This window comes from Solirubrobacter phytolaccae, from assembly GCF_027587195.1.
Classification (GTDB): Bacteria; Actinomycetota; Thermoleophilia; order Solirubrobacterales; family Solirubrobacteraceae; genus Solirubrobacter; species Solirubrobacter phytolaccae.
This window is the reverse complement of sequence record NZ_JAPDDP010000022.1, coordinates 55,809-102,120: the sequence shown is the minus strand read 5'-3', so window position 1 is coordinate 102,120 and position 46,312 is coordinate 55,809. Positions and strand designations below refer to the sequence as shown.

At 70.3% G+C, this 46,312-nt stretch carries 44 protein-coding genes (1 of these 44 running past the window's edge); 17 read left to right on the top strand and 27 right to left on the bottom strand.

The annotated features are described in order from the left end of the window. Nucleotides 1-155: 155 nt before the first annotated feature. Nucleotides 156-986, top strand: a complete 831-nt coding sequence (locus OJ997_RS14580) for a cytochrome c oxidase assembly protein (RefSeq protein ID WP_270025850.1) — start codon at nucleotides 156-158, stop codon at nucleotides 984-986. On the opposite strand, the gene OJ997_RS14575 is transcribed toward OJ997_RS14580, so the two are convergent. Beyond that, complete coding sequence (locus OJ997_RS14575) at nucleotides 971-1,609, bottom strand: CDP-alcohol phosphatidyltransferase family protein (RefSeq protein ID WP_270025849.1); 639 nt, start codon at nucleotides 1,607-1,609, stop codon at nucleotides 971-973. The two genes, OJ997_RS14580 and OJ997_RS14575, sit on opposite strands and share 16 nt — an antisense overlap. A gap of 130 nt (nucleotides 1,610-1,739) precedes the next feature. Here OJ997_RS14575 and OJ997_RS14570 point away from each other — a divergent pair, with 130 nt between their 5' ends. From OJ997_RS14570 to OJ997_RS14560, 3 genes are all read left to right on the top strand, one after another. Then, nucleotides 1,740-4,529 (top strand): NACHT domain-containing protein, encoded by a 2,790-nt coding sequence (locus tag OJ997_RS14570; RefSeq protein ID WP_270025848.1) that lies wholly within the window; start codon nucleotides 1,740-1,742, stop codon nucleotides 4,527-4,529. 8 nt (nucleotides 4,530-4,537) lie between these two features. Then, a complete protein-coding gene (locus OJ997_RS14565) occupies nucleotides 4,538-5,008 on the top strand; it encodes a DUF4231 domain-containing protein (protein ID WP_270025847.1) in 471 nt (156 codons plus the stop codon). A gap of 84 nt (nucleotides 5,009-5,092) precedes the next feature. Continuing rightward, entirely contained in the window at nucleotides 5,093-5,929 is an 837-nt protein-coding gene (locus OJ997_RS14560) for a PhzF family phenazine biosynthesis protein (protein ID WP_270025845.1), read from the top strand. On the opposite strand, the gene OJ997_RS14555 is transcribed toward OJ997_RS14560, so the two are convergent. From OJ997_RS14555 to OJ997_RS14545, 3 genes are read right to left on the bottom strand one after another with little or no spacing between them, the layout of a single operon-like run. Continuing rightward, the gene (locus OJ997_RS14555; protein ID WP_372517897.1) at nucleotides 5,904-7,130 is read right to left on the bottom strand and encodes an adenosylhomocysteinase; all 1,227 of its coding nucleotides are present in this window, start codon (nucleotides 7,128-7,130) and stop codon (nucleotides 5,904-5,906) included. The genes OJ997_RS14560 and OJ997_RS14555 overlap by 26 nt on opposite strands. Next, nucleotides 7,114-8,535, bottom strand: a complete 1,422-nt coding sequence (gene ahcY / locus OJ997_RS14550) for an adenosylhomocysteinase (RefSeq protein WP_270025844.1) — start codon at nucleotides 8,533-8,535, stop codon at nucleotides 7,114-7,116. The genes OJ997_RS14555 and ahcY overlap by 17 nt, the downstream gene beginning before the upstream one ends. Beyond that, the gene (locus OJ997_RS14545; RefSeq protein WP_270025843.1) at nucleotides 8,532-8,918 is read right to left on the bottom strand and encodes a MerR family transcriptional regulator; all 387 of its coding nucleotides are present in this window, start codon (nucleotides 8,916-8,918) and stop codon (nucleotides 8,532-8,534) included. Before OJ997_RS14545 ends, ahcY begins: the two co-directional genes overlap by 4 nt. A gap of 100 nt (nucleotides 8,919-9,018) precedes the next feature. Here OJ997_RS14545 and OJ997_RS14540 point away from each other — a divergent pair, with 100 nt between their 5' ends. Next, the gene (locus OJ997_RS14540) at nucleotides 9,019-9,174 is read left to right on the top strand and encodes a hypothetical protein (protein WP_270025842.1); all 156 of its coding nucleotides are present in this window, start codon (nucleotides 9,019-9,021) and stop codon (nucleotides 9,172-9,174) included. Here OJ997_RS14540 and OJ997_RS37575 read toward each other — a convergent pair. Next, nucleotides 9,149-10,594 (bottom strand): GGDEF domain-containing protein, encoded by a 1,446-nt coding sequence (locus tag OJ997_RS37575; protein ID WP_270025841.1) that lies wholly within the window; start codon nucleotides 10,592-10,594, stop codon nucleotides 9,149-9,151. The two genes, OJ997_RS14540 and OJ997_RS37575, sit on opposite strands and share 26 nt — an antisense overlap. Before the next feature lie 62 nt (nucleotides 10,595-10,656). On the opposite strand from OJ997_RS37575, the gene OJ997_RS14530 reads away from it, so the two are divergent. The 6 genes from OJ997_RS14530 (at nucleotide 10,657) to OJ997_RS14505 (ending at nucleotide 17,447) form a co-directional block, all read left to right on the top strand. Beyond that, on the top strand, nucleotides 10,657-12,261 hold the full coding sequence (locus tag OJ997_RS14530; RefSeq protein ID WP_270025840.1) for a thiamine pyrophosphate-binding protein: 1,605 nt from the start codon (nucleotides 10,657-10,659) through the stop codon (nucleotides 12,259-12,261). A gap of 85 nt (nucleotides 12,262-12,346) precedes the next feature. Then, complete coding sequence (locus OJ997_RS14525) at nucleotides 12,347-13,204, top strand: phosphatase PAP2 family protein (RefSeq protein WP_270025839.1); 858 nt, start codon at nucleotides 12,347-12,349, stop codon at nucleotides 13,202-13,204. Continuing rightward, nucleotides 13,086-14,522 carry a phytoene desaturase family protein gene (gene crtI / locus OJ997_RS14520; protein WP_270025851.1) on the top strand — a complete coding sequence of 479 codons (1,437 nt, stop codon included), beginning with the start codon at nucleotides 13,086-13,088 and terminating at the stop codon, nucleotides 14,520-14,522. The genes OJ997_RS14525 and crtI overlap by 119 nt, the downstream gene beginning before the upstream one ends. Then, nucleotides 14,519-15,319 (top strand): phytoene/squalene synthase family protein, encoded by an 801-nt coding sequence (locus tag OJ997_RS14515; RefSeq protein ID WP_270025838.1) that lies wholly within the window; start codon nucleotides 14,519-14,521, stop codon nucleotides 15,317-15,319. Before crtI ends, OJ997_RS14515 begins: the two co-directional genes overlap by 4 nt. Beyond that, the gene (locus OJ997_RS14510; protein ID WP_270025836.1) at nucleotides 15,307-16,101 is read left to right on the top strand and encodes a carotenoid biosynthesis protein; all 795 of its coding nucleotides are present in this window, start codon (nucleotides 15,307-15,309) and stop codon (nucleotides 16,099-16,101) included. The genes OJ997_RS14515 and OJ997_RS14510 overlap by 13 nt, the downstream gene beginning before the upstream one ends. Continuing rightward, nucleotides 16,098-17,447, top strand: coding sequence for a phytoene desaturase family protein (locus tag OJ997_RS14505; RefSeq protein ID WP_270025835.1), 1,350 nt, complete (start codon nucleotides 16,098-16,100; stop codon nucleotides 17,445-17,447). Before OJ997_RS14510 ends, OJ997_RS14505 begins: the two co-directional genes overlap by 4 nt. Here the strand turns inward: OJ997_RS14505 and OJ997_RS14500 are convergent. Then, on the bottom strand, nucleotides 17,402-18,022 hold the full coding sequence (locus tag OJ997_RS14500; protein WP_270025834.1) for a hypothetical protein: 621 nt from the start codon (nucleotides 18,020-18,022) through the stop codon (nucleotides 17,402-17,404). The genes OJ997_RS14505 and OJ997_RS14500 overlap by 46 nt on opposite strands. A gap of 86 nt (nucleotides 18,023-18,108) precedes the next feature. Here OJ997_RS14500 and OJ997_RS14495 point away from each other — a divergent pair, with 86 nt between their 5' ends. Continuing rightward, nucleotides 18,109-18,666 carry a glycerol-3-phosphate acyltransferase gene (locus OJ997_RS14495; protein ID WP_270025833.1) on the top strand — a complete coding sequence of 186 codons (558 nt, stop codon included), beginning with the start codon at nucleotides 18,109-18,111 and terminating at the stop codon, nucleotides 18,664-18,666. Here the strand turns inward: OJ997_RS14495 and OJ997_RS14490 are convergent. Genes OJ997_RS14490 through OJ997_RS14475 form a run of 4 tightly spaced genes read right to left on the bottom strand, consistent with a single transcriptional unit; the run spans nucleotide 18,605 to nucleotide 23,119 of the window. Continuing rightward, nucleotides 18,605-19,606, bottom strand: coding sequence for a glycosyltransferase family 2 protein (locus OJ997_RS14490; RefSeq protein WP_270025832.1), 1,002 nt, complete (start codon nucleotides 19,604-19,606; stop codon nucleotides 18,605-18,607). The genes OJ997_RS14495 and OJ997_RS14490 overlap by 62 nt on opposite strands. Before the next feature lie 50 nt (nucleotides 19,607-19,656). Continuing rightward, nucleotides 19,657-20,703 carry a bifunctional phosphoglucose/phosphomannose isomerase gene (locus tag OJ997_RS14485; protein ID WP_270025831.1) on the bottom strand — a complete coding sequence of 349 codons (1,047 nt, stop codon included), beginning with the start codon at nucleotides 20,701-20,703 and terminating at the stop codon, nucleotides 19,657-19,659. Then, nucleotides 20,700-21,800, bottom strand: coding sequence for a nucleotidyltransferase family protein (locus OJ997_RS14480; RefSeq protein WP_270025830.1), 1,101 nt, complete (start codon nucleotides 21,798-21,800; stop codon nucleotides 20,700-20,702). Before OJ997_RS14480 ends, OJ997_RS14485 begins: the two co-directional genes overlap by 4 nt. Before the next feature lie 5 nt (nucleotides 21,801-21,805). Beyond that, nucleotides 21,806-23,119, bottom strand: coding sequence for a UDP-glucose dehydrogenase family protein (locus OJ997_RS14475; RefSeq protein ID WP_270025829.1), 1,314 nt, complete (start codon nucleotides 23,117-23,119; stop codon nucleotides 21,806-21,808). A gap of 42 nt (nucleotides 23,120-23,161) precedes the next feature. On the opposite strand from OJ997_RS14475, the gene OJ997_RS14470 reads away from it, so the two are divergent. After that, nucleotides 23,162-24,370, top strand: coding sequence for a calcium-binding protein (locus OJ997_RS14470; RefSeq protein WP_270025828.1), 1,209 nt, complete (start codon nucleotides 23,162-23,164; stop codon nucleotides 24,368-24,370). A gap of 42 nt (nucleotides 24,371-24,412) precedes the next feature. On the opposite strand, the gene OJ997_RS14465 is transcribed toward OJ997_RS14470, so the two are convergent. The 5 genes from OJ997_RS14465 to OJ997_RS37570 all read right to left on the bottom strand — a co-directional run bounded on the left by OJ997_RS14465 (nucleotide 24,413) and on the right by OJ997_RS37570 (nucleotide 34,053). Further along, nucleotides 24,413-25,957, bottom strand: coding sequence for an LCP family protein (locus OJ997_RS14465; protein WP_270025827.1), 1,545 nt, complete (start codon nucleotides 25,955-25,957; stop codon nucleotides 24,413-24,415). Nucleotides 25,958-26,039: 82 nt separating this feature from the next. Further along, nucleotides 26,040-27,167, bottom strand: a complete 1,128-nt coding sequence (locus OJ997_RS14460; RefSeq protein ID WP_270025826.1) for a M20 family metallopeptidase — start codon at nucleotides 27,165-27,167, stop codon at nucleotides 26,040-26,042. A gap of 61 nt (nucleotides 27,168-27,228) precedes the next feature. Next, a complete protein-coding gene (locus OJ997_RS14455; RefSeq protein ID WP_270025825.1) occupies nucleotides 27,229-27,810 on the bottom strand; it encodes a DNRLRE domain-containing protein in 582 nt (193 codons plus the stop codon). A gap of 193 nt (nucleotides 27,811-28,003) precedes the next feature. Then, on the bottom strand, nucleotides 28,004-30,895 hold the full coding sequence (locus OJ997_RS14450) for a M14 family zinc carboxypeptidase (RefSeq protein ID WP_270025824.1): 2,892 nt from the start codon (nucleotides 30,893-30,895) through the stop codon (nucleotides 28,004-28,006). 194 nt (nucleotides 30,896-31,089) lie between these two features. Then, nucleotides 31,090-34,053, bottom strand: coding sequence for a M14 family zinc carboxypeptidase (locus OJ997_RS37570; RefSeq protein ID WP_270025823.1), 2,964 nt, complete (start codon nucleotides 34,051-34,053; stop codon nucleotides 31,090-31,092). Nucleotides 34,054-34,283: 230 nt separating this feature from the next. On the opposite strand from OJ997_RS37570, the gene OJ997_RS14440 reads away from it, so the two are divergent. Next, on the top strand, nucleotides 34,284-35,036 hold the full coding sequence (locus OJ997_RS14440; RefSeq protein ID WP_270025822.1) for a hypothetical protein: 753 nt from the start codon (nucleotides 34,284-34,286) through the stop codon (nucleotides 35,034-35,036). A 130-nt stretch (nucleotides 35,037-35,166) separates the two neighbouring features. On the opposite strand, the gene atpC is transcribed toward OJ997_RS14440, so the two are convergent. Genes atpC through OJ997_RS14395 form a run of 9 tightly spaced genes read right to left on the bottom strand, consistent with a single transcriptional unit; the run spans nucleotide 35,167 to nucleotide 42,184 of the window. Continuing rightward, on the bottom strand, nucleotides 35,167-35,580 hold the full coding sequence (gene atpC, locus OJ997_RS14435; protein WP_270025821.1) for an ATP synthase F1 subunit epsilon: 414 nt from the start codon (nucleotides 35,578-35,580) through the stop codon (nucleotides 35,167-35,169). Continuing rightward, entirely contained in the window at nucleotides 35,580-36,995 is a 1,416-nt protein-coding gene (gene atpD / locus OJ997_RS14430) for a F0F1 ATP synthase subunit beta (RefSeq protein WP_270025820.1), read from the bottom strand. Before atpD ends, atpC begins: the two co-directional genes overlap by 1 nt. A 12-nt stretch (nucleotides 36,996-37,007) precedes the next feature. Continuing rightward, complete coding sequence (gene atpG / locus OJ997_RS14425) at nucleotides 37,008-37,937, bottom strand: ATP synthase F1 subunit gamma (RefSeq protein ID WP_270025819.1); 930 nt, start codon at nucleotides 37,935-37,937, stop codon at nucleotides 37,008-37,010. 9 nt (nucleotides 37,938-37,946) lie between these two features. Beyond that, on the bottom strand, nucleotides 37,947-39,554 hold the full coding sequence (atpA, locus tag OJ997_RS14420) for a F0F1 ATP synthase subunit alpha (RefSeq protein WP_270025818.1): 1,608 nt from the start codon (nucleotides 39,552-39,554) through the stop codon (nucleotides 37,947-37,949). A 21-nt stretch (nucleotides 39,555-39,575) separates the two neighbouring features. After that, on the bottom strand, nucleotides 39,576-40,106 hold the full coding sequence (gene atpH / locus OJ997_RS14415) for an ATP synthase F1 subunit delta (RefSeq protein ID WP_270025817.1): 531 nt from the start codon (nucleotides 40,104-40,106) through the stop codon (nucleotides 39,576-39,578). A gap of 2 nt (nucleotides 40,107-40,108) precedes the next feature. Continuing rightward, complete coding sequence (gene atpF / locus OJ997_RS14410) at nucleotides 40,109-40,666, bottom strand: F0F1 ATP synthase subunit B (RefSeq protein ID WP_270025816.1); 558 nt, start codon at nucleotides 40,664-40,666, stop codon at nucleotides 40,109-40,111. Nucleotides 40,667-40,673: 7 nt separating this feature from the next. Further along, a complete protein-coding gene (gene atpE / locus OJ997_RS14405; RefSeq protein ID WP_270025815.1) occupies nucleotides 40,674-40,949 on the bottom strand; it encodes an ATP synthase F0 subunit C in 276 nt (91 codons plus the stop codon). A gap of 12 nt (nucleotides 40,950-40,961) precedes the next feature. Continuing rightward, nucleotides 40,962-41,846 carry a F0F1 ATP synthase subunit A gene (atpB, locus tag OJ997_RS14400; RefSeq protein WP_270025814.1) on the bottom strand — a complete coding sequence of 295 codons (885 nt, stop codon included), beginning with the start codon at nucleotides 41,844-41,846 and terminating at the stop codon, nucleotides 40,962-40,964. After that, on the bottom strand, nucleotides 41,843-42,184 hold the full coding sequence (locus OJ997_RS14395) for a hypothetical protein (protein WP_270025813.1): 342 nt from the start codon (nucleotides 42,182-42,184) through the stop codon (nucleotides 41,843-41,845). Before OJ997_RS14395 ends, atpB begins: the two co-directional genes overlap by 4 nt. 313 nt (nucleotides 42,185-42,497) lie before the next feature. Here OJ997_RS14395 and OJ997_RS14390 point away from each other — a divergent pair, with 313 nt between their 5' ends. Then, nucleotides 42,498-42,929, top strand: a complete 432-nt coding sequence (locus OJ997_RS14390) for an OsmC family protein (protein WP_270025812.1) — start codon at nucleotides 42,498-42,500, stop codon at nucleotides 42,927-42,929. On the opposite strand, the gene OJ997_RS14385 is transcribed toward OJ997_RS14390, so the two are convergent. The 3 genes from OJ997_RS14385 to OJ997_RS14375 all read right to left on the bottom strand — a co-directional run bounded on the left by OJ997_RS14385 (nucleotide 42,926) and on the right by OJ997_RS14375 (nucleotide 45,621). Further along, nucleotides 42,926-43,537, bottom strand: a complete 612-nt coding sequence (locus OJ997_RS14385; protein ID WP_270025811.1) for a type 1 periplasmic-binding domain-containing protein — start codon at nucleotides 43,535-43,537, stop codon at nucleotides 42,926-42,928. The two genes, OJ997_RS14390 and OJ997_RS14385, sit on opposite strands and share 4 nt — an antisense overlap. Then, entirely contained in the window at nucleotides 43,534-43,902 is a 369-nt protein-coding gene (locus OJ997_RS14380) for a cupin domain-containing protein (RefSeq protein WP_270025810.1), read from the bottom strand. The genes OJ997_RS14385 and OJ997_RS14380 overlap by 4 nt, the downstream gene beginning before the upstream one ends. 561 nt (nucleotides 43,903-44,463) lie before the next feature. Then, nucleotides 44,464-45,621: an MraY family glycosyltransferase gene (locus OJ997_RS14375; RefSeq protein ID WP_270025809.1), complete on the bottom strand. Its 1,158-nt coding sequence runs from the start codon at nucleotides 45,619-45,621 to the stop codon at nucleotides 44,464-44,466. Between the two features lie 222 nt (nucleotides 45,622-45,843). On the opposite strand from OJ997_RS14375, the gene OJ997_RS14370 reads away from it, so the two are divergent. Both OJ997_RS14370 and OJ997_RS14365 read left to right on the top strand, forming a co-directional pair. Continuing rightward, a complete protein-coding gene (locus OJ997_RS14370; RefSeq protein ID WP_270025808.1) occupies nucleotides 45,844-46,059 on the top strand; it encodes a hypothetical protein in 216 nt (71 codons plus the stop codon). After that, nucleotides 46,059-46,312: the start of a serine/threonine-protein kinase gene (locus OJ997_RS14365; RefSeq protein WP_270025807.1), read on the top strand. 640 nt of this gene lie beyond the right edge of the window; only the first 254 of its 894 coding nucleotides appear in the window; the start codon lies at nucleotides 46,059-46,061; its stop codon lies off the right edge, out of view. Before OJ997_RS14370 ends, OJ997_RS14365 begins: the two co-directional genes overlap by 1 nt.

Genomic DNA, 46,312 nt, shown 5'->3' with positions numbered 1-46,312 from the left:
GCGCGGACAGCGCAGGCGGCGCGGACGGCCGGGCGCCCGAGCGGCGCGGCGCGGGCGCGGGGCGGCGCGGTCGGGTCCGCTGGGTCATGCCGGGGATTCTCCGGACGCGCGCGTGTCGTGTCTGTCGCGCTACGTCACAATCCTGTGCGGTGTTTGTGCCGACTTTGCTGGGCGCCGCGGAGCCGGTCGACGCGGGGTGGAACTTCGCGCCGATCATCCTGATCGCGCTGATCGCGTACGTGTGGGTCTACGTCGCGCGTTGGCGGACGTCGCGGCGTGAGGGTGGGGCGCGCGCGGCGGGCTACGGGCGGCTCGCGCTGTGGCTGCTCGGGATCGCGTTGTTGGGGGTCGCGCTCATCTCCCCGGTGGACCGGTTGGGTGAGCAGTTCGCGACGTTCCACATGGTCCAGCACCTGATCCTCGCGGACCTGGTGCCGATCTGCCTGACGGTCGCGTTGACCAAGCACATCCTGCGGCCGGTCACGCGGCGGATCCACTGGATCGAGAAGAAGGCCGGGCCGTTCGGGCATCCCGCGTTCGGCGTGATCGCGTACGCGGCGGCGATGTGGATCTGGCACATCCCGGTCATGTACGAGGCAGCGCTCGAGCACAGCTTCGTCCACACGCTCGAGCACCTCAGCTTCGCGGCGGCGGGCGCGTTGTACTGGTGGCACCTGCTCTCCCCCATCCGCTCCCGCCTGCGGCTCGGCGGGCTCGGACCGGTGCTGTACATGGCCTCCACGAAGATCGCGGTCGGCTTCCTCGGAATCATGCTCGGCTTCGCGCCGAACCTGCTGTACGACTACTACGAGCACAGCGGCACCCGCTGGGGCCTGAGCCCGATCGACGACCAGCACATCGCCGGCGTCCTGATGGCGCTCGAGCAGTCGCTCGTGATGGGCGTCGCGCTCGCCTACCTGTTCATCCGCATGCTCGCGGAGTCCGACGAAGCAGACGAGCGCGAAGAGCGCTACGGCACCGTGTAGGGCTCGCGCGCCGCGAGCACCTTCAGGTTCCCGGCCGCCCGCGCCGCGAGCGCGACCAGCATCACGCCCGCGCCACCCAGCGCGACGACGTCGAGCAGCGTGAGCCCGAACCAAGCGACCTCGACCCCCAGCGCCACCGCCGAGAGAAGCCCGATCAGCGCGAGCCGCGCCTCGGTCGGCCCGAGCCGCCCGTAGCCCAACGAGAAGCGCCCGAACGCGTGCGTCTCCAGGTACGAGTTGATCGACAGCGCCAGGTAGGCGATCACGAGCACGAGCCCGGCGGTCAGGTGCATCGACGTCGACAGCCCGAGGCCGAGCCCGACGAGCGCCGTCGCGGCCGCGTCGGCGAGGTGGTCGACGTAGTAGCCGTACTTGGGCCGCTCCGCGCGCCGCACCCGCGCCAGCGTCCCGTCCAGCGAGTCGCCGAACCAGTGCACGACGAGCAGCGCGGCCGCCGTCCAGAAGTGCCCGGTCGCGGCGGCAACGGCGAACGCCACGGCCGCCACCAGCGCCAGCACCGTCAGGTGGTCGGGCCGGATGAAGCCCGGCAGCCGCGCGGCGATCGCGCGTAGCAACCACCGCTCGGGCCGGGCGAGGAGGAAGGTCATCTCGCGGTCCTGCATCGCAGGTCTCCTTGTTGACCGTCGTTCAACAAAAGGTACACGACTGTTGACCATCGGTTACTAGGAGCGCCCTACGAGCTTGAGACATCTCGCACGCGCCCGGCAGTGATTGGGTTAAGGTCGCTCGTGAATGCCCTCCGGCACCGGCTATGAATGCTCGTTCGCCGTCATCACAGTCGTGCCCGAGGCGCATCGCCTGTGGGTAGACGGTCTGCCGAGCCACCAGACGACGTTTCGCGACGGGTACCGCTGGACGGTGTCGAACCTTCCTGCAGCCGGAAACGGGACCCATCTTGTGGTCGAGGCGCAGCAGCCTGAACGATCTCTTCTCCCCGCTGGGTCGTTTGCCGCGCACTTCTTGGATGTCTGGCGCCCTCGTTGCCTAATCATCGCCGACATCGGTGGGGGCATTTGGGGGCCCGGACCTATAGCGCGCGACGGGCTCGCGTTGGGCGACGTGGTCGCCGCCGACCGGCTCGACTACTACGAGCTCATCAAGATCGTCCCGCCGAGCGGCAACCAGCAGACGCGAATCCCGCGGTCTATGAAGTTCCAACAGCCATCAACGTGGCTTTCAACGCTCGCCCGTGACCTCGCGCACGAGAGCCACTGGCATCAACGGCTCCGGGTAGGGCGTCCATCAGCGACCCACCCGCCGAAGCTGCTGCCCGGTGGCGTTGTGTCTGGCGACAAGCTCCTGACGGATACCAACGCCCACGAAACGCGCCGCATTGTCGATACGTACGACAAGGCGCTGGCCGTCGACATGGAATCAGTGGGCGCCGCACACGCTGTTTTTCTGAAGGTCGACGCAGGGCACGCAGTCAGCTTCGCTGCGCTGCGAGGAATCTCGGACTGGATTGACCAGCCCGACAATCAGGAAACGCGTGATGCATGGAAGGCCGCTGCGTCCGATGCCGCGATCGCCGTTCTGCGCGAGCTGATCGAACAGACCCCCGGCGAACTCGTCGGTGTCACGCCTGCGGAGGCGGAGTCGATCGCCGAGCTGCGACGCCGACTTCACAACGACTACTACGTCCCACCGATCGCCTACGAGTCGCACATCGACGCAGGAGGCCAGCGAATCACACGCGAGGGAGTGCTCGGGCACGCTTTGAAACGCCACGGCGTAGCGCTCGTCGGCGGCGCGGGCCTTGGCAAGAGCACCATGCTGCACCACGCCGCGATGGCGGCTTCCGGACCACTAGAGGCGTTCCCGGTCCTTGTTGACCTCAAGCGGTGGCGCCCGAAGTACGCCGACCGGCTCGACGGGATTCCGACCGCTGAGCGCCTGTCGCCGTTCATGGACGTGCTGCTTAGCGCGTCGGTGCAGCGAATCGGGGTCGGCCTGTTTGAGGAAATTCTCGCGCGGCGTGAGGTGCTCCTCATGGTGGACGGGCTCAACGAGGTCCCGTTCACACCGGTCGCCAGCCGCATCTTGGAACTTCTGGATGAGTACATGCGTGCCCACCCGGAGGTCCGGGTCCTGGTCACCGACCGCGGCGGTGAGGGGTTCTACCGCGATTCCGGCTGGGACGTCTTGAAGCTGCGCCCACTCGACGCCGTCCAAGTGACGCACATCATCGAGCAGAACTTCGGGGCCGGCGCCGCCACGACGCTCGACGACGAAGCGGGGCTCCTCGAGAACCCGTTCTTCCTCGATCGCGCGCTGCGTGGTCGCAACCTGGACCTCGCCTCGCGCGCCTCGGCGCTTGGCACGTTCTTCTCCGAGCAATTGCGGATGACCGACGAGCACATCGACGCCCTCGCAGCGATGGCCTTCAACGTCTATGCCGAGCGACGTCAGCGGACCTTCCCTGAGAGCGAGGTAGAAGAGCTCCTCGGCACTGATGGTTTTCACGCGCTGCGAGCAGGCGGAGCGCTGAAATCTCACGACTCGCTAGCGACCTTCAGCCATCAACTCGAGCACGACTACCTGGCTGCGCGACATATGGCACGCCATCCGCACTACTGGACCACGAGCGTGCTCGATGCCCTCACGTTCAACGCTGCGTCGTTCGACGTCCCCGCGCTGGTTTTGGAGCTACTCGATGATGAATCCGCTCGCGACATATTCGTGCGCAAGCTCTACGACTGGAACTGGCGGGGGACGATCACGGCAGTCGCGTCCGCCGAACAAGAAGGCCATCAGGCGACGAGTGCGTTCTTGCACACCGCGATCCTCGCCGTAGCCGCCGAGAAGCGATTCGACCCCGTGCGCGGGACGCGGGACCGGGCCGACAATCAACTTCAACGGTTCCGGGGATACCACGCGCAACAGCTGCGCAGTGCCGCGACGCTGCGCGAGCTCACCACCTTCGTACGGGAGGTCGAGGGTGGTCCGGAATGGTTCGCCAGCTGGCAGAATCTGTTCTGCGGCGACCCTCTCGACCGCCCGCTTCGAGACGACGTGATCGACGCCCTCACGAGCTCCGACGCGTTGCACGGCTGGACTGCTGCGAACGTAATCAAGCGCTACGAGGGAACGGACGATGCTTCGCGCCGGATGCGGGAGATGGTGCGCACGGCCAGCGATACCACGCGCTGGCGTGCGGTACATGTGCTCGGTGCGTGGCCGTCAGACGCCAACGCCGCCGTACTCGTCGACGCGTTGAGTTACCCCCACCGATGGGTGGTCTACGGCGCCGTACGCTCGTTGATGGAAATGGCAGCGAGAACCGGCGATGACGCTCTCCGCCGGCGCGTGCTCGCCGCACTGGCCGACCGGGTCGACACGATCCCCAACGAGGCGTTGAGCCAGATCGCTTTGACGCCGCTCTACGAGGGCGCGCCCGCGGACTACCAGCGTGCCGTTCGCCCGTTGATCACCTCGATCATCAAGAGCCGGCACAACGTCGGTGAGCGGGAACGCTGGCGTTCGCGACTCGCACGCTTCGACGAGTTCTGGGATCGAGCATGATGCCAGCCGTGAATGCTCCTAATGGGCTGAAGGTCTCACTGCTCGAGGAATGCGATCGTTTTATCGCCGAGCACACCAATAAGGCTGATCGTAATAAGCGGCGCGCGCGTTTGGGAACGGTGGCCATGGCGGCATCAACGGCCTTGATCCCGGCGTCGATCGTTGTGTCCACGGCCGGGCACGAGTTCTTCTGGGGCAAACTGGTCCCGTCCCTGCTCGCCGCGGTCGCCGCGATTATCGCCGGGTTGCTCACTGCCGAGCGCCCGCACGAACGCTGGTCGCTGTACCGCCGGTACCAGCGCATGTTCGAGGCCGAGCGGCTCCGGTACACGAGTGGAGTCGCCCCGTATCGAGGCGCTGACGCCGACGCCACCTTCGCCAGCTGGCTCGCGGCGGCGCGACTGTCGGTGCACGAAGAGTGGGCAGGCCTAATTCCGGCTAGCGGCGAGGTCGCGTCCACGACCAGACCGACCGCATAACCGAACCTTGCCCAGGGGTTACAGAATCGTGATGACGAGCTAGCCGCACCGACGACGGGCCGCGCCACTGCCACGATCGAAGCCATGACCGCGATCTTGAGCTACGCCGCCTTCACCGAGACCCCCGAGGGCGGAAATCCCGCCGGCGTCGTGCTCGACGCCAGCGGCCTGCAGGCCGACGAGATGCTCAAGATCGCCGCCGACCTCGGCTACAGCGAGACCGCGTTCGTGGTCGCCCGCGAGGACGCCAACGAGTACGACGTCCGCTACTTCGCGCCCGAGGCCGAGGTCCCGTTCTGCGGGCACGCGACGATCGCCACCGGCGTCGCGCTCGCCGAGCGCGACGGCACCGGCACGCTCGTCTTCCACACCCAGGCCGGCACGATCCCGGTGCACACTGAGGGCAGCAACGGCAACGTCACGGCCACGCTCACGAGCGTCACGCCGCACATCGAGGTCGTCTCCTCGCAGACCCTCGCCGCCGCGCTGCTCGCGCTGGGCTGGTCCCACGAGGACCTCGACCCGGCGCTGCCGCCGCGGATCGCCTACGCCGGAGCCCGCCACCTCGTCCTCGCGGCGGCCACCCGCGAACGCCTCGCCGACCTCGACTACGCCTTCGAGGACCTCAAGCAGCTCATGCTCGACCTGGACCTGATCACGGTCGACCTGGTCTACCGCGAGGACGAGACCACGTTCCACGCGCGCAACCCGTTCCCGATCGGCGGCGTCGTGGAGGACCCGGCGACCGGCGCCGCAGCGGCCGCGTTCGGCAACTACCTGCGCGAGGTCGGCGCGGTCACCCCGCCCGCCACGATCACGATCCACCAAGGCGTCGACATGGGCCGGCCGAGCCTGCTCACCGTCACCCTCGACGGCGAGCAGCCCGAGATCCGCGTCAGCGGTCGAGCGGTGGCGATGTAAGCGAGCGGTACGCGACCTGCGCGGGCGTCAGCTCGTCGATCTCGACGCCCAGCGCGGCCAGCTTCAGCGCCGCGACCTCGCGCTCGATCCCGTCCGGGACGGGATGCACGCCCGGCGTGAACGAGCCCGTGGCCAGCGCCTCCGCGGCCAAGGCCTGCAGCGCGAAGGAGACGTCCATGACCGCCGCCGGGTGCCCGTCGGCGGCGGCGAGGTTCACGACCCGGCCGCCGGCCAGCAGGTTCAGGCGACGATCGCCGAGGTCGTACTGACGCACGAGCGGCAGCACCTCGCGCACCTCCACCGCTGCGCCCCGCAGGTCGGGCAGCGAGATCTCGACGTCGAAGTGCCCGGCGTTGGCCAGCACCGCGCCGTCCTTCATCCGCACGAAGTGCTCGCCGCGCAGCACGTCCTGCCCACCGGTCACGGTGATGAAGACGTCACCGCGCTCGGCGGCGACGGACGCGGGCATCACGGAGAAGCCCTCCATGCGTGCCTCGAGCGCCCGCAGCGGGTCGACTTCGCAGACGATCACCGAGGCGCCCAGCCCGTGCGCGGCCAGCGCGACGCCGCGCCCCGTCCAGCCGTAGCCCAGGACCACGACGGTCTGGCCGGCCAGCAGGATGTTCGTCGCGCGCAGGATGCCGTCCAGCACGGACTGCCCGGTGCCGAAGCGGTCGTTGAGCGCCTTCTCGGCGCGCGCCTCGTTGACGGCGATGACCGGCACGGCCAGACGGCCCTCGGCCTCCATCGCCCGCAGCCGGACGAGCCCCGTCGTGGTCTCCTCGGTCCCGCCGAGCATGCCGTCCAGCAGCTCCGGCACGGCGTGGAGCGCGCTCAGCAGGTCGGCGCCGTCGTCCAGGGTGATCCGGGGCGCGCGCGCCGCGACGGCGGCCACGCTGTCGGCCCAGTCGTCGGGCCCACCCGTGTGGACCTCGACCTCATCGCTCAGCGCCGCGGCCACGTCGTGCTGCGTGGCGTACGGGTTGGAGGCGCAGAGCGCGACGGACGCGCCGCCCGCCGCAAGCGCCCGCACGAGGCACCCCGTCTCGGAGGTCACGTGCAGGCACAGACCCACGGTCAGCCCCTCCAGGGGCCGCTCGCGGGCGAACCGCTCGCGGATCGAGCGGAGGACGGGCATCTGCCCGTCCGCCCACTCGATCCGCAGAAGCCCAGAAGCTGAGGGCTTAGTAGCGATAGTGATCCGGCTTGTACGGGCCCTCGACGGGCACGTCGATGTACGAGGCCTGCTCCGGGGTGAGCTCCGTCAGGCGCACGCCGAGCGCGTCGAGGTGCAGGCGCGCGACCTTCTCGTCGAGGTGCTTCGGCAGGACGTAGACCTGCTTCTCGTACTCGTCGGTCTTCGTGAACAGCTCGATCTGGGCGATCGTCTGGTTCGTGAACGAGTTCGACATCACGAACGACGGGTGGCCGGTCGCGTTGCCGAGGTTGAGCAGGCGGCCCTCGGACAGGACGATGATCGTCGAGCCGTCGGCGAAGCGCCACTCGTGGACCTGCGGCTTGATCTCGATCCGCTCGATCCCGTCGATCTTGGCCAGGCCGGCCATGTCGATCTCGTTGTCGAAGTGGCCGATGTTGCCGACGATCGCCTGGTGCTTCATCCGCTCCATCTGGGCGGCGGAGATGACGTCCTTGTTGCCGGTCGTCGTGATGAAGATGTCGGCGGTCTCGACGACGTCCTCGAGCGTGGCGACCTGGTAGCCCTCCATCGCGGCCTGCAGCGCGCAGATGGGGTCGATCTCGGTGACGATGACGCGGCCACCCTGGCCACGGAGCGCCTCGGCGCAGCCCTTGCCGACGTCGCCGTAGCCGAGCACGACGCAGACCTTGCCGGCGATCATGACGTCGGTCGCGCGGTTGAGGCCGTCGACGAGCGAGTGGCGGCAGCCGTAGAGGTTGTCGAACTTGGACTTGGTGACGGCGTCATTGACGTTGATCGCCGGGAAGAGCAGCTTGCCCTGGGAGGCGAACTGGTACAGGCGGTGCACGCCCGTCGTCGTCTCCTCCGTCACGCCCTTGATCGAGGCGGCGGCCTTCGTCCACTTCTGCGAGTCCTCACCCAGCGTGCGGGTGAGCGTCTCGAGGATGATGCGGTGCTCGTCGTTGTCGGCCGTGTCGGGCGACGGGACGGCGCCGGCCGCCTCGTACTCCTTGCCGAGGTGGATGAGCAGCGTCGCGTCGCCACCGTCGTCGAGGATCATGTTCGGGCCGTCGCCGTCGGGCCACGTGAGGGCCTGATCCGTGCACCACCAGTACTCGTCGAGCGTCTCGCCCTTCCAGGCGTAGACCGGGATGCCGGCCTCGGCGATGGCCGCCGCGGCGTGATCCTGCGTCGAGAAGATGTTGCAGGAGGCCCAGCGGACCTCAGCACCAAGGGCGACGAGCGTCTCGATCAGGACGGCCGTCTGGATGGTCATGTGCAGCGAGCCGGTGATGCGCGCGCCCTTGAGCGGCTGCGCCTCCGCGTACTCGGCACGCGTCTGCATCAGGCCGGGCATCTCGTGCTCGGCGAGCTGGATCTCCTTGCGGCCATAGGCGGCAAGGCCGATGTCAGCGACCTTGTAGTCGGGCGTCGTGATGGCGGTCATACGGTCTCCGGGGTGGGGGTGGGAATGCGGCGCGCGAGCGCGGCGAGGAGCTTCTCGTGCTTGTGCTGCTCGAAGCTCAGCCAGTCGTCCGACGGGACGCCGGCGGGACGTTGCGCTTCAGCTTCGAACCAGGCGTCCGTCGCCCGGCGAAGTTCCTCGTCACGGCGCAACCGCAGGGCGAACGCGAGATCGGACAGGCCGATGTCGTGCTCGTCCAGCAGCTCGCGCAGGGTGCGCAGGCGCTGCAGCTCGGCCGGGCCGTACAGCCGGTAGCCGGCGGCCGAGCGTTTGGGCTCGAGGAGCCCGACGCGCTCGACGTAACGGAGCATCCGCGGGCTCCAGCCCGTGGTCTCAGCCGCTTCGTTGATCGTCAGCGCGTCCACTGGCCGCCAGTGTAGCGGCACCTTGACAGAGTTGTGTCAAGGTTTGCCCGCGCCGCGACCTTTGCGTGGTCTTCAGGAAGTGTGGGCAGGCTGAAGGCACATGTCTCCCCTGCTCAAGACGCTGATGAAGTTCTCCAAGACCCGCCAGGGCCGCAAGCTGACCAGCCAGGCGATGACCTACGCCCGCAGCCCGCAGGGGCGCAAGCAGCTCGCCCAGGTGCAGCGCCAGCTCAGCCAGCGGCGGAAGCCGCGCTGAGGTTCGCGACGATGCGCGGCGCCTCGTCGTCGCGCACCGCGGTCGGAGCGAGCCGCCGCGCGAACTCGGCCGTCAGCTCGGCCGCGAGGTCCTCGCCCACGAAGCGCTCGGCGAGCAGCGTGGCAAGCACGTCGCGCGCCTGGCTGGCCTGATCCGCCCGGCGCCGCCGCTTGCGCGCGTACATCCGCTCGTCGGCGCGCTGCAGCGCTTCGCCGGCGGTGTCGACCTCGTCCGGGATCAGCACGAGCCCGTGTGACGCGGTGATTTCGACGGTGCCCTCACGCTCCTGCAGCGCGCGCACGGCGGCGAGGATCTCGGGCGAGGCGTCGTCCAGGCGCGCGGGGACGAGCAGGCAGAACTCGTCGCCCCCGAGCCGGTACGAGCGGCCCGCGCACGCGTCCAGCTGCGGCGCCAGGCGCTGGAGCAGGGCGTCGCCGGCGGCGTGGCCGAAGGCATCGTTGTACTCCTTGAAGCCGTCCAGGTCGAAGAAGACGAGCGTGTGCGGCGTGCGCGCGGCGATCGCGCGGTCCAGGTCCTCGAGCAGCGCGCGCCGGTTCGGCAGCCCGGTCAGCTTGTCCGTGACCGCCTCCGCGCGGGCGACGCGCATGAGCTTCTGGTTCTCGCCGAGCAGGAACGCGGCGCGGATCAGGCCGACGAACAGCGCCGTGCCCGCGAGCGTGACCGTGATCGCGCTCCCGCCGGTGAGGGCCGCGTGCATCAGCAGCCCGACGCTGATCGCTCCGCCGGTGATCGGCACGGCCGCGGCCAGCACGCCCCCAACCCGGCGCTCGCGCGGCGCGGATGGGTGGAATGCGGCGTAGGAGGTGAGCAGCAGCGCGGCGCCCCAGGCGAAGAGCGCCGTCCGCGGCGGCGCTTGCGGGTTCGTGAGCGTGAGGTCGTTGGCGACCAGGAACACCTCGCCGAGCGCGATGATCCACCACGCGCGGGCGGGCCGCCAGCCGTTGACGGCGAACGCCAGCACGATCGTGGTCACGAGCATCGCGTCGCCCGCGAGCGCGGTCGCGGGCACCCGGAGGCCGAGGCCGACGAGCGAGTCGCTGACGTAAGCGGTCAGGATCGCGCCGGCGGTGAGGCCGACGATGATCCCGTCGAACGCGAGCCAGCGGCTGCGGAGCTGTGTCGCGGCGAGCGAGACGAGGCCGGCCTGGGCGAAGGCGAAGGAGACGAGGAACAGCGCGTTCAGGCGGGCGGGGTCGAGGTCGCCGATCGCCCACGACGCGTTGGCGACGGTCAGCAGGCCCCAGGCGAGCCGCGCGTCGGAGCGGCGGGCGGTCTGGACCGCGAGCATCGTGACCGCGATCAGCTGGGCGCTGACGCGGAGCACGTCCGCACCCGTCACCAGGTAGGCGGCACAGGCCGCGAGGAGAAGGCCGAAGACGGCGTGCGGGAAACGGGCCACTGGCCTCGCGATCGGCGAAACCGGCTGGAACTTGAGCGCTTTCGTCAGATAGCGTCAGGACCATGTCCAGCGGAGCGGAAGTTGTCGTCGAGGCGCTCGAACGAGCGGGGGTCGAAGTCGTCTTCGGGCTGCCCGGCGTGCACAACCTCGCGCTGTGGGCCGCGCTGCGGGAGTCATCCATCCGTCTGGTCGGCGTGCGCCACGAGCAGGCGGCGGCGTACGCAGCCGACGGGTACGCGCGAGCGACGGGCCAGCTCGGCGTCGCGATCGTCACGACCGGACCGGGCGCGGCCAACACGCTCGGCGCCGTCGGCGAGGCGTGGGCCTCGCGCTCGCCGATCCTCGTGATCGCGACCGACATCCCCTCGACGCTCCGCCGCAGCGGCGAGTACCGCGGCATCCTGCACGAGACGGACGGCCAGGCGGCGATGTTCGTGCCGGTCACGAAGTCCGTGCACCTGGCCCACGCCGCCGGGGACGTCGCTCGCGCGACGGTCGCCGCGCTGGACAGCGCCGACGGCGAGCCGGCACGACCGGTGTATCTGGAGATCGCGACAGATCTGCTGACGGCGGAAGCGCCGGGCCTCGAGCCGCTCGGCAACGACGCGCTCGACGTCGAGGGCAGGTCGCCCGGGGGATTCTGGGATGCGGTCGCCGCGTTGAACGGCGCCCGGCGCCCGCTGATCTGGGCCGGGGGCGGGGCGCGCGACGTCGGCCCGCACGTCGGCCACCTCGCCGAGCGCCTCGCCGCGCCCGTCCTGACGACGTACGGCGCCGCGGGCGTCCTCCCGCCCGGCCATCCGCACCTCGTCGGCCTGCCGCCGCACGTGGAGGCCGCCGGCCGGCTATGGGACGAAGCCGACGTCGTGCTCGCGATCGGCTCCGACCTGGACGGCGTGCAGACGCAGAACTTCGCCCAGCCGCAACCCGAGACGTTGATCGTGATCGGGCTCGAGGAGCCGACGAACTACCGCGCTGACGTGTTCGTGCGCGCCCACGCGGGGACCATCGCCCCGCTCGCCGCGTCGGTCGAGCAGCGCAGCGGGGGCGCGCCCGACCTCGCCGCGGTCCGCGCCGCCGCCTGCGCGACGCTCGACCCGACCGCGCTGCGCTTCCTGGACTCGCTGCGCTTCGCGCTCCCCGCCGACGCGAACCTCGTCGTCGACATGTGCATCCCGGGCTACTGGTGCGCCGGGTTCTTCACGCCGTCGGCCCCGCGCAAGCTGCAGGTGCCGCTGGGCTGGGGCACACTCGGCTACGCGTTCCCGGCCGCGCTCGGCACCGCGCTCGCCGATACCGGCCCGACGGTCTCGATCTCCGGCGACGGTGGGTTCCTGTTCGCGAGTGGGGAGCTCGCGACGATGGCCCAGGAGCAGATCCCGCTGACGGCCGTGATCGTCGACGACGGCGGCTACGGGATGCTCCGCTACGACCAGGTCCGCGCGGGCAGCGAGACGTTCGGCGTGGACCTGCACACGCCGGACTTCGAGGCGCTGGCCGCGTCGTTCGGCGTCTGGGCGGAGACGGTCTTCGGCCTCGACGACGACTTCGGCGAGGCGCTGGCCCGCCACATCGAGTCGGGCCAGCCGTCGGTGCTGGTGGCCAAGACGCCCGACCCGCTCGTCCCGCCGCCCAACACCTCGCCGAACTGGTACCGCAAGCGGTAGCGGACAGCCGACCGTGGTCGCGGCCACGGTGGAGGCCCTGACCCCGGACGGTACTCCGGGCCGGGCCCGTGGGTAGCGGCGCCGGATGAAGCTGCTCCGGGACGCGTCACTCATCCTCGCCGCGCTCGCGCTGTGTCCTGTCGTCGCGTTGCTGGCGCCCGCCGACGCGCCGCTCGGACGCACCCGCGCGCTGGCCGACGCCGAGCGCGCCCTGGGCCTCTTCTTCGAGCCTGCCGTGCACGCGTGGGTCGCCGCGCGGCCCGCGTTGCTGACCGCCGCCGGGCTCTTCTACGTGTGGGTGCACCTGCCGGCGACGATCGGTGCGCTCGTGTGGGTGCGGCTCGAGCGCCCGCACGCGTTCGCGGCCGCGCGCGACACCTTCCTCGCCACCCAGGTCCTCACCGTGATCGGGTACCTGGCGTTCCCGGTCGCACCCCCGCGGATGGCTCCGGAGCTCGGCTTCACGGACACGCTCGCGACCATCTACGGAACGGGCGGCGAAGCGCTGGCGCACACCGTGCAGAGCCCGTACGCGGCGATGCCGAGCGGACACGTCGCGTTCGCCGTCGTCGCCGCCGGGACGGTCTTCGCGCTGGTGCGCTCGCGGGTGCTCCGCGTGGGAGCCGTGGCCTACGTGCTGCTGGTGGTCGCCGTGATCATCGGCACCGCCAACCACTTCTGGTTGGACGCGGTCGGGGGCGCGGTCGCGGCGGCGCTGGGGTTCCTCACCGTCAGAGCCCGTACCCACCCAAAGCTCCGCCGCCGCGACGGCCGTAGTCGGGGCGATGACGGTGTCGGCGCTCGCGAAGCGCTCACGGGCGGTGGTGATCGGGGCGGGCCTCGGCGGGCTCGCGCTGGCGCTGCGCCTGCAGGGGCAGGGCTACGAGGTGACGGTGCTCGAGCAGCGGTCCGCGCCCGGCGGCCGGGCGGCGCGACTGCGTGACGGCGGCTTCACGTGGGACACCGGGCCGTCGCTGATCACGATGCCGTGGGTCCTGGAAGAGGCGTTCGCCGCCGGCGGGCTCGACCTGCACTCCGAGGTGACCCTGCGGCGTCTGGACCCGATGTATCGAATCCGCTGGGCCGGTGAGGAGCGCAGCTTCGACTTCAAGGACTCCGTCGACGGGCTGCGGGAGGAGATCGCGCGTTTCGACGAGCGCGACGCCCGCGCGCTCGACGGCTTCCTCGCGGCGCTCAAGCCGATCTACGAAGAGGGCCTGGTCGGCGCCGGGAGCCGCGCGTTCCCCGACCTGCGCTCGTTCGTGTCGTTGGTCCCCGCGATGGCCCGGCTGCGAGCCGTGCTGCCGCTGCACCGGTTCGTCGCCAAGCACTTCCGGAACGAGCGGGTGCGCGAGGCGTTCTCGTTCCACTCGCTGTTCATCGGCGGCGACCCGTATCGCGTGCCCGCGATCTACGCCGCGCTCGTGTACCTGCAGCTGCTCGACGGCGGCTGGTACGCGGACGGCGGCGTCTACTCGCTCGTGGAGGCGATGGCACGGCCGCTGGACGTGCGCTGCAACGTGCGCGTGGAGGCGGTGGAGACCGCGGCCGACGGCGTGCGCGCCGTGCGCCTCGCGGGCGGCGAGCGGATCGCCGCCGACATCGTGATCTCCAACGCCGACGTGCTGCGCACGCACGAGCTGCTCGGGCGGCGCGCGCCGGTGCGCAAGCTGCGCCCGACGATGTCGTGCTTCCTGCTCTACCTCGGCTGCGACCGGCAGTTCGACTCGCTGCTGCACCACACGCTGCTGGTCGGGCACGGCTACCGGGACTTCATCGCCGACGTCACCCGTCGCGGGCGGCTCGCGCAGACGTTCTCGACCTACGTGCACGCGCCCGCGCGCAGCGAGGCGGCGATGGCCGCGCCCGGCGGCGACTCGCTGGCCGTCCTGCTGCCCGTGCCGAACCTGCGCGGCGACGTCGACTGGGCGCGCGCCGCGGACGGGCTGCGCGACGCGCTCGTGCGCGACCTGGAGGAGACGTTCGGGCTGTCAGGGCTCGACGCGTCGGTGCAGGTGGAGCACCGGATGGCCCCGCCGGACTTCGCGCGCCAGTTCGGGGCCGTCGACGGCAACGCGTTCGCGGTGGAGCCCACGCTGCACCAGTCGGCCTACTTCCGCGCCCCGAACCGGGTGCCGGGCGTGCGCGGCTTCTACCACGTCGGCGGTGGCACGCATCCCGGCGCGGGCATCCCGGGCGTGCTGATGGGCGCGGCGGTCACGGCCGGCCTGATCGAGGCGGACGCGGGGGTGCGGGCATGAGCGCCGTGCTCGACGAAGCCCGCGCGACCACCAAGCAGGTCGCGCGCACCTTCGCGCTCGCGTGCCGCCTGCTCCCGCGCGATGTCCGCGACGACGTCTACCTGCTCTACCTCGTCTTCCGGACGCTGGACGACCTCGTGGACGACGGCCGGCCCGAGGCGACGGAGCGGGTCGACGCGGTGGTGGCGTGGGCGACGGGCGCACCGACGCCTCAGACCCCGGAGATCGCCATCCTCACCGACCTCGCGACGCGCTACGACCTCCCCCGCGACGCGCTGGCCGATTTCTGCGCCGGCATGCGCGAGGATCTCGCCGGGGTGACCTACGAGACCGAGGCCGACGTCGACCGCTACTGCTACCGCGTCGCGGGTACCGTCGGCGTCGTGATGGCGGCGGTGCTCGGCACGGACGAGCCCGAGCGTGCGCGCCCTGCGGCCGCCGCGCTCGGGATGGCGATGCAGCGCACGAACATCCTGCGCGACATCGACGAGGACCTCGCCAACGGGCGCGTGTACGTCGCCCGCGAGACGCTCGCGCGCCACGGCAGCCTCGTGCCCGGGCAGCGCGAGGACGTGCTGCGCGACCAGATCGCCCGCGCCGACGCCCTCTACGAGCAGGGCATCGCGGGGATCTCCGAGCTGCGCCGCGGGCGCCGCGCGATCGGCGCCGCCGCGCGGATGTACCGCGAGCTGCTGCGCCGCCTCGAGGTCGAGGGCTACGGCGCGCGCCCGGGCCGCGCCGTGGTGCCGCGCCGGCGCAAGCTGAAGATCGTCGCCCGCGCGGCGTGGCGCCCGTGAACGTGCGCCGCCGCGCGTTCCCGCTGCTCTTCGGCGCGCTGGCGGTGACGCAGGTCGTGTACGGACGCTCGCGGCGGACACCCGCCGCGACCCGCGGGGTCGTCGGGCTGATGCTCGCGACCTCGCTCGCCGAGGCGCGCCGCCCGGTGCCCGTCCTCGCCGCGGGTGCGATCGGCTTCGGCGCGGAGCTCGTCGGCGTGGCGACCGGCCATCCGTTCGGGCACTACAGCTACTCCGACCGGCTCGGACCGCGGGTGGGCGGCGTGCCGCTGCTGGCCGCCGCGGCCTGGGCGATGATGGCCCGCCCCGCCTGGGCGGTGGCGGGGCGGATCGCCTCCCGCCCGGCCGCACGGATCCCGCTCGCCGCCGCCGCGCTCACGGCGTGGGACGTGTACCTGGACCCGCGCATGGTCCGCGAGGGCTACTGGACGTGGCCGGGCGGCGGCCGCTACGAGGGCGTGCCCGCGACGAACTTCGCGGGCTGGTTCGCGACCGGGCTGGTCGTGTTCGCCGCCCTCGGCGCACTGGAGGCGCAGGACGCGCGCCGCGAGGCGGGGCGCGACCAGCCGCCGGAGGCGCGTGCCGCCGCGCCCGGTCTCGGCGCCCCGGCAGGGGCGCGGGTCGCGGCCCGCGGCGACGACGGTGCGGTCGCCCTCTACGCGTGGACGTGGCTCGGCGAGGCGATCGCCAACGCGTTCATCTGGCGCCACCCGCGCGTCGCCCTGGCCGGCGGCGCGGCGATGGGCGCGTTCGCGATCCCGGCCCTGCTGCGGCGGCCATGAAGGTCGCGGTCGTCGGCGCCGGGGTGGGCGGGCTCGCCGCGGCGATCGAGCTCGCCGAGGCCGGGCACCGCGTGACCGTGTTCGAACGGGGCGCCGCCCCCGGCGGCAAGTGCGCCCGGGTCCAGAGCGGCGGGTTCACGTGGGACGCCGGCCCTTCGCTGCTGACGATGCCGTGGGTGTTCGCCGACCTCGACGTCGAGCTGCTGCGGGTGGAGCCGGTCACGCGCTACGAGTTCGCGGACGGCAGCACGCTCGAGCTGTCGGCCGACCTCCCGCGGGCGCTCGCGGCGCTCGAGGCGTGGTCGCCGGGCGCGGGCAGCGACTGGATGCGCTTCCTCGCCGTGTGCGCGTCGATGTGGCGGGCTTCCGAGCGCTTCCTCACCGGGCCGCCGCCGTGGCCGCCGCGCCGCCCCGCACCGGGTGAGCCGCCGCCGGACCCGCGGGACGCGCTGGCCGTCAAGCCGTGGTGGACGCTGCGCGACCTCGCCCGCGCCACGGCCCGGGACCCGCGGCTGCGGATGGTGATCGAGCGGTTCGCGACCTACGCGGGCGCCGACCCGCGCCGGGCGCCCGCCGCACTGGCCGTCGCGGGCTACGTCGAGCACGCGTTCGGCGCCTGGCACCCACGCGGCGGGATGTACGCGCTCGTGGAGGCCATGGTGCGGCGGCTCGAGGCGCTCGGGGGTGCGTTGCACCTGCGCTGCGCGGTCGAGCGGATCGGCGTGGCCCACGGCCGCGTCTGGGGCGTGGAGACGACGACGGGCGCGTTCGCCGCCGACGCGGTCGTGACCGACGTCGACGAGCGGGTCGTCCGCACGCAGCTGCTGGGCCGCGCCGCGCGCCGCCGCACGCCGTCGCTGTCCGGGCTCGCGCTGCTGCTCGGCACGACCGATCCCGCCCCCGCGCACCACCGGATCCTCTTCCCGGCCGACTATGACGCCGAGTTCGACGACGTCTTCACCCACCGGCGCATGCCGCGCGACCCGACGCTCTACGTCTGCGCGCCGCCCGGGCAGGGGTGGTTCGTGCTCGTCAACGCGCCCGCCTCCCCTGCCGATTGGGACGGGACGCAAGCCGCGGTGCTCGAGCGGCTGGACCTTCACCCCGGCGTCGTCGAGCGCGTCACCCCCGCCGACCTCGGCGGCCCGATCTACGGCGGCGCCCCGCACGGCCGCCTCGGCGCGATGCGCCGCCCCGGCAACACGATCCGCGGCATCGACGGCCTGTGGCTCTGCGGCGGCACCGTGCATCCGGGCGGCGGCCTCCCGCTCGTGACCCTCGGCGGCCGCAGCGTCGCCCGTCAGCTCAGCGGGTCACGCCCGTCCCACGTCCCCTCGGCGCGATAGGGCGCAAAGCGCGCGAACAGCTCCTCGGAGTACCAGCGCTCCGCCCGCGTGCGCCGGACGACCTCGGCGTGCGCGGCGTTGCGGTACGCGTAGCCCTTGACCGAGTCGAGGTCCTGCCAGAGCGAGAACGTCGCCTGCCGCAGCACCGGCACCTCACCGATGGCCACGGACGCGAGCAACCCGGGCGAGCCGTGGAGCGCCCGCGCCGGCCCGGGCACGGCGCGATGGAACGCGAGCAGCTTCCGCGGCCGGATCGCGGCCCGCGTGAGGATCGCGACCGGGCCGTCCGTGGAGTCCGCGGTGGACGGGCCCGTCAGCGGGTCGGCGCCGCCCCACGCGCCGTGGTGGCGCACGGGCGCGAGCCGCACGGTGTAGCGCTCGGCCCCGCGCCAGCGCTCGGCGATCGGCGAAGTCGCCAGGAACGTGTCGAGCGCGGCCTCGTCGTCCCAGACGGCGAAGAGCGCCCAGCGGCGCAGGTCGGCCGACAGCGTCATCGTGTCGCCCGCGCCCGTTCCGAGCTGGCGGAAGAACCGCAGGCCGGCGGTGCGGGCCAGCACGGGCCGGTCCCAGGCCATGTGTGGGAGACCGTCGCGCCTTCCGGGGTAGCGAACGAGATGGAACGACGCGAGGGGCACGAGTGGAGTACGGGCTAGCAGCCCTGTTGGGCTACATCTGCGGTGCGATCCCGGTCGCGCTGCTCGTGGCGCGCCGTCACGGCGTGAACCTGCTCGCGACGGGCGACGGCAACCCGGGCGCCTGGAACGCGCTCGAGCAGCTCGGCCCGAGCAAAGCGCTCCCCGCCTTCCTGGGCGACGGCGCGAAGGCCCTGCTCCCCGCGGCCGCGGCGCACCTCGCGTTCGGCTTCTGGCCCGCGTTCGCGGCCGTCGCCGGGGCGATGGTCGGCCACGCCTTCCCGCTCCCGCATCCGGGTCGGGGCGGCAAGTCGATCATGTGCTTCGTCGGCGGCGCCTTCGCGCTCTCGCCACTCGCCGCCGTCGCGTGCGGCGCGCTCGCGATCGTCGTCACCGTCGTGACCGCCTTCAAGTACGCCGCGCGCGTATCCGTCTTCGCCTTCCCGCTCGTCCAGCTGCTCACGGACCCCGTCGAGCACGTCATCGCGACGGGGGCGCTGATGACGTTCATCGGCGCCCTATTCGTCACGCGTCGTCGTACGAGCGCCCCCGCCAGCGCCGCGACGGGCGCGCCGCCGACCACGTGAGCCGCGCCGCCGCGGGCACGTCGGCGAGCGGTGAGAGCCAGTACGGGAGGCCGCGCCGGGCGTACGCGGGCGCTGTCGCGCCCAGCATCACGAGCCGGAGCACGAGCAGCGCGACGTCCAGCTTGCCCGCGCGCCGCGACGCCAGCCGCAGCCACGGGAGCCCCAGGGTCAGCCACACCACGCCCACGTCGGCGACACGCCAGGCCGGCGAGGTCACGTCGGTCAGCGCGATCGAACGCCCCCACTCGCGCCACGTCTCGGCCGCCGACTCGTGCATGTCGACGTCGATCAGCCCGCCGCCGTCGTGGAACGCCACCCGCCAGCCCCGCCGCGCCAGCGCCCGCGCGAAGGCCGCGTCGTCGGTCATGTGCCCCGAGGCCTCCGCGTACCCGCCCGCGTCGAGCAGCTCGCGACGCCGCACCGCGGTGCACTGCCCGTTGATCATCAACCGGTCCACGGCCACGCGCGCGTCGGCGTCCGGCGGCCCGTAGCGGTACACGAGCGTCGCCAGCAGCGCCGGGTGCAGCACCCGCTCGCCCGCGGTGGAGCAGACGAAGCGCGCGCCCACGCTCACCAGGTCCGCGTCCGCCAGCGCCGCGGCGGCCGCACCCGCCAGCCCGACCCGCGGCCGCGTGTCCGCGTCCACCGACACGACCACGTCGCCCCGCGCCGCCTCGAGCCCGCGCTGCAGCGCCCACGGCTTGCCGACCCACCCGGCCGGCGGCTCGCCCGCCGCCACCACACGTGCCCCGCGCGCCCGCGCCAGCTCGGCGGTGCCGTCGACCGAGCCGTCGTCCACGACCACGACCTCCAGCACGTCCGGGTCGGCGAGCACGCCGTCCAGGCACGGCCCGATCCGCGCCGCCTCGTCCCGCGCCGGGATGACCACAGAGACGGAGCCGTCGAAGGTCGTCCCCGACGCCAGCGGCGCGCGCCGCACCCGCCCTCGCCCGAGCCGCGCGAGCACGACGCCCGCGGCGAGCCCTTGCGCTAGCGGGAAGACAGCGAGGCCTTGAGCGAGTCGATCGCGGGGATGTCGACCGGGTCCGCGCCGCGCAGCACGGCCGCGTAGATCGAGACGAGATCGCCCAGCAGGACCAGCGACACGAGCCGCTCCACGCGCGTCTCACCGCGCGCCTGCACCCGCACCACCGGCGCGGCGCCGGCCTCGGCGATCTCCGCCGTCAGCTCGGCCCGCAGCTGGTTGCGCTCGTGCGCGCCCGGGTCCTCGAGCGAGACGTAGGAGAAGCGCCCGAGCTCACGCGCCGACTCCCAGCCCACGATCTCGTTGTGGTCGAGCTCCGGCAGCGCCGACGCGAACGCGGGCAGCTGGCCGTTCTCGTTGAACTGGCACTTCCAGCGGTAGGCCGCGGCGGCCGCGAGCTCCGCGCCCGCGATGACCGGGACGGTGCCGTGCAGCGCCCGCGCGATCGCCTTCGCCTCCGAGTCCGCACCGGACCCCGGGCCCCACTCGACGGCGAGCGTCTCCGCCAGGTCGGCCGCGGCCTCGATCTCGTCGCGCAGCGAGGGCGCCGCGCCGCCGAGCGCGGCCGCCTCCAGCGCGGAGACGAGCGCGTAGCCGACCGCGGCGCGCGGCTGGAAGCCGCCCGGGATCGGGATCACGGGGACGCCGTCGCGCCGCGCGTGGTCGACCAGCGCGCCGCCCGTGGAGGCGACGAGCTGCGCGGCGCCGCGCTGGGCCGCGTCGTCGTAGCCCGAGAGCGTCTCCTCCGTGTTGCCGGAGTAGCTCGAGTGCAGCACCAACGTCGACGGGCCTGCCCAGCCGGGCAGCGCGTAGCCGTCCGCGACCACCAGCGGCCGCTTCAGCCGCGGCCCGATCGCGCCCTGCGCCAGGCGCCCGCCGGACGCCGAGCCACCCATGCCCGAGATGATCACGCCGCCCGTCGCGTCGACCGGACGCGCCTGCGAGGAGTCCACCCGCCACAGCGCGTCGCGCAGATGCTCGGGAAGACCGAGGACCTCGTCGAGCTGTCCCGTGGTGTCGAGCGCGAAGTTCAGATCGAGCGCGGTGGTCAAAACAGGAGGGCCCTTTCCGGGAGCGAGACGTTCGGGAACAGCCGAGCGCCTCTCGAGACGGTGTTGCCGTCGCCAAGGCTAACGCCGGCGCCGAGGACGCTCATGTCGTCGATGACGCAATGATCGCCGATTTTCACGCCCGGACCGACGATGCAGTTGTGCAGCGCGCAGTGCTCGCCGATCTCCGCGCCGGCCATCACGACCGCGCTCTCGATCACGGTGTGCGCGCCCACGCGGACACCCCGCTCGAGCACCGCACGCCCGCCGACGCGCGCGCCCTCGCCGATCACGCAGCCTTCCTCGATCAGCACGGGCGGGATCACACGACCGTCACGGGTGACGCCCTGCTCGATGCAGGTGAACGTCTCCCCCAGGCGCTTGCTGACCTCGGTCTGCACGTTCCCCTCGAGGATGTCGAACGACGCCTCCAGGTAGCGCTGCGGCGTCCCGATGTCCATCCAGTAGCCCTCGAGCACGTGGCCGAACAGCCCGTTGCCGACGAGCCGCGGGAACACGTCGCGCTCGATCGAGGCCTTCTCGCCGTAGGTCAGCAGTTCCAGCACCGACTTCTCCAACACGTACGCGCCCGCGGAGATGTTGTTCGTGTCGATCTGATCCGCGGACGGCTTCTCGACGAACTCGCGCACGGCGCCGTCGGCCTCGAGCCGGACGAGCCCGTAGGCGCTGGGATCCTCGACCGGGTACAGCGCGAGCGTCGCGCGAGCGCCGGTCCGCTCGTGCTCCGCAAGCTGGGAGCTGAGGTCCAGGTCGGTCAGCACGTCGCCGTTGAGCATCAGGAAGCGCTCGTCGAGCCATTCCTCGGCGAACTTCAGCGCACCGCCGGTGCCGAGCGGCTTGGGCTCCTCGACGTAACGCAGGCGCACGCCGACGCCGGAGCCGTCGCCGAGCACGTCCCGCACGCCGTCGGCGAGATGCCCGCAGGACATGATCACGTCGTCCACGCCGTGCCGGCGCAGCCAGTCGATCATGAACACGATGAACGGCCGGTCGACCAGGGGGACGACCGGCTTGGGCACCGACGAGGTCAGCGGCCGCAGCCGCGTGCCCTCGCCGCCGGCGAGGATGAGGGCCTGCACGCCGCTCAGACCTCCTGGTGCGCGGAGCTCGCGGCCCGCCCGACCCCTTCGTAGATCAGCCCGGCGTCGCGCACGCGGCCCGGCTCGAACAGGTTGCGACCGTCGACCAGCAAGGTGCCGGCCATCGCGTTCTTGACCTCCGCCAGGTCCAGCTCGGCGAACTCCGGCCACTCCGTGACGAGCACGACGGCGTCGGCGCCTTCGATCGCGTCCAGCGCCGTGGACTTGAAGGACACGCCGCGGATGAGCTTGCGCGCCTCCTCCTCGGCGACCGGGTCATAGGCGCGCACGTGCGCGCCCGCGGCCTGCAGGCGGGACGAGAGGACCAGCGAGGACGCCTCGCGCATGTCGTCGGTGTTCGGCTTGAAGGCCAGGCCGAGCAGCGCGATCTTCTTGTCCACGAGCCGCCCGAGGTGCTTCTCGAGCTTGGCGATCACGCGGCGCTTCTGCAGCTCGTTGACCTCGATCACCGAGTTCAGCAGCTGGAAGTGGTAGCCCGAGTTGCCGGCGAGCTGCTTGAGCGCGGTGACGTCCTTCGGGAAGCACGAGCCGCCGAAGCCGATACCGGCCTGCAGGAACTTCGGGCCGATGCGGTTGTCCAGGCCCATGCCCTTGGCGACCTCGACGACGTCGGCGCCGGTCTCTTCGCACACGTTGGCGATCTCGTTGATGAACGAGATCTTCGTCGCCAGGAAGGCGTTGGAGGCGAGCTTGACCATCTCGGCGCTCTTGATGTCCGTGCGCACGAGCGGCGCGTTCAGCGGCGCGTAGAGGTCGACCACGGCGTCGCCGGCCCAGTCGCCGTCGTCGCCCACGACCACGCGGTCGGGCTCCAGGAAGTCCTTGATCGCCGAGCCCTCCTTGAGGAACTCGGGGCAGGACACGTAGCGGAAGCCCTGCTTGCCCTGCTCGGCGAAGACGCGCTTGATCGTCTCGCCCGTGCCGACCGGGACGGTCGACTTCATCACGAGCGCGTGCTGATCGGACGGCGGCATCGCGTCGACGACCGCGTTGACGGCGGACAGGTCCGCGTCGCCGGAGTACGTGGGCGGCGTGCCCACCGCGACGAAGAGCAGGCGCGCCCGCTGCAGCGCGTCGCCGAGGTCGGTGGAGAAGTGCAGGCGGTCGCGGTGCTTGGCGACCAGCTCCTCCAGGCCCGGTTCCCAGATCGGAATCTGGCCGTTCTTGAGGCCTTCGATCTTCTCGCTGTCGATGTCGACGCAGAAGACCTCGTTGCCGAGCTCCGCGAACCCCGCGGCGGTGACCAGCCCGACGTAGCCCGTGCCGATCACGCCGATCGGTTCTCGATTGGTGCTCATAAGGGCGCTTCAGCTTAGAAGGACAAGGTCGATAAGAAGACCATGTCCTCCCGGATCCCCGCTCTCCTCGCCACGGCGCTGGTCGCCGCGCTCGCTCCGGCCACGACCGCCATGGCGAAGACCGTCACCGGTTCCAACGCTGCCGAGGCGCTCACGGGGACCGAGGGTCCGGACAAGATCAACGGCAACGGCGGCGCCGATCGCGTCCGCGGGCTGGGCGGCAACGACACCCTCTTCGGCGACACCGGCCCCGACGACGTCGCCGGCGGCGCGGGCGACGACGTCCTGGACGGCTCGTCCGGCGACGACATCCTCAACGGCGACGAGGGCAACGACGTCGCGACCGGCGGCTTCGGCCACGACTCGCTCTACGGCGGCCTGGGCGACGACAACCTCGACGGCGGCGCGGCCCCGGACCGCGTCGAGGGCGGCGACGGCAACGACACGCTCCACGGCGGCTCCGGCGGCGACGAGATCTTCGGCGGCCCGGGCAACGACACCATCTACTTCGACAGCGGCCCCGACCACATCTTCGGCGAGGACGGCGACGACGTCATCTACATCAACGGCGACAGCCTGGTGGACGACGTCGACTGCGGCAACGGCAACGACACGCTCTACGTCCCGCCGCGCGGCACGAGCTGGGGCCGTGCGGTCGCGGCGCGCATCCGCGACGCCCGCATCGTCAACTGCGAGATCGTCATCGAGCAGGCCGCGGCGGTCGACCCGACCAAGGGCATCAGCGCCACCACCGGCAACGAGGGCGGCAGCCGCACCGGCACCGACCTCAACGACAACCTGCGCGGCGGCGCGGGCTCGGACAAGATCTCCGGCCTCGCGGGCGAGGACGTGCTCTGGGGCGACCAGAACCACGACGCGCTCGCCGGCGCCAAGCAGGCCAGCGACGTGCTCGACGGCGGCGCCGGCAACGACACGATCTACGGCGGCCGCGGCACGAACACCATCTTCGGGCAGGACGGCGACGACTTCCTGCAGGGCGGCGGCCTGCGCTCGCTGATCAACGGCGGCGCCGGCAACGACAAGATCAAGGTCACCTCGGGCGCCAAGACCACGGTCGACGCGGGCGACGGCGACGACGCGATCACGGCGATCATCGCCCGCGGCCGCGCGACCATCAAATGCGGCCCCGGCAACGACACGGTCATCGAGTCCGAGTGGCCCGGCAACCGCAAGCTCGTGAAGATCTCGGGCGACTGCGAGAAGCGCACCCGCCACAAGACCTCCAAGTAGCCGCGCGAACCTAAACGTCCTGGACGTTTATGTGCTGCGCAACTACTTGAGGCGGCGGAGCGAGCTCGCCATGGCGATCAGCCGCGAGTTCGGGATCGACAGTGTGAGCGTGTTCGTCACCCAGTAGGCGGCCTTGCTCGTGCGCCAGGCGACGAGCCGCAGATGGCTGCCGTCGTAGAAGAGCTCCAGCTTGCGCCCGTCGACCTCGCGCACCCGGTCGGGATCGTCGAGGATCGGCGGGCTGCGCCACGTCGTGCCCTGGATGCCGTAGTACTCGCTCCAGCTGCCCGCGTTGAGCGTGAGCCGGTAGGCGCGGTGCAGCTTGTTCTGGCCGTCGCGGAGCGAGTACACGCGCGGCTCCGGGTCGGCGTAGCGCGAGCCGGTCTTGCGCAGCGCCGGGAAGTAGAACGGGAACTTGAGCTTGTTCTCGGTCGCGACGATCAGGGCCATGTTCTCGCCCTCGGTCTTCGCCTGCTCGAGCCCCTCGACCGAGGACTGCTTGTTCTTCTTCTTGGTCCGCGCGGGCGTCGCCGTGGCCTTCGGGCGCGTCGTCTCGTCGAGCCGGCGCGGGTTCGACGAGCCCTCGCCCGTCATGAACTCGTCGAAGGTCTTCTTCAGGTCGGAGTCCTTGACGTACAGGTACGAGTCGACCGCCGGGTTCTTGGCCTCGGTCGCCGGGAAGCGGACCTCGTTGACCGGCGCCTTCTCCTGCGCCATATAGAGGCCGAGCTGGCCCAGCGCGAGCAGGTTGCCGGTGTCCGTGAAGCTGTCGTCGACCTCGAAGTAGCGGCCGAAGATCTTCGCCAGCTCGTGGCGCTTGCCCACGTTCAGCAGCTGCCGGATCGCGTCCTGGTGCGTGAGCTGGCGCAGGAAGTCCTGCTGGCGCGCCGCGCGGAAGAAGTCGTTGTCGCCGTGGCGGTAGCGGACGTAGTCGAGCGCGTCCTGGCCCTTGAGCTTCTGATAGCCGGGCTGGACGTCGATCGTCGCGTAGTTCTCACCGGCCGCGGCGGTGGAGTTGTCGTTGTAGTAGCGACGGTCGATGTCGACGTAGACGCCGCCGACGTAGTCCACCGCGCGCCGGAAGCCGCCGAAGGAGACCGCGATCACGTTCGTGATCGGGAACGACTCACCCGTGGCGTCCCGGAACAGCTTCTTGATCGTCGACACCGTCTTGCCGGGGCCGCCGATCTCGTACGCGACGTTGATCTTGTTCGTGCCGGCGCCGGGGATCTTGACCTTCAGGTCGCGGGGCAGCGACATCAGCGCGATGCGGCGCGACTTCGGGTCGACGCGGGCGAGCAGGATCGTGTCCGAGCGCGGCTTGACGCCCGCCTTCTTGTCCGCGTAGCGCTCGTCGGTGCCGAGGATGAGGAACGTGCGCGCGCCGCCCGCGTCCTCGATGTCGAGGTCCGGGATCTTGACCGTCGTGCGTCCGTCCTGCGTGAAGTCGTCGACGAGGCTGTCGACCTCGCTCAGCACGGCGTACGCGACCGCGGTCGCCGACAGCGACAGGATCAGCACCGCCGCGAGCAGCCCGCGGACCAGCACGCCGCGGCCTGGCCGCGGTACGCGGTTCGCGTCGCTCACGCGGCGGCCTTTCGTGCGCGCGAGCGCGAGCCCCGTGGGCGAGTGCTCGCAGCGACGCGAGCCGTCAGGCGAGCGTCGCCGTTCATGCCAGGCCGCCCTCCACGGCGCGCAGCCCGTCACCGTCGGAGTCGACGGGGAAGCGCACGGGGACGTCACGCGCGAAGTCCACCAACGCGCGGCGGTAACGCGCGAGCGAGTCGATCGAGACCCACTCGTCCGGGCCGTGGTGGCCGCTGCCGGTGGGGCCGAACTCGACCGCGGGCACGCCGGCCTTCTGGAAGGCCACGGCATCGCTCGCGCCGTCACGCCCGACGCTCATCGACTCGCCGTCCGTGAGCCGGGAAGCGGCCTGGCAGAGCGCGACGACGTAGGGGTTGCGCGGCGAGACGCGCGCGGGCGGCCAGATGAACGAGCGGGCGACGTGGACGTCCGGGAGCGCGCGGATCTGGGCGAGGAGCTCACCGGGATCCTGCTCGGGCAAGTAGCGGATGTCCACGTCCATGGCGCATTCCTCGGGCACCTTGTTCGGCGCGTCGCCGCCGACGATCCGGCCCAGGTTGACCGAGGGCCGATCGAACAGCTCCGAGGACTCAAGGGTGAACGGCATCGACTCAATTCGCCTAAAGACGTCGATCGCCTTCAACACCGCGTTGTCGCCGAGCCACGGCGTGGAGCCGTGCGCGGACGTGCCGAAGACCATGATCCGCAGCGCCAGGACGCCCTTGGCCTGGACGCCGACGTGCAGGTTGGTCGGCTCGCCGGTGATCGCGAAGTCGCCCACGTAGCCGGCCTTGACGAGCAGGTCGGACGTGCGCTGGTCGATCTCCTCGGACTCCTCGTCCGGGACGGCGACGAAGCGGATCCGCACGTCCTGCTGGTCGCGCAGGTCGTGCATCGCGCACATCATCGCCGCGAGCCCGCCCTTCATGTCGTAGGAGCCGCGGCCCTCGAGCCGGTCCCCCTGGATGCGGGGCGTGAACTGCTCCGGACGCGCCGGGACGACGTCGTAGTGCCCGTGGAAGACCAGGGTCGGGCCGCTCTTCGGGCCGACCTCCGCGGTGAGCGCGAACAGGTCGCCGTACTGGTGGTCCTCGACCGCGATGTCACGCGCCTCGAGCCAGCCCTTGATGAAGCCGGCGCAGGCACGAAGCCCTTCGGCGTTCGACGTGTCGTACGTGATGAGCCGCTCGGTGAGGACCCGTTCGTCCATCCGCCGGAGGGTAGCGGCGGGGCCGCCCCCGCGACGGTCGCGGGGGCGGACGCCGACCGTCCTACTCCGTGTACTCGACCTCGAGATACGGCCGCAGCGCGACCGTCTCGTTCTCCGAGCTGGAGAACTGGCTGCGCTGCTCACCGATGTACTTGGACTCGTCGTCGGCCACGGCCAGGCCGTAGTTCGGCAGGGTCGAGGTCGCCCAGTCGCTGACGAGCGCGGTGACGTCCCACTCCAGCGGCCCGTCGGCGGGCACGACCGTGTCCTCCGGCGTGTCCGAGGTGCCCGGGTTGTTCCAGTCGTCGCCGCCCAGCGTGAACCAGGTGTCGAAGACCGTGAACGGGGTCTCCATCGCGTACACCGAGAGCTCGTCGCTCGGCTCGTCGTACGAGCGGAAGTCGACCTCACGGTTCAGGTGCAGCGTCGCCGAGGTCACCTCGGCCCCGACCGGCAGGTTGCCGGCGACGTCGAACTTCAGCAGCGTCGCGAAGCGCCGGATCGACTCCGACGACCAGATCCCGGCATGGAGCGAGCCGCACTCCAACTCCGAGTAGTACGTCTCGACCCCGCACTCGAGGTCGGTCGCGATGTCCACGGAATCCGCCCGCGCGGGTTGCGCGAGCACCGCCATCGTCCCCATCACGCCCAGCAGACAGCCAACAGCCCTTCGGTTCAAGCCGAACATCTGCATCCTCCGCCCGTGTTGATATGGCTGCAAGGCGGGGCCCTCGCCGCGCAGTACCGACACCCTCATCGGTCCGGGGCGATGTTGTCAAGGTGGACAGGCCATGACCGCGTGGAGGTACGTCCACGCGGTCACGGCACTGACCTAACTAGGGCTGCGTGGTGCTCAGCGTGAACGTCAGCGTCGTGCTGTACGTCCCCGTGCGCAGCGGATCGGTGGACTTCACGAGCTGCTTGAGCGCGACGTCGACCGTGTCGTTGGTGACCGGAGCGGTCCACGCCGTCTTCGACAGCGAGACCCGCAGCGGCTCCGGCAGCGTGAACGCGCCGTTGGTGAGGTGGCCCGGGTCGGAGACCGACAGGGTCGCGTCACCGGCGGTGGAGATCACGGTGGCCGTCGTGGCCGCCGAGTAGTCCTTCTCCAGGCCCGGCGTGAACGTGCCGAACGTCGCCGGCGCGCCGAGCGTGAGGGCCAGCGTCGCCGGCACCGTGCCGCCGATGCCGCCCGGGGTGCTCGTGTAGGCGTACGTCTGCACCGCGGACGTGTTGCCCTTGAAGTCGACCGCGATCCACTTGATCGCCGCGCCCGCGGGCAGGGCGACCGGGTCGGGCTTCTCCCGCGGGCGGTTCGGCTTCCACTCGGTCGAGGCCGTGGTGGGCGTCGAGCCGTCCAGCGTGTAGTAGATCGACGACGCCTCGTCGGTGGTGAACGTCACGGCCCGGTCGTTGCCGGCGATCGGCTTGACCGTCGCCGTCGGCGCCTTCGTGTCGTTCGCGTACTCGAGCGCGGACGCGAGCAGCGCGTAGTTGCCGTTGGCGAACTCCATGCCCTCGTCGTGACCCTCGTTGACCAGGTTGGCGTTGCACGTGCCCGTGCCGCCACCCGTGCCGACCGCGCCGTAGCACGGCTGGAAGCCGGTGCCCTGGCTCGTGCCGTTCGGCAGGACCTTCGAGGCGCCGATCTCGAAGTCGTAGCCGATGATGCCGTGGTTGTAGTAGGCCTCGTCCGCCGAGTTGCCGGCGGCCGAGTACAGGACGTCGAGCACCGGGCCGGTCTGCTGCGGCAGGACCGCGGTGTGGCGGAAGTTGTAGATGCGGTCCAGGACCGCGTCCGCCGTCTGGTCGAAGTAGTTCAGCGTGCCGTAGGGCGGGTACGGCAGCGGCTCACGCGTGGTGGGCTTGTACGCGCCGGGAGGCCACATGAAGTAGCCACCGCTGGAGTGCACGTTCATCGCGAACTTGATGTTCGTGTACTTGGACTGGACCCACGCCTCGTTGCGCGTCTCGGGCTCGGAGAGCTCGGACGGGCCGGCGAACGTGTCGCCGGTGCAGGAGTTGCCCGCGCCCTGGAAGCCGTCGAAGAACGAGCCGACGGTGAAGTTGCGGTTCAGGTCGACGCCCCAGGAGTTGCGGGCGTACGGGTCGTTGTTGCCCGTCGGGTTCGACGCGCAGTAGTTGACCATGTTGCGGCGCTGCGAGTTGTAGTCGTACATCGAGTACGCGGCGCCGTCGGCGTTGATGGTCGGGACGATGAAGATGTCCAGGCCGTCGACGAGCGCCTTCGTCTCGGGATCGGTCGCGTAGTTGCGCAGCAGGCGCTCGGCCGTCTCGAGGCAGACCAGCGGCGTGCCCCACTCGCGGGCGTGCTCCTGGCAGTAGATGAAGACACCGGTCTTGGTGCCGTCACGCTGCTTGCCGATCCGCAGCATCTTCACCGTCTGCGGGCCGCGCGGGTAGGACGCCGGGGCCTTGAGCCAGTCGCTCAGGATCGACGTCGCCGCGCCGGGCGAGACGATGCCCGCACCGGTGTTGGTGCGGTACAGGCTCGCGGTGACGAGCTCGGCCGCCTGCGCGTTGGCGTTGATCGCGTCCACGACGTCCTTCGCCGTGGTCGTGATCGCGCCGGACGCGTCCGTGGCGAGGTTGACGCGGATCATCCGGTTGTTGGAGACGCCCACCACGAGCGGCTCGTCGGAGGCGCCCGGGTTCACCAGGCGGACGCCGATCGTGTTGCCGCCGTCCTGGCCCCACGCCTTCGAGGTCACGACGACCGCCTTGGCCTGGTCAGCCGCCGCCGGAGCGGTGGTGGAGCCGGTGTACGCCGTCGCGAGGCCGACGACCGTCTGCGCCTTGCGCTGGTAGCCGGCCGTCTTGTTCGGCAGGTCGACGAGCTCGGCGATGTTGGAGAACTCGCTCGCGAGGGAGCTGATCCGCGCGTAGCCCTCCTGCGGGTCCACGTAGTGGGTGTTGAAGTCCTGGAGGAACCCGGCGGGCGTCTGCGGGGCGCCGTTGCCGACCCACTTCTTGACCGCGATCGTCGCCACGTCGCCGTTCGGCGCCGCGATCTTGACCGTGGTCGGCATCGGCGTGCCGATGGTGCTGGCGTCGCCGAGCCGGAAGCGCGACACGTGGTACAGGTACGGCGGCAGCGGCGTGACGTCCGTGTCCAGGTAGGCGGACAGGTTGCCCGTGCCGACCTGCGCGCCGTTGGCGTCGTACCAGGAGGCGACGAGCGGCGGGCCGTTGTAAGCGCACGCCGGGCGATTGTTGACGACCGGGCACGGGTTCGTGACCGAGGCCTCGGTCGTGGTGCCCTCGATCGACAGCCAGCGTCCGCCGGCGTCCTCCCAGTAGTCCGCGTGCTGCGCGCGGACCGTGCCGACGACCGCGCTCTTGCTCTTCGCGCCGGCCGCGCCCTTGAGCGCGTCCTTCGCGGCCGTCTCGGCGTCGATCGTGGCCTGGCGCTCGGCGCGCAGCGCGTCGACGTCCGCCTGCGTCTGGATGGTGCCGACGACGGGGTAGCCCATCGCCTCCAGCTGCGCCTGCTCCTCAGGCGTGGCGACGATCGTCGCCTTGACCTGGCCGGCGACCGACTGGTCGAGACCGTCGCTGAGGTCGTAGCCGAGCTTGATCAGCTGCTCGGCCGCCGCCTTGCTCGGCAGCTTGAACTCCAGGACGGACTCGCCGTCGTCCGCCAGCGCACTGGCTGGCAGGAAGGCGATCGCAGCGACAGCCGCGATCGCGCCCAACATTGGCCGCATCGGCCAGACCCCCTCGTTGTAGACCCGTACTACGAACTGCGTGTTACTGGCAGCTCGGGTTTGTACGGGACGACACGAGGGGGCGGTAGAGGGCCTAGACGGACGTACGAGTCCGCTTATGGGTCGGGGATGAGAAAAGGGCCGGGTTCACTCATCTTCGAGTGAACCCAGCCCTTTCAGGAACTGCCTCGTGCCTACGGCTGCGTCGTCGACAGCGTGAAGGTCACGGCCTTCGAGTAGGTGCCGGTGCGCAGGCCCTCGTTCGCACCGATCGCCTGCTTGAACGTGATGCCGACCTTCTCGTTGGAGGTCGGACCCGTCCAGGACGACTTCGCCAGCGTCACGCCGAGCGGCGAGGCCAGCGAGAACGCGCCGTTGCTCAGGTGGACCGGACCGGCGACGCTCAGCGTCGCGTTGCCGGCCGTGCTGATGATCGTCGCCTCGCTGGTGGCCGTGTACTCCTTGGCCACACCCGGGACGAACGGGCCGAGCGTCGTCGGGCCGCTCAGCGACAGCGACAGGGTCGCCGGCACCGTGCCGCCGACCGTGCCCTCGGTGAACCCGAACGCCTTGGTCTTGACCGCGGACAGGTTGCCCTTGAAGTCGGTCGCGACCCACTTCAGGACCTGGTTCGGGGCGAGCTGCAGCGGGAGCGGCAGCGCGCGAGCGCGCGTCGGCTTCCACTCGGTGGACGCCGTGGTCGGCGTCGAGCCGTCGAGCGTGTAGTAGATCGACGACGCCTCGTTCGAGGTGAAGCGGACGTCGATCTTGCCGGCCGAGACCGAGCCGGACACGGCCTCGACGACCGGCGCCGCGGTGTCGCGGGCGTAGTCGAGCGCGGACTGCATCAGGCCGTAGTTGCCGGAAGCGAACTCCATCGACTCGTGCCAGCCCTCGTTGTCGAGGCAGTCGTTGGTCGAGTCGCCGAACGGCGGCTGCTGGCCCGCGCTGCACTCGGAGATCACGCCGGTCGCCGGGTTCTTGTACTCGTTGTTGGAGTCACCGATCTCGAAGTCGTAACCGATGATGCCGTTCTTGTAGTACGCCTCGTCCGCGGAGTTGCCGGCGGCCGAGTAGAGCACGTCGATCACGGGGCCGGTCTTCTGCGGGCGGACCGCCAGGCGGCGGTGCGACTTGATGCCGTCGAGGACCTGCTTGGCGGCCTGGTCGAAGAAGTTCAGCGTCCCGTACGGCGGGTACGGCAGCGTCTCACGCGTGGGCGTGTAGGCGCCGGGCGGCCACATGAAGTAGCCACCGGAGGAGTGGATGTTGTTGGCGAACTTGATGTTGCGGAACGTCGTCTGGATCCAGCTCTCGTTGCGCGCCTCGGGCTCGGAGAACTCGTCGAGGCCCGCGAAGTTGCCGCTGAGGCAGTTCGTGGCCGACGCGCCCTGGAAGCCGTCGAAGATCGTGCCGACCGAGAAGTTGCGGTTCAGGTCGACGCCCCAGCTGTTGCGGTTCGCCGGGTCGGTCGAGTTGTCCGTGAACTTCGAGTTGTCGCAGTGGTGCGACAGGTTCTTACGACGGTTGGAGTCGTACAGGGAGTGCGTCGCGCCGTCCGGGTTGATCTGCGGGACGATGAAGATGTCGAGGTTGTCGATCAGCTCCGTCGTCTTGGGATCGGTGCCGTAGTTGCGCACCAGCCGCTCCGCGGTCTCGATGCAGACGCCCGAGGTCGCGATCTCGTTGCCGTGCTCCTGGCAGTAGAAGAACACGCCGACCTTGCTGCCGTCGCGCTGCTTGCCGATGCGGATCGCGTACTGATCCATCGGCCCACGCCCCACGGTGACGGGCGCGCGGAGCAGGTCGCTGAGCGGCGAGACCACGCCGGCCTCGACGATGCCGTCGCCGCTGAAGTTGCGGTACTTGGTCGCGACGACGAGCTGGTTGACGTCCGGATGCGCGTTGACCGCGGCGACGACCTGGTTGGCGGTCGACGTGATCGCGCCGGTGGCGTCCGTGGCGGGGTTGATGCGGATCGAGTTGCCGACCAGCGACACCGACAGCGCCTGGTTGTTGGCCGTCGGCGGGACGATCCGCGCGGTCAGGGTGTTGCCGCCCTGGTGGCCGTACAGGCGCGTCGTCAGGACGACGATCCGCTGCGGCGTGATCAGGTCCGGAGTCTGGCCGGTGGCCGGCGCGGTGCCCGCCACGGGCAGGTTGCCGTCGTCGAAGCGGACGTACGGCGTCGTCGCGTTCGGCGCCGGCGGGTTCGGCTGCGCGGCGGTCGGCGCCCAGTTGTAGCCGAGCATCGTCTGGGCCTTGCGCATGTAGCCGCGTGTCTGCTCGGGAAGCTTGATCGCCTCCGAGATGTTCGGGAACTCGGCGGCGAGGTCACGGACGCGCTTGTGCGCCTCCTGGCCGTTGAGGTAGCGCGTCATGAAGCCGGAGCGGAAGCCGGGCGCCGACGTGTAGCTCGGCGGGTCCTTGGCGATCCACTCCTTGGCGGCGATCGTGTCGACGTCGCCGTTGCTGGACGCGATCTTGATCGTCGCCGGGGTGGGCTTGCCGTCGCCGACGTCGCCGAGGCGGAAGATCGAGTAGTGGTACTGGTAGTAGTCCGGGCTGACGTCGGGATCGCGGTAGACGCCGAGCTGGCCCTCGCCCATCTTGTTGCCGGACGCGTCGTACCACTCGGCGGTCAGCGTCGGGCCGACGTACGTGTTGGCGTTGTCGCCGGTGTAGCTGGCGCCGTCGGCGTTGGCCTCGATCGACAGGTACCGGCTCTGGTTGTTCTCGTAGAAGTCGGCGCGCTGCGCGCGGACCGAGGCCGGCCCGGCGCTGCGCTGCGACCTCCCGGCGGCATGGTCACGGAGGGCGCGCTTGGCGGCCTCTTCCTTCTCCACGACGGCGTTCATCTCGGCGCGGACGCCGTCGATGTTGAACTTGTCGTGCACTACACCGACGTGCTCGAAGCCGGCCGAGCGCGCGATGTCGATCTGCTCGTCGGTGACCCAGGCGCGGACGATGATGTCGTCGCCTTCGCCGTTCTCGACGGCGTGATCCATGCTGAAGCCGAGCGCTTCGAACTCGTCGTACAGCAGCGCGTTGTCGAGCTTGAACTTCAGCAGCGCCGGATCATCCGGGCCTGCGAGCGCGACGCTCGGCGCGACGAAAATCGCCGTCGCTGCCGCGACGGCCCCCAACCATGGCTTCACGAGCCAACCCCTCCTGTTTGGACCACACCCTCCGAACGGTCGATTGTGAGCCAAGGGTGAGCTTGTGCGCAACCGAACGAGCGTTGAGAGACATCAACGGCCCGCAACTAGCACTTCCGTCCGGTTTTTGTGCCTGTGGTTGACACTGGGTGTCCGCCCAGACAAAGTACGCCCGGGTCCCGGGGGGAGTCTTCAAATTGCAGAGGGTGTTCATGATCAGGCCATGGAAGGTGTTTGTCTCGATTGCGGTGGGTGCGGCGGTGCTGCCGTGCACCGCGCTGGCCGCGCCGACGATCACCATCACCACCCCTGAGAGCGGCAAGGCGTACACGAAGGGCGCGGCGGTCACCGTCGCCTACTCGTGCAGCGCGGACGCCGTCAGCTGCGTCGGCACGATCGGGTCGGGCAACGTCCCGGCCGCGAACGGCTCGGCGCTGGACACCTCGACCGTCGGCCAGAGCTACATCACGGTCACGGCCAAGGACGCCGGCAACGCCACGTCGGTCGCCCAGGCCGTCTACAGCATCGTCGAGGGCGGCGGCGACCCGGGCGGCCAGGTCCCGGCGACCCTGAACCTGGTCCTCGGCACCCCGACCGCGTTCTCCCCGTTCGTCCCGGGCCTGACCAAGGACTACCTGGCGACGCTGAACGCCCAGATCCTCTCGACGGCCGGCGACGCCACCCTGACGGTCAACGACGCGTCCGCCACCAACGTCGGCAAGCTCGTCAACGGCACGTTCCCCCTGCCGACCCCGGTCCAGGCCGGCGCGGTCAAGGTCCCGGACACGGGCCCGACGCCCGCTCCGTCGTCCTACGCCCCGCTCGGCGGCGCCGCCACCCCGACGCCCCTGCTGACCTACGACGGCCCGGTCTCCGGCTCCGCCGCGATCACCTTCAAGCAGGCGATCAACCAGGCCGACGCGCTCCGCACGGGCTCGTACTCGAAGACGCTGACCTTCACGCTGTCGACGACGAACCCGTAGTCGCCGGCGCCTAGCGCCGCACTGAAAGCCCGCCCTTCCGGCGGGCTTTTTTGTGCCCGCATGCCGTTGCCGTTAAACGCGGAGAGCCCGCACAAGGCGGGCTCTCGGCACAACATCTATCGGACTGAAGCTACGCGTTGTCCGCCAGCTTGAGGAAGGCCTCGTAGCGGCGCTTGTCGCGCTCCGCGGCGCGGCGCTCCTCCGTGCCTTCCTCGGCCGAGGCGAGCTCGTCCTCGGCGCGCTTGAGGCGCTCCTGCAGGTCGGACGCGTTGAGCTTGTCCACCGAGAAGACCTCGTCCACGAGCACGAGCGCGCGGTCGCCGGTCATCTGGAGGAAGCCCTCGCCCTGCGCGAAGCGGATGACCTCGGAGTCCGACTTGTAGAGCCGGAGCTCGGTCGGGTTGAGCATCGCCAGCAGCGGCTGGTGGTTGGCGAGGATGCCGATGGACCCCACGCTGGTGCGCGTGGAGACCATCTCGACCTCGTCGTTGAAGACCTCGCCTTCCGGGGTGAGGACCTCGACCTTGAAAGGCGTGCGGGCCACTAGCGGTCCTTCTTGGCCGCCTCGACGACGTCCTCGATCTTGCCCTTGAGCAGGAACGCGGACTCGGGGAGGTCGTCGTGGTCGCCGTTGAGGATCTCGCGGAAGGAGCGCACGGTGTCGGCGATCGGCACGTAGGCACCCGGGGTGCCCGTGAACTGCTCGGCGACGTGGAACGGCTGGGACAGGAAGCGCTCGATCTTGCGGGCGCGCTGCACCAGGACGCGGTCCTCGTCGGAGAGCTCGTCGATGCCGAGGATCGCGATGATGTCCTGCAGCTCGCGGTAGCGCTGGAGGACGTTCTTGACCTCGTTGGCGACCGTGTAGTGCTCCTCGCCGACGATGTCGGGCTTGAGGATGGTCGACGTCGAGTCCAGCGGGTCCACGGCCGGGTAGATGCCCTTCTCGGCGATGCCGCGCGAGAGCACGGTGGTCGCGTTGAGGTGGGCGAACACGGACGCGGGCGCCGGGTCGGTGAGGTCGTCGGCCGGCACGTAGATGGCCTGCACCGAGGTGACCGAGCCCTTACGCGTCGACGTGATCCGCTCCTGCAGCTGCCCCATCTCCGACTCGAGGGTCGGCTGGTAGCCCACCTGCGACGGCATGCGGCCCAGAAGCGCGGACACCTCGGAGCCGGCCTGCACGAACCGGAAGATGTTGTCGATGAACAGCAGCACGTCCTGGCCGTGCTCGTCGCGGAAGTACTCGGCCATGGTGAGGCCGGTCAGCGCGACGCGCATGCGGGCTCCGGGAGGCTCGTTCATCTGGCCGAACACGAGCATCGTCTTGTCGATGACGCCCGACTCGGTCATCTCGAGCCACAGGTCGTTGCCCTCGCGGGAGCGCTCGCCCACGCCGCAGAACGCGGACAGGCCGCCGTGCTCCTTGGCGAGGTTGTGGATGAGCTCCTGGATGAGCACCGTCTTGCCCACGCCGGCGCCGCCGAACAGGCCGACCTTGCCGCCCTGCGCGTACGGGGCGAGCAGGTCCACGACCTTGATGCCCGTCTCGAACATCTCGGTGGTCGGGGTGAGCTCCTCCACGGTCGGAGCGGGACGGTGGATCGGCCAGCGCTCCTTGACCTGGATCGCCTCGCCCTCGTCGATCGGGTCGCCGAGGAGGTTGAAGATGCGGCCGAGCGTCACGTCGCCGACCGGCACCGTGATCGGGCCGCCGGTGTCGACGACCTCCATGCCACGGGCCAGGCCGTCGGTGGAGTCCATGGCCACGGCGCGGACACGGTCGTCACCGAGGTGCTGCTGCACCTCGCACACGAGCGTCTCGCCCTTGCTCGTCTGGATGGTGATCGCGGAGTAGATCCCGGGCAGCTCGTCCGGGAAGACGGCCTCGATAACCACGCCCTGGATCTCCTCGATCCGGCCGACGTTGGTCTTCTGCGTATCAGCGGTCGCAGCCATAAATGAGTCTCCTTAGACCAGCGACTCGGCGCCGGCGACAACTTCCATGATTTCCTGCGTGATCGCGGCCTGGCGCTCGCGGTTGAACTCCAGGGTGAGGTCCTTGATGATGTCGCCCGCGTTCTCGGAGGCGTTGCGCATGGCGGTCATGCGCGCGCCGTGCTCGGACGCGGTCGACTCCAGCAGCGCGCGGAAGATCGAGATCTCCACGTAGGCCGGGATCAGACGCTCGAGGATCTCCTCGGGGTCGGGCTCGTACTCGACCAGCGCGGTGTGCTCGTGGTCGTGGTCGAGCGCCTCGTCCTCCGCCGCACGCTCACCGAGCGAGTCGACGGCACCGTCGTCGCCCATGATCGTCGCGTGCTGCAGCGGCAGCAGCGTCTCCCGCGTGACCTCCTGGGTCAGCGCGGACACGTAGCGGTTGTAGATGATCTCCACGCGGTCGACCTCGCCGTCCACGTACGCGGACACGAGCTCGGCCGCGATCTCACGCGCGTTGGCGTAGGACGGGCGGTCCGTGAAGCCGGTGTACGCGCCCTTGGCCTCACGGCCGCGGAACGCCAGCGACGACACGCCGCGGCGGCCGGACGCGTACCAGACCGTGCTCTTGCCGGCCGTCTCGTACTCGTTGCCCGCGCGCATGCCCGCTCGCACGATCTGCGAGTTGAACGCGCCCGCCAGGCCGCGATCGCCCGTGACGATGAGGATCGCGACCTTGTCCTCCGAGTCGTGCTCGTTGAGGATCGGCAGGTTCGGGACGTTCCCGGCCGCCTGCGCCGCCTGACGGGTCATCCGTCGGATGGCACCCGCGTACGGTCGCAGCGACTCGATGCGCTGCTCGGCGCGGCGCAGACGCGCCGCGGCGACCATCTCCATCGCACGCGTGATCTTCTGGATGTTCTTGACCGACGCGATGCGGCTCTTGACGTCCTTGAGCGCCATGGCTGCGGGTTACGCCTCCGCCCCGACCGGCTGCTCGTCCTTGGACTTGCGGCCCTCTTCGGCGCGCAGCGCGTCCTCCTCGGAGAGCGGCTGGCCCTCCTCGTCGAGGTCGTAGCCGAAGTCGCCGACGAACGTCTCGATCGACGAGCGCAGCGCCTCCTGGGTCTCCTTCGACCAGTCGCCGTCGCGGATCGCCTTCAGCGTCTCGGCGGCGTCGGCGTGCAGGCGCTCGACGAGACCCTCGTGGAACTCGCCCACGCGGTCGGCGTTGATGCGGTCCACGAAGCCGTTGGTGGCGGCGTAGATGACCGCGACCTGGTCCTCGACCGCGAGCGGCGAGCGCTCGTTCTGGTTGAGCGTCTTGACCAGGCGCTCACCGCGGGCCAGCGTGCGCTGCGTGTCCGGGTCCAGGTCGGAGCCGAACTGCGCGAACGCCTCGAGGTCGCGGAACTGCGAGAGCTCGATCTTCAGGCGGCCGGCGACCTTCTTCATGGGGCTGATCTGCGCGTTGCCGCCCACGCGGGACACCGAGATGCCCACGTTGATGGCCGGGCGCACGCCCGAGTTGAAGAGGTTCGGCTCGAGGAAGATCTGACCGTCGGTGATCGAGATCACGTTGGTCGGGATGTACGCGGACACGTCGCCGGCCTGCGTCTCGATGATCGGCAGCGCCGTCATCGAACCGCCGCCGAGCGAGTCGTTGAGCTTGACCGCGCGCTCGAGCAGGCGGCTGTGCAGGTAGAAGACGTCGCCCGGGTAGGCCTCGCGACCCGGCGGGCGGCGGAGGAGCAGCGACATCTGGCGGTAGGCGTACGCGTGCTTGGTGAGGTCGTCGTAGACCACCAGCGCGTGCTTGCCGTTGTAGAGGAAGAACTCGGCCATGGCGCAACCCGCGTAGGGCGCCATGAACTTGATCGGCGCGGCCTCGTCGGCCGGGGCGGCGACGATGATCGTGTTGTCGAGCGCGCCCGCGTCCTCGAGGGTCTTCGCGAGACCCACGATCGTGGACATGCGCTGGCCGATCGCCACGTACACCGACACGACGCCGGTGTCCTTGTTGTTGATGATCGTGTCGATCGCGATCGCGGTCTTGCCGGTCTGGCGGTCGCCGATGATCAGCTCGCGCTGGCCGCGGCCGATCGGGATCATGCCGTCGACGGCCTTGATGCCCGTCTGCATCGGCTCGGTGACCGGCTGACGCTGGACGACGCCCGGGGCCTTGAACTCGGCCGCGCGGAACTCGTCCGTCGCGATCGGGCCCTTGCCGTCGAGCGGCGCGCCGAGCGGGGAGACGATGCGGCCGAGCATCGCTTCGCCGACCGGGATCTCCAGCAGGCGGTTGGTGCGCTTGACCGTGTCGCCCTCGACGATCTTCTCCCACGGGCCGAAGAGCACGGCACCGACGTTGTCGGACTCGAGGTTGAGGGCGAGACCGACCACGTCGTGCGGAAGCTCGAGCATCTCGAACGACATGCAGTTCTCGAGCCCGTGGATGCGGGCGATGCCGTCACCGACCGAAAGGACGGTGCCGACCTCGGTCAGGTCGGCCTGGCCGGCCTCAAGGCCTTCGATGCGGGACTTGAGGATGGAAGTGATCTCGTCGGGCTTGATTTGCACGCTTGGCTCCTTAGCGCCGGGTCAGGCCCGAGCGACCTGCTTGCGAAGTTGTTCGAGGCGGTTGCGGATCGAGGCGTCGAGAATCGAGTTGCCGACGCGCACCACGATGCCGCCGAGGATTTCCGGCTCCACCGAGGCGGACAGATCGATCTTCTGACCGGTCTGCTGGGCGATCCGATCACCGATCTGGTTCACGGTGGCCTGATCGAGCTCGACCGCGGAGGTGACCTGCACGGGCAGGCGCTTGTTCTCCTGCCGCCACAGCCGGTCCAGCTCGCGCCGGACACGGAAGATGGCCGGCGTGCGGTGGTTCTCGATCAGGAGCTTCAGGAAGTTGACGACGATCGGGTCGGCGTCGGTGACCGCGCGGTCCAGCCCGTCCGACTTCTCGGCCGTGGAAAAGTACGGCGAGAAGAAGAACGTCTGCAGCTCGCGGGAATCGTTGAGCGCGTCAGCGAACGCGCCGAGCTGGTCACGCACGGTGTCGAGCTTGGACTGCTCCTGCGCGACTTCGAACAGCGAGCGTGCGTAGACCGCGGCGATCTCTTCCATCGCTAACGGCGCTCCTCGTTGGCCAGGGCGGCGAAGTCCAGCTCGGCCAGCGCCTCGTCGACCAGACGCTTCTGGTCGGAGGAGTCAAGCGACTTGCGCGTGACCTTCTCGGTCGCGAGCACGGTGAGGTCGGCGACCTCACTGCGGATCTGCTGGATCGCACGGCGCGTCTCGGCCTCGATGTCGCGACGCGTCTGATCCATCATCTCTTCACGCTTGGTGCGCGCCTCGGCCTGGCTCTCCTGCTCGTGCGCGTCCGCGGTGCGGCGGGCACGGGCGACGATGTCGTCGGCCTGGCCACGGGCGTCCGACAGACGCTCGCGGTATTCGCGCAGAAGCTCGTCGGCTTCGCGCTTGGTCTTCTCGGCCGTGTCGATCGATTCCTCGATCATCCGCTGGCGCTTGTCGAGCGCCTCGGCGATCCGCGGGAACGCGACCTTCCAGAGGACGATGAGCGTGATGCCGAAGACGATCAGCGTCCAGAGCATCACCCCGATGACCGGGGAGACGAGGCCGCTGCCGCCCTCCTCGGCTTCTTCGGCTGCGAACAGGAGGTTCATCGCGCTCCTACAGGAAGAAGGCGATCAGGCCCGCCACGAGGCCGTAGAAGAAGCAGGCCTCGGTAAGGGCGAAGCCGAGCCACTGGATAGAAGTGATCTCGTCACGCATCTCGGGCTGGCGAGTAACGGACTCGATGACCTTGCCGAAGATGATGCCGATGCCGACGCCGGCGCCCACGGCGCCGAGGCCGCCGCCAACGCCGAGGGCGATCGCCTTACCAGCGTCGGCGCCGTCGTCCACGGCGGCGAAGATGAACGCCAGGATCGTGCTCAGGGTGGTCACGGGAAGAGCTCCTTAGTGGGACTCGGCGACGGCGCCGCCGATGTAGATCGCGGACAGGGTGGCGAAGATGAAGGCCTGCAGGGTGGCCACGAGGCCGACCTCGAACAGGTAGAGCGCGATGCCGATCGGCAGCAAGAAGACGCCGATGCCCGCAATGCCGAGCAGGATCGCCAGACCGCCGGCCATGAAGAGGATGATCAAGTGGCCCGCGAGCATGTTGGCGAACAGACGCACGGAGAGCGAGACGATCCGCATGATGTTCGAGAGCAGCTCGAGCACGAAGATGAAGCCCGCCATGGCGCCGGTGACGCCCGCCGGGATCAGGCTCTTGAGGTAGCCGCCGACACCCTTGGCGCGGATGCCCTCGAACGTGTACGAGAAGAACACGAGCAGCGACAGGACGAGCGGGACCGACACGTTCGCGGTGGCCGCGTAGATGCCGAAGGTCGGGATCTCGAGGCCGAGGACCGTGAAGTGGTGATGACCGGTCGGCAGCGGGATGAAGCCGATCAGGTTGTTGAACCAGATGAAGAGGAAGAGCGCCCCGATGAACGGGAACCACTTCGCGGCCATCTTGTCGTTCATGTTCCCGCGGGTGATGTTGTCCCGCATGACGCCATAGAGCACCTCGACGGCGGTCTGAATGCGGTTCGGCTTCGCCTCCATGCGCTTGGCGATGTAGACCATCGTCACGCACGTGAGGATCCCGGAGATGAGGAGGTACAGGACCGCCTTGTTGATGTCGAGCGGGCCGAGCTCGATCCAGGTCGGGAGCTCGAACTCCTCCTGCGGCACGAAGTCCTGACGACCGGCCGACCCGAAGAGGATGAACGCGAGGACGACCAGCAGCAGATACGCGCCGCCGGCTCCCAGCAGGATCTTCCGGGACTGGCTCATGAGCTTGGCTTGTTCCTCTCCGTCGGGCGAATGATCAGCGTGGTGGCGAGATAGACCGAGAACGCCACGAGCGCAAGGAGCGCCGCCATGAGACCGTCTTCCCGTTCTCCGGCGAGGCCGACCACGAGGATGGCGATGCCCATGACCCACGCGCGTCCCATCAGGACGCCGAAGCTGATGCCGACCTGCGCCTTCGGCGACCGCGACTTGCGCGCGGAGCGCTCGATGGCCGCCGCGACGAAGCGGCTGACGATCCAGACGCCGCCGGCGACGGCGTAGCCGAGCAGCGGGCCGCCCATCAGCACCACGAACGGCGCCGCGAGGACGATCAGCGCCACATCGAGGTAGCGAAGGAAGACCAGGGGGTCAGAATGGGACATTGTCGTAGAGCTCATGGCAGGCTGACGCGCCGCACCAGGCCATCCCCACGCGGACTCGCGTGGCAGGAGCACTGGCGAGCTCCCCGGCCGGTTCGGCGGGGGCCAATATAGCGGCTTCTCCGAGTTTGTAACAACTTTGTGACACCCGCCTCTAGCAGGAAAGCTTGAGGGGTGGGTGAACGCCGCGGCCGCGCTCCTCTCGCGCGACACCGCGGGAAGGCTAGCCGTATGGTGGCTGCGACGTAGTCCGACCCCCTTCAGGAGGAACACAATGCCGACACGTAGCGCGAAGGCCGACTGGCAGGGCGACTTCAAGCGGGGAGGCGGGTCCGTTTCGACGGAGACCGGGATCCTCGACGCCCAGTACAACTTCAGCGGCCGCTTCGAGAGCGGTTCCGGCACCAACCCGGAGGAGCTCCTGGCCGCGACGCACGCCTCGTGCTTCACGATGGCGCTGAGCGTCGGGCTCACGCAGGCGGGCACGCCGCCGGAGTCGCTCGCCACCGAGGCGCACGTCACCGTCGACCAGGTCGAAGGCGGCTTCGGAATCACCAAGATCGCGCTGTCGGTCACCGGCAAGGTGCCCGGCCTGGACGCCGACGGCTTCGCCGCGGCCGCTCAGGGCGCGAAGGAAGGCTGCCCGATCTCCAAGGCGCTGGCCGCCGTTCCGGAGATCACGCTCGAGACGAGCTTCGAGAGCTAGAGGTAGCTGTCGATCACGCGGGTGCGGTCGTTGCCGGCCGCGCCCGCGGTCTTGATCGCGGCGAGGGTCGCCGCCATCGCGCGGTAGCCGTTCTCGGCGTTCTGGTCCGGCGCGCGGTTGAAGGCCTGCTCGTAGCGGGCCGCGAAGTCGCCCGGCACCGTGCCCTCGAGCTGGCCGACCGTGGATTTCCCGGACGGCAGCTCGTCCGGGTTGTCGATCAGGCCCGGGTCGCCGCTCGGCGCGACCTGCAGGATGCCCGCGGCGTTGAACAGCGGCACGGTCACGCGCGTGGCGTCGGCGATCGTGGCGATGATCTGCGGGTCGTTGATGGCGCGCCGGGAGGTCTCGGCCTGCGCCTCCTCGTCGGTCCCGAGGTCCAGCGAGTTGAAGTTCACGGCGAAGTCGCCGGCCTTGCCGCCCGCGTCCGAGAGCGCCAACTTCTCGCCGTCGACGAACGAGCGGCTCACGCCGCCCGGGTCGTTCGTCAGGGAATAGACCGTGACGGTGCGGCCGATGACGTTGCCGCCGCCCGAGATCCCCTCGTCCTTCTCCTGCCCGCAGCCGGCCACGAGCGCCGTCGTGGCCGCGAGCAGCGCGAGGCGCTTCACTCGCCCTCCAGCAACACGGTGTCCTCGTGCGAGTACGCGGGCGAGCAGCAACACAGCAGCACGAGCGGCTCCGCGCCGGGATTCCACAGCTTGTGCTTGGTCCCCGGAGCGATCACGACCATGTCGCCGGCTTTGACGTCGGCCTCTTCATCGCCGAGACGCAGCCGGCCGGCCCCGCTCGTGAAGTAGTAGATCTCCTCGGAGACCCGGTGGAAGTGCTCGAACGTCTCGCCGCTCGGCGGGACCGTCGCCTCGGCGAGCGACTGGTTGACGGCGTTGCCGGACGGGACGCCGGCGAGCTCGCGGATGGAGGAGCCGTCGGCGGTGATGAACGACTCGCGATGTTCGAGGCGGGTGATCTCCACGGGGCACCGAGGGTATCGGCGCCCCGTGAAATCACGTTGTTAGATCACGCCTCAGATGACGGCGCGGCGGGCCATCTCACGGTCCAGGCGGGCTGCCAGACGGCCGGTCACGAAGGCCGCCCGGGCGCGCAAAGGCGCACTGGGCGGGCGTTCCGGTCGCTGCGGCTTGACCGCACGGATCCGGGCTCGGTCGGCGCGCTCTGCGGCGACGACGTGACCCAGGATGGCCTGATTGAGCGTATGCATTTGGTGGCTCCAGTTGATGTGAACGGAGCCGCCCGCACGCGGGGGCGCTGAAGACCTCGGGCTATAGGTGAGGAGGTCGCGGGCGGCAGATGGACTGCCCGCGACCAAGATCAATCTTGCGACGCGAGCAGGACGGAGACGTGACGGAACGCGTCTCCGAAGCCGGGCATGTAGGCCGGCTGCCTGAGGGAAATCGCGTACGTCGTCTTCACGGTCCTGCTCACCTCCTCACGGACGTAAGTCCGAGGGTTGATCTCGTCCTGAAGAAGGAAACCAGTCATCGCGAAATCGCGCAAGTGCGGTTAGCCGCACAGTTCAGGTTCGAACCTGCCCGAACTCTCCGGTTTCGAGCTCGTGGTCGACGGCCTCGTCGATGTCGTGCTCGGACGTGTCGGGATCGGAGCGGCGCAGCTGCCATTCCCGCAGCCGCCGCAGCTTGATGATCTCGAGCACCCAGATCAGGTACAGGCTCACCGCCACGCACAGCAGCAGCAGCGCGGCCATCAGCAGCGCCCAGCCGGTCAGCGTGCCGTCGCGCTCCGAATACGGGATGAACCGCAGTGCGACCGCGGTGCCGGCCATCAGGGACGTCCACGCGTACAGCCACAGGATCGAGCGCCGCGTGGACCACTTCATCCGGTAGAAGCGATGGTGGAAGTGGTTGGAGTCGCCGCGGTAGATCGGCCGCCGGTACTTCAGACGCTTGAGCACCACGAAGCCCGTGTCCAGCAGCGGCACGGCAAGCACCACGAGCGGGCCGACCAGCGCGATCAAGGCGTTGGTCTTGAGCGTGCCCTCGATGATCACCGCGCCGAGCAGCAGGCCGAGCAGGTTCGATCCGCAGTCGCCCATGAAGATCTTCGCCGGCGGGAAGTTCCACAGCAGGAAGCCGAGCGCGGCGCCGGCGGTGATCGCGGCGAGCGTGCCGGCGGTGCGGCGCTCCAGGTCGAAGGCGATGACCGCGAAGGCGAGCGCGGCGATCGCGCACACGCCCGCGGCGAGCCCGTCCGCGCCGTCGCTGAAGTTGACGATGTTCATCAGCAGCACGAGCGCGAAGACGCTGAGCGGGCCGCCGAAGTCGCCGAGCTCGACCCGGTGCAGGAACGGGAACGTGAACGCGTCCACCACCACGCCGGAGGCGACGAGCACGACCGCCGCGGCGATCTGCCCCGCGAACTTGACGACCGGCGGCAGGTCGAAGCGGTCGTCCAGCGCGCCGACGATCGTGATCAGCGCCGCCGCCGCAAGAATTCCTTCAGTCCGGTCGTTGTCCGGCAGGAACAGCAGGCCCGCCACGAGCGCGCCGCCGAAGATCGCGAGGCCACCCAGCAGCGGGGTCGCGTCCTTGGCGAGGCCGATGTCCTTCTGCGCGTCGATCGCGCCGATCCGCCGCGCAAAGCGCGCTGCGAGGGGCGTGAGGATGGCCGCCACGGCGAAGGCGACCAGCGCGGCGAGGACGGCCTTGGTGACCATGGTTGCGGCCACAGGATCGCAGGGCGCCCCGACAACCTCACGTCGGCGCAACTCTCGCCCTGCGGGCTCGCGTTGCGCTTGGGGTATCGCCCAGGGGGCGATTCCCCCGGTCTCGGGGCCGTCAAAGGGTGTTGACATCCCGTAAAGCGGGATTGTGGAGCGGCGGCTGCGGGCATGACTCGCCGCGACACCGGCTGCCCCGCCGCGGTCGCCCGAGTTCCCATGCCCCAGCCGCTTGCCCACGCCTTCCTGGCCCTGGCCGACGACCCCGAGCCGGTCGACCAGCGCACCCTTCCGCGCGTCTTCGCGGCGGCGGTCGCGACGGTCGTGCTCGCCGTCGGCGCGCCGCTCGGCTTCCTCGTCGTGAACCCGGCCGACCACGCGATCGGCCCGCTCGCGGGCTCCAAGTTCACGCTCACGCTCGACGACGGCGACTGATGGACACCACGGTCGCCTACACGCCTCCCTGGGAAGTGGAGAAGCCGCGTGAGCGACCCACTTGGGGCCTCGCGGAGGGCGACGAGATCGCTCCGGGCCGGACCGTGCTGCGCCGGATCGGCGGCGGGCGCCGGTACGAGGCGCTGCTGGTCTGGGACGAGCACCGGCTCGCCGTGCTCGTGGCCAAGGTGCTGCGGCCCGACCAGGCGCGCAGCCCGGTCGCGCTCCACGATCTCGGCCGCGAGGCGGAGCT

Bases quoted from the DNA above. Each gene is read 5' to 3' on its own strand.
- OJ997_RS14575 (WP_270025849.1), bottom strand. From the start codon at position 1,609: ATGCAGGACCGCGAGATGACCTTCCTCCTCGCCCGGCCCGAGCGGTGG.
- OJ997_RS14570 (WP_270025848.1), top strand. From the start codon at position 1,740: ATGCCCTCCGGCACCGGCTATGAATGCTCGTTCGCCGTCATCACAGTC.
- OJ997_RS14560 (WP_270025845.1), top strand. From the start codon at position 5,093: ATGACCGCGATCTTGAGCTACGCCGCCTTCACCGAGACCCCCGAGGGC.
- ahcY (WP_270025844.1), bottom strand. From the start codon at position 8,535: ATGACCGCCATCACGACGCCCGACTACAAGGTCGCTGACATCGGCCTT.
- OJ997_RS14540 (WP_270025842.1), top strand. From the start codon at position 9,019: ATGTCTCCCCTGCTCAAGACGCTGATGAAGTTCTCCAAGACCCGCCAG.
- OJ997_RS14530 (WP_270025840.1), top strand. From the start codon at position 10,657: ATGTCCAGCGGAGCGGAAGTTGTCGTCGAGGCGCTCGAACGAGCGGGG.
- OJ997_RS14525 (WP_270025839.1), top strand. From the start codon at position 12,347: ATGAAGCTGCTCCGGGACGCGTCACTCATCCTCGCCGCGCTCGCGCTG.
- OJ997_RS14515 (WP_270025838.1), top strand. From the start codon at position 14,519: ATGAGCGCCGTGCTCGACGAAGCCCGCGCGACCACCAAGCAGGTCGCG.
- OJ997_RS14505 (WP_270025835.1), top strand. From the start codon at position 16,098: ATGAAGGTCGCGGTCGTCGGCGCCGGGGTGGGCGGGCTCGCCGCGGCG.
- OJ997_RS14500 (WP_270025834.1), bottom strand. From the start codon at position 18,022: ATGGCCTGGGACCGGCCCGTGCTGGCCCGCACCGCCGGCCTGCGGTTC.
- OJ997_RS14475 (WP_270025829.1), bottom strand. From the start codon at position 23,119: ATGAGCACCAATCGAGAACCGATCGGCGTGATCGGCACGGGCTACGTC.
- OJ997_RS14470 (WP_270025828.1), top strand. From the start codon at position 23,162: ATGTCCTCCCGGATCCCCGCTCTCCTCGCCACGGCGCTGGTCGCCGCG.
- OJ997_RS14460 (WP_270025826.1), bottom strand. From the start codon at position 27,167: ATGGACGAACGGGTCCTCACCGAGCGGCTCATCACGTACGACACGTCG.
- OJ997_RS14455 (WP_270025825.1), bottom strand. From the start codon at position 27,810: ATGGGGACGATGGCGGTGCTCGCGCAACCCGCGCGGGCGGATTCCGTG.
- OJ997_RS14450 (WP_270025824.1), bottom strand. From the start codon at position 30,895: ATGCGGCCAATGTTGGGCGCGATCGCGGCTGTCGCTGCGATCGCCTTC.
- atpD (WP_270025820.1), bottom strand. From the start codon at position 36,995: ATGGCTGCGACCGCTGATACGCAGAAGACCAACGTCGGCCGGATCGAG.
- atpG (WP_270025819.1), bottom strand. From the start codon at position 37,937: ATGGCGCTCAAGGACGTCAAGAGCCGCATCGCGTCGGTCAAGAACATC.
- atpH (WP_270025817.1), bottom strand. From the start codon at position 40,106: ATGGAAGAGATCGCCGCGGTCTACGCACGCTCGCTGTTCGAAGTCGCG.
- atpF (WP_270025816.1), bottom strand. From the start codon at position 40,666: ATGAACCTCCTGTTCGCAGCCGAAGAAGCCGAGGAGGGCGGCAGCGGC.
- atpB (WP_270025814.1), bottom strand. From the start codon at position 41,846: ATGAGCCAGTCCCGGAAGATCCTGCTGGGAGCCGGCGGCGCGTATCTG.
- OJ997_RS14390 (WP_270025812.1), top strand. From the start codon at position 42,498: ATGCCGACACGTAGCGCGAAGGCCGACTGGCAGGGCGACTTCAAGCGG.
- OJ997_RS14375 (WP_270025809.1), bottom strand. From the start codon at position 45,621: ATGGTCACCAAGGCCGTCCTCGCCGCGCTGGTCGCCTTCGCCGTGGCG.
- OJ997_RS14370 (WP_270025808.1), top strand. From the start codon at position 45,844: ATGCCCCAGCCGCTTGCCCACGCCTTCCTGGCCCTGGCCGACGACCCC.